General features: G+C 38.1%; 77 protein-coding genes, 1 tRNA gene and 1 pseudogene (1 of these 79 cut by a window edge). 14 read left to right on the top strand and 65 right to left on the bottom strand.

Translation table 11 applies throughout. The features are described from left to right. A partial coding sequence (locus ABP870_RS00005) for a KxYKxGKxW signal peptide domain-containing protein (protein WP_350013466.1) occupies positions 1–262 on the bottom strand: 262 nt, incomplete at its 3' end. 354 nt (positions 263–616) lie between these two features. Between ABP870_RS00005 and ABP870_RS00010 the strand changes: the two are divergent. Next, positions 617–768: pseudogene (locus tag ABP870_RS00010) on the top strand (ISL3 family transposase); the annotation flags it as partial. Positions 769–995: 227 nt separating this feature from the next. Here the strand turns inward: ABP870_RS00010 and eno are convergent. After that, positions 996–2,297: a surface-displayed alpha-enolase gene (gene eno, locus ABP870_RS00015; RefSeq protein WP_018380799.1), complete on the bottom strand. Its 1,302-nt coding sequence runs from the start codon at positions 2,295–2,297 to the stop codon at positions 996–998. Between the two features lie 147 nt (positions 2,298–2,444). Here eno and ABP870_RS00020 point away from each other — a divergent pair, with 147 nt between their 5' ends. Next, positions 2,445–2,900 (top strand): DUF1694 domain-containing protein, encoded by a 456-nt coding sequence (locus ABP870_RS00020; protein WP_350013467.1) that lies wholly within the window; start codon positions 2,445–2,447, stop codon positions 2,898–2,900. Between the two features lie 46 nt (positions 2,901–2,946). Next, complete coding sequence (locus tag ABP870_RS00025; protein WP_350013468.1) at positions 2,947–3,465, top strand: NUDIX hydrolase; 519 nt, start codon at positions 2,947–2,949, stop codon at positions 3,463–3,465. Positions 3,466–3,484: 19 nt separating this feature from the next. Here ABP870_RS00025 and ezrA read toward each other — a convergent pair whose 3' ends face one another. The 30 genes from ezrA to ABP870_RS00175 form a co-directional block, all read right to left on the bottom strand. Continuing rightward, on the bottom strand, positions 3,485–5,209 hold the full coding sequence (gene ezrA, locus ABP870_RS00030) for a septation ring formation regulator EzrA (RefSeq protein ID WP_350013469.1): 1,725 nt from the start codon (positions 5,207–5,209) through the stop codon (positions 3,485–3,487). A gap of 98 nt (positions 5,210–5,307) precedes the next feature. Then, positions 5,308–7,260 carry a DNA topoisomerase (ATP-hydrolyzing) subunit B gene (gyrB, locus tag ABP870_RS00035; RefSeq protein ID WP_350013470.1) on the bottom strand — a complete coding sequence of 651 codons (1,953 nt, stop codon included), beginning with the start codon at positions 7,258–7,260 and terminating at the stop codon, positions 5,308–5,310. A gap of 254 nt (positions 7,261–7,514) precedes the next feature. After that, positions 7,515–8,663 carry an FtsW/RodA/SpoVE family cell cycle protein gene (locus ABP870_RS00040; protein WP_350013678.1) on the bottom strand — a complete coding sequence of 383 codons (1,149 nt, stop codon included), beginning with the start codon at positions 8,661–8,663 and terminating at the stop codon, positions 7,515–7,517. 564 nt (positions 8,664–9,227) lie between these two features. Further along, a complete protein-coding gene (locus ABP870_RS00045; RefSeq protein ID WP_350013471.1) occupies positions 9,228–9,425 on the bottom strand; it encodes a hypothetical protein in 198 nt (65 codons plus the stop codon). Between the two features lie 133 nt (positions 9,426–9,558). Continuing rightward, entirely contained in the window at positions 9,559–9,687 is a 129-nt protein-coding gene (locus ABP870_RS00050) for a hypothetical protein (RefSeq protein ID WP_350013472.1), read from the bottom strand. Between the two features lie 119 nt (positions 9,688–9,806). Continuing rightward, complete coding sequence (locus ABP870_RS00055; RefSeq protein ID WP_350013473.1) at positions 9,807–10,937, bottom strand: Fic family protein; 1,131 nt, start codon at positions 10,935–10,937, stop codon at positions 9,807–9,809. Between the two features lie 138 nt (positions 10,938–11,075). Further along, a complete protein-coding gene (locus tag ABP870_RS00060; protein ID WP_350013474.1) occupies positions 11,076–11,804 on the bottom strand; it encodes a CHAP domain-containing protein in 729 nt (242 codons plus the stop codon). A gap of 11 nt (positions 11,805–11,815) precedes the next feature. Further along, entirely contained in the window at positions 11,816–12,070 is a 255-nt protein-coding gene (locus ABP870_RS00065; RefSeq protein WP_350013475.1) for a phage holin, read from the bottom strand. After that, the gene (locus ABP870_RS00070; RefSeq protein WP_350013476.1) at positions 12,042–12,371 is read right to left on the bottom strand and encodes a hypothetical protein; all 330 of its coding nucleotides are present in this window, start codon (positions 12,369–12,371) and stop codon (positions 12,042–12,044) included. The genes ABP870_RS00065 and ABP870_RS00070 overlap by 29 nt, the downstream gene beginning before the upstream one ends. Beyond that, on the bottom strand, positions 12,361–14,925 hold the full coding sequence (locus ABP870_RS00075; RefSeq protein ID WP_350013477.1) for a right-handed parallel beta-helix repeat-containing protein: 2,565 nt from the start codon (positions 14,923–14,925) through the stop codon (positions 12,361–12,363). The genes ABP870_RS00070 and ABP870_RS00075 overlap by 11 nt, the downstream gene beginning before the upstream one ends. Next, positions 14,925–16,394: a phage tail protein gene (locus ABP870_RS00080; RefSeq protein ID WP_350013478.1), complete on the bottom strand. Its 1,470-nt coding sequence runs from the start codon at positions 16,392–16,394 to the stop codon at positions 14,925–14,927. The genes ABP870_RS00075 and ABP870_RS00080 overlap by 1 nt, the downstream gene beginning before the upstream one ends. Next, the gene (locus tag ABP870_RS00085) at positions 16,391–17,107 is read right to left on the bottom strand and encodes a hypothetical protein (RefSeq protein WP_350013479.1); all 717 of its coding nucleotides are present in this window, start codon (positions 17,105–17,107) and stop codon (positions 16,391–16,393) included. Before ABP870_RS00085 ends, ABP870_RS00080 begins: the two co-directional genes overlap by 4 nt. After that, positions 17,104–20,823 (bottom strand): hypothetical protein, encoded by a 3,720-nt coding sequence (locus ABP870_RS00090; RefSeq protein WP_350013480.1) that lies wholly within the window; start codon positions 20,821–20,823, stop codon positions 17,104–17,106. The genes ABP870_RS00085 and ABP870_RS00090 overlap by 4 nt, the downstream gene beginning before the upstream one ends. After that, positions 20,813–21,130 (bottom strand): hypothetical protein, encoded by a 318-nt coding sequence (locus tag ABP870_RS00095; protein ID WP_350013481.1) that lies wholly within the window; start codon positions 21,128–21,130, stop codon positions 20,813–20,815. The genes ABP870_RS00090 and ABP870_RS00095 overlap by 11 nt, the downstream gene beginning before the upstream one ends. Before the next feature lie 14 nt (positions 21,131–21,144). Then, positions 21,145–21,606, bottom strand: coding sequence for a tail assembly chaperone (locus ABP870_RS00100; protein WP_350013482.1), 462 nt, complete (start codon positions 21,604–21,606; stop codon positions 21,145–21,147). A gap of 61 nt (positions 21,607–21,667) precedes the next feature. Further along, on the bottom strand, positions 21,668–22,213 hold the full coding sequence (locus ABP870_RS00105) for a phage major tail protein, TP901-1 family (RefSeq protein ID WP_350013483.1): 546 nt from the start codon (positions 22,211–22,213) through the stop codon (positions 21,668–21,670). Between the two features lie 2 nt (positions 22,214–22,215). Beyond that, positions 22,216–22,599, bottom strand: a complete 384-nt coding sequence (locus ABP870_RS00110) for a hypothetical protein (RefSeq protein ID WP_350013484.1) — start codon at positions 22,597–22,599, stop codon at positions 22,216–22,218. Further along, the gene (locus ABP870_RS00115) at positions 22,596–22,964 is read right to left on the bottom strand and encodes an HK97-gp10 family putative phage morphogenesis protein (protein WP_350013485.1); all 369 of its coding nucleotides are present in this window, start codon (positions 22,962–22,964) and stop codon (positions 22,596–22,598) included. Before ABP870_RS00115 ends, ABP870_RS00110 begins: the two co-directional genes overlap by 4 nt. Further along, positions 22,957–23,262: a hypothetical protein gene (locus ABP870_RS00120; RefSeq protein WP_350013486.1), complete on the bottom strand. Its 306-nt coding sequence runs from the start codon at positions 23,260–23,262 to the stop codon at positions 22,957–22,959. The genes ABP870_RS00115 and ABP870_RS00120 overlap by 8 nt, the downstream gene beginning before the upstream one ends. Next, positions 23,259–23,606 carry a phage head-tail connector protein gene (locus tag ABP870_RS00125; RefSeq protein ID WP_350013487.1) on the bottom strand — a complete coding sequence of 116 codons (348 nt, stop codon included), beginning with the start codon at positions 23,604–23,606 and terminating at the stop codon, positions 23,259–23,261. Before ABP870_RS00125 ends, ABP870_RS00120 begins: the two co-directional genes overlap by 4 nt. A gap of 2 nt (positions 23,607–23,608) precedes the next feature. Further along, entirely contained in the window at positions 23,609–23,926 is a 318-nt protein-coding gene (locus ABP870_RS00130; protein ID WP_350013488.1) for a hypothetical protein, read from the bottom strand. A gap of 17 nt (positions 23,927–23,943) precedes the next feature. After that, entirely contained in the window at positions 23,944–24,837 is an 894-nt protein-coding gene (locus ABP870_RS00135; RefSeq protein WP_350013489.1) for a phage major capsid protein, read from the bottom strand. A gap of 17 nt (positions 24,838–24,854) precedes the next feature. After that, on the bottom strand, positions 24,855–25,403 hold the full coding sequence (locus ABP870_RS00140; protein WP_350013490.1) for a capsid assembly scaffolding protein Gp46 family protein: 549 nt from the start codon (positions 25,401–25,403) through the stop codon (positions 24,855–24,857). A 114-nt stretch (positions 25,404–25,517) separates the two neighbouring features. Further along, entirely contained in the window at positions 25,518–25,769 is a 252-nt protein-coding gene (locus ABP870_RS00145) for a hypothetical protein (RefSeq protein WP_350013491.1), read from the bottom strand. Positions 25,770–25,824: 55 nt separating this feature from the next. Beyond that, positions 25,825–25,983, bottom strand: coding sequence for a hypothetical protein (locus ABP870_RS00150; protein ID WP_350013492.1), 159 nt, complete (start codon positions 25,981–25,983; stop codon positions 25,825–25,827). A gap of 1 nt (position 25,984) precedes the next feature. Next, positions 25,985–27,547 carry a minor capsid protein gene (locus tag ABP870_RS00155; RefSeq protein ID WP_350013493.1) on the bottom strand — a complete coding sequence of 521 codons (1,563 nt, stop codon included), beginning with the start codon at positions 27,545–27,547 and terminating at the stop codon, positions 25,985–25,987. Further along, a complete protein-coding gene (locus ABP870_RS00160) occupies positions 27,510–29,000 on the bottom strand; it encodes a phage portal protein (protein WP_350013494.1) in 1,491 nt (496 codons plus the stop codon). Before ABP870_RS00160 ends, ABP870_RS00155 begins: the two co-directional genes overlap by 38 nt. Positions 29,001–29,003: 3 nt before the next feature. Continuing rightward, on the bottom strand, positions 29,004–30,293 hold the full coding sequence (locus ABP870_RS00165; protein ID WP_350013495.1) for a PBSX family phage terminase large subunit: 1,290 nt from the start codon (positions 30,291–30,293) through the stop codon (positions 29,004–29,006). Next, positions 30,277–30,807, bottom strand: coding sequence for a terminase small subunit (locus ABP870_RS00170; RefSeq protein ID WP_350013496.1), 531 nt, complete (start codon positions 30,805–30,807; stop codon positions 30,277–30,279). Before ABP870_RS00170 ends, ABP870_RS00165 begins: the two co-directional genes overlap by 17 nt. 106 nt (positions 30,808–30,913) lie before the next feature. Then, complete coding sequence (locus tag ABP870_RS00175) at positions 30,914–31,333, bottom strand: transcriptional regulator (protein ID WP_350013497.1); 420 nt, start codon at positions 31,331–31,333, stop codon at positions 30,914–30,916. A gap of 140 nt (positions 31,334–31,473) precedes the next feature. Here ABP870_RS00175 and mazE point away from each other — a divergent pair, with 140 nt between their 5' ends. Both mazE and ABP870_RS00185 read left to right on the top strand, forming a co-directional pair. After that, positions 31,474–31,686, top strand: a complete 213-nt coding sequence (mazE, locus tag ABP870_RS00180; protein WP_350013498.1) for a type II toxin-antitoxin system PemI/MazE family antitoxin — start codon at positions 31,474–31,476, stop codon at positions 31,684–31,686. Beyond that, positions 31,679–32,023: a type II toxin-antitoxin system PemK/MazF family toxin gene (locus ABP870_RS00185; RefSeq protein WP_350013679.1), complete on the top strand. Its 345-nt coding sequence runs from the start codon at positions 31,679–31,681 to the stop codon at positions 32,021–32,023. The genes mazE and ABP870_RS00185 overlap by 8 nt, the downstream gene beginning before the upstream one ends. A 19-nt stretch (positions 32,024–32,042) precedes the next feature. Here the strand turns inward: ABP870_RS00185 and ABP870_RS00190 are convergent, their stop codons facing one another. The 13 genes from ABP870_RS00190 to ABP870_RS00250 all read right to left on the bottom strand — a co-directional run bounded on the left by ABP870_RS00190 (position 32,043) and on the right by ABP870_RS00250 (position 37,319). Beyond that, on the bottom strand, positions 32,043–32,363 hold the full coding sequence (locus tag ABP870_RS00190; RefSeq protein ID WP_350013499.1) for a hypothetical protein: 321 nt from the start codon (positions 32,361–32,363) through the stop codon (positions 32,043–32,045). Then, on the bottom strand, positions 32,338–32,619 hold the full coding sequence (locus ABP870_RS00195; protein ID WP_350013500.1) for a DUF3310 domain-containing protein: 282 nt from the start codon (positions 32,617–32,619) through the stop codon (positions 32,338–32,340). The genes ABP870_RS00190 and ABP870_RS00195 overlap by 26 nt, the downstream gene beginning before the upstream one ends. After that, positions 32,616–33,002, bottom strand: coding sequence for a hypothetical protein (locus ABP870_RS00200; protein ID WP_350013501.1), 387 nt, complete (start codon positions 33,000–33,002; stop codon positions 32,616–32,618). The genes ABP870_RS00195 and ABP870_RS00200 overlap by 4 nt, the downstream gene beginning before the upstream one ends. Positions 33,003–33,147: 145 nt before the next feature. Continuing rightward, entirely contained in the window at positions 33,148–33,978 is an 831-nt protein-coding gene (locus tag ABP870_RS00205) for a PD-(D/E)XK nuclease-like domain-containing protein (RefSeq protein ID WP_350013502.1), read from the bottom strand. A gap of 6 nt (positions 33,979–33,984) precedes the next feature. Next, entirely contained in the window at positions 33,985–34,962 is a 978-nt protein-coding gene (locus ABP870_RS00210; RefSeq protein WP_350013503.1) for a recombinase RecT, read from the bottom strand. Next, complete coding sequence (locus ABP870_RS00215) at positions 34,959–35,117, bottom strand: hypothetical protein (RefSeq protein WP_350013504.1); 159 nt, start codon at positions 35,115–35,117, stop codon at positions 34,959–34,961. Before ABP870_RS00215 ends, ABP870_RS00210 begins: the two co-directional genes overlap by 4 nt. Continuing rightward, positions 35,114–35,320, bottom strand: a complete 207-nt coding sequence (locus tag ABP870_RS00220; RefSeq protein WP_350013505.1) for a hypothetical protein — start codon at positions 35,318–35,320, stop codon at positions 35,114–35,116. Before ABP870_RS00220 ends, ABP870_RS00215 begins: the two co-directional genes overlap by 4 nt. After that, the gene (locus tag ABP870_RS00225) at positions 35,317–35,502 is read right to left on the bottom strand and encodes a hypothetical protein (RefSeq protein WP_350013506.1); all 186 of its coding nucleotides are present in this window, start codon (positions 35,500–35,502) and stop codon (positions 35,317–35,319) included. The genes ABP870_RS00220 and ABP870_RS00225 overlap by 4 nt, the downstream gene beginning before the upstream one ends. Continuing rightward, entirely contained in the window at positions 35,499–35,843 is a 345-nt protein-coding gene (locus tag ABP870_RS00230; RefSeq protein ID WP_350013507.1) for a hypothetical protein, read from the bottom strand. The genes ABP870_RS00225 and ABP870_RS00230 overlap by 4 nt, the downstream gene beginning before the upstream one ends. Continuing rightward, positions 35,840–35,977 (bottom strand): hypothetical protein, encoded by a 138-nt coding sequence (locus tag ABP870_RS00235; protein WP_350013508.1) that lies wholly within the window; start codon positions 35,975–35,977, stop codon positions 35,840–35,842. The genes ABP870_RS00230 and ABP870_RS00235 overlap by 4 nt, the downstream gene beginning before the upstream one ends. Next, positions 35,958–36,200: a hypothetical protein gene (locus ABP870_RS00240; RefSeq protein ID WP_350013509.1), complete on the bottom strand. Its 243-nt coding sequence runs from the start codon at positions 36,198–36,200 to the stop codon at positions 35,958–35,960. The genes ABP870_RS00235 and ABP870_RS00240 overlap by 20 nt, the downstream gene beginning before the upstream one ends. Then, positions 36,181–37,053, bottom strand: coding sequence for a DnaD domain protein (locus ABP870_RS00245; RefSeq protein WP_350013510.1), 873 nt, complete (start codon positions 37,051–37,053; stop codon positions 36,181–36,183). The genes ABP870_RS00240 and ABP870_RS00245 overlap by 20 nt, the downstream gene beginning before the upstream one ends. Before the next feature lie 8 nt (positions 37,054–37,061). Beyond that, on the bottom strand, positions 37,062–37,319 hold the full coding sequence (locus ABP870_RS00250; protein ID WP_350013511.1) for a hypothetical protein: 258 nt from the start codon (positions 37,317–37,319) through the stop codon (positions 37,062–37,064). Between ABP870_RS00250 and ABP870_RS00255 the strand changes: the two genes are divergently transcribed. After that, a complete protein-coding gene (locus tag ABP870_RS00255; protein WP_018379530.1) occupies positions 37,318–37,509 on the top strand; it encodes a hypothetical protein in 192 nt (63 codons plus the stop codon). The two genes, ABP870_RS00250 and ABP870_RS00255, sit on opposite strands and share 2 nt — an antisense overlap. 162 nt (positions 37,510–37,671) lie before the next feature. Here ABP870_RS00255 and ABP870_RS00260 read toward each other — a convergent pair whose 3' ends face one another. The 7 genes from ABP870_RS00260 to ABP870_RS00290 form a co-directional block, all read right to left on the bottom strand. Next, positions 37,672–38,112, bottom strand: a complete 441-nt coding sequence (locus ABP870_RS00260; protein WP_350013512.1) for a hypothetical protein — start codon at positions 38,110–38,112, stop codon at positions 37,672–37,674. 556 nt (positions 38,113–38,668) lie between these two features. Further along, positions 38,669–38,836, bottom strand: a complete 168-nt coding sequence (locus tag ABP870_RS00265; RefSeq protein ID WP_350013513.1) for a CopG family transcriptional regulator — start codon at positions 38,834–38,836, stop codon at positions 38,669–38,671. A 381-nt stretch (positions 38,837–39,217) separates the two neighbouring features. Next, complete coding sequence (locus ABP870_RS00270) at positions 39,218–39,382, bottom strand: CopG family transcriptional regulator (RefSeq protein ID WP_350013514.1); 165 nt, start codon at positions 39,380–39,382, stop codon at positions 39,218–39,220. A 468-nt stretch (positions 39,383–39,850) separates the two neighbouring features. Continuing rightward, a complete protein-coding gene (locus tag ABP870_RS00275) occupies positions 39,851–39,988 on the bottom strand; it encodes a hypothetical protein (protein ID WP_350013515.1) in 138 nt (45 codons plus the stop codon). Between the two features lie 4 nt (positions 39,989–39,992). Further along, complete coding sequence (locus tag ABP870_RS00280) at positions 39,993–40,160, bottom strand: hypothetical protein (protein ID WP_350013516.1); 168 nt, start codon at positions 40,158–40,160, stop codon at positions 39,993–39,995. A gap of 2 nt (positions 40,161–40,162) precedes the next feature. Further along, a complete protein-coding gene (locus tag ABP870_RS00285) occupies positions 40,163–40,399 on the bottom strand; it encodes a hypothetical protein (protein WP_062707751.1) in 237 nt (78 codons plus the stop codon). A gap of 220 nt (positions 40,400–40,619) precedes the next feature. Then, on the bottom strand, positions 40,620–40,805 hold the full coding sequence (locus tag ABP870_RS00290; protein ID WP_350013517.1) for a helix-turn-helix domain-containing protein: 186 nt from the start codon (positions 40,803–40,805) through the stop codon (positions 40,620–40,622). A 178-nt stretch (positions 40,806–40,983) separates the two neighbouring features. Here ABP870_RS00290 and ABP870_RS00295 point away from each other — a divergent pair, with 178 nt between their 5' ends. Next, complete coding sequence (locus tag ABP870_RS00295) at positions 40,984–41,160, top strand: hypothetical protein (protein WP_350013518.1); 177 nt, start codon at positions 40,984–40,986, stop codon at positions 41,158–41,160. On the opposite strand, the gene ABP870_RS00300 is transcribed toward ABP870_RS00295, so the two are convergent. Then, complete coding sequence (locus ABP870_RS00300; RefSeq protein WP_350013519.1) at positions 41,151–41,339, bottom strand: hypothetical protein; 189 nt, start codon at positions 41,337–41,339, stop codon at positions 41,151–41,153. The genes ABP870_RS00295 and ABP870_RS00300 overlap by 10 nt on opposite strands. Before the next feature lie 64 nt (positions 41,340–41,403). Between ABP870_RS00300 and ABP870_RS00305 the strand changes: the two genes are divergently transcribed. Next, positions 41,404–41,613, top strand: coding sequence for a hypothetical protein (locus tag ABP870_RS00305; protein ID WP_350013520.1), 210 nt, complete (start codon positions 41,404–41,406; stop codon positions 41,611–41,613). Here the strand turns inward: ABP870_RS00305 and ABP870_RS00310 are convergent. The 5 genes from ABP870_RS00310 to ABP870_RS00330 are packed head-to-tail and all read right to left on the bottom strand — an operon-like array spanning position 41,590 to position 43,173. Next, entirely contained in the window at positions 41,590–41,832 is a 243-nt protein-coding gene (locus tag ABP870_RS00310) for a hypothetical protein (protein ID WP_350013521.1), read from the bottom strand. The two genes, ABP870_RS00305 and ABP870_RS00310, sit on opposite strands and share 24 nt — an antisense overlap. Positions 41,833–41,842: 10 nt before the next feature. After that, complete coding sequence (locus ABP870_RS00315; RefSeq protein ID WP_350013522.1) at positions 41,843–42,553, bottom strand: phage antirepressor KilAC domain-containing protein; 711 nt, start codon at positions 42,551–42,553, stop codon at positions 41,843–41,845. Between the two features lie 10 nt (positions 42,554–42,563). Next, positions 42,564–42,788: a helix-turn-helix domain-containing protein gene (locus tag ABP870_RS00320; RefSeq protein ID WP_350013523.1), complete on the bottom strand. Its 225-nt coding sequence runs from the start codon at positions 42,786–42,788 to the stop codon at positions 42,564–42,566. Positions 42,789–42,802: 14 nt separating this feature from the next. Then, complete coding sequence (locus ABP870_RS00325) at positions 42,803–42,979, bottom strand: helix-turn-helix domain-containing protein (protein WP_350013524.1); 177 nt, start codon at positions 42,977–42,979, stop codon at positions 42,803–42,805. Positions 42,980–43,026: 47 nt separating this feature from the next. Further along, entirely contained in the window at positions 43,027–43,173 is a 147-nt protein-coding gene (locus ABP870_RS00330) for a hypothetical protein (protein WP_350013525.1), read from the bottom strand. Between the two features lie 53 nt (positions 43,174–43,226). On the opposite strand from ABP870_RS00330, the gene ABP870_RS00335 reads away from it, so the two are divergent. Next, the gene (locus ABP870_RS00335; protein ID WP_350013526.1) at positions 43,227–43,640 is read left to right on the top strand and encodes a hypothetical protein; all 414 of its coding nucleotides are present in this window, start codon (positions 43,227–43,229) and stop codon (positions 43,638–43,640) included. Positions 43,641–43,824: 184 nt separating this feature from the next. Here ABP870_RS00335 and ABP870_RS00340 read toward each other — a convergent pair whose 3' ends face one another. Together ABP870_RS00340 and ABP870_RS00345 are read right to left on the bottom strand one after the other, a co-directional pair. Beyond that, the gene (locus tag ABP870_RS00340) at positions 43,825–43,977 is read right to left on the bottom strand and encodes a hypothetical protein (protein ID WP_350013527.1); all 153 of its coding nucleotides are present in this window, start codon (positions 43,975–43,977) and stop codon (positions 43,825–43,827) included. Between the two features lie 221 nt (positions 43,978–44,198). Next, a complete protein-coding gene (locus ABP870_RS00345; RefSeq protein ID WP_350013528.1) occupies positions 44,199–44,453 on the bottom strand; it encodes a hypothetical protein in 255 nt (84 codons plus the stop codon). 376 nt (positions 44,454–44,829) lie between these two features. Here ABP870_RS00345 and ABP870_RS00350 point away from each other — a divergent pair, with 376 nt between their 5' ends. From ABP870_RS00350 to ABP870_RS00365, 4 genes are all read left to right on the top strand, one after another. Continuing rightward, entirely contained in the window at positions 44,830–45,597 is a 768-nt protein-coding gene (locus ABP870_RS00350; protein WP_350013529.1) for a LexA family transcriptional regulator, read from the top strand. Between the two features lie 4 nt (positions 45,598–45,601). Then, positions 45,602–46,372, top strand: a complete 771-nt coding sequence (locus tag ABP870_RS00355) for a hypothetical protein (protein ID WP_350013530.1) — start codon at positions 45,602–45,604, stop codon at positions 46,370–46,372. 96 nt (positions 46,373–46,468) lie between these two features. Then, positions 46,469–47,368, top strand: coding sequence for an Abi family protein (locus ABP870_RS00360; protein ID WP_350013531.1), 900 nt, complete (start codon positions 46,469–46,471; stop codon positions 47,366–47,368). A gap of 241 nt (positions 47,369–47,609) precedes the next feature. Beyond that, positions 47,610–48,704 (top strand): tyrosine-type recombinase/integrase, encoded by a 1,095-nt coding sequence (locus ABP870_RS00365; RefSeq protein WP_350013532.1) that lies wholly within the window; start codon positions 47,610–47,612, stop codon positions 48,702–48,704. Positions 48,705–48,743: 39 nt separating this feature from the next. Here ABP870_RS00365 and ABP870_RS00370 read toward each other — a convergent pair. From ABP870_RS00370 to ABP870_RS00390, 5 genes are all read right to left on the bottom strand, one after another. Further along, positions 48,744–48,815: transfer RNA gene (locus ABP870_RS00370), tRNA-Arg, on the bottom strand. Positions 48,816–48,867: 52 nt separating this feature from the next. Then, positions 48,868–49,539 (bottom strand): hydrolase, encoded by a 672-nt coding sequence (locus ABP870_RS00375; protein ID WP_350013533.1) that lies wholly within the window; start codon positions 49,537–49,539, stop codon positions 48,868–48,870. Positions 49,540–49,611: 72 nt separating this feature from the next. After that, positions 49,612–49,959, bottom strand: a complete 348-nt coding sequence (gene rplS / locus ABP870_RS00380) for a 50S ribosomal protein L19 (RefSeq protein WP_350013534.1) — start codon at positions 49,957–49,959, stop codon at positions 49,612–49,614. Positions 49,960–50,087: 128 nt separating this feature from the next. Beyond that, positions 50,088–51,299 (bottom strand): chloride channel protein, encoded by a 1,212-nt coding sequence (locus tag ABP870_RS00385; protein WP_350013535.1) that lies wholly within the window; start codon positions 51,297–51,299, stop codon positions 50,088–50,090. Positions 51,300–51,414: 115 nt separating this feature from the next. Next, positions 51,415–51,858 (bottom strand): flavodoxin, encoded by a 444-nt coding sequence (locus ABP870_RS00390; protein ID WP_350013536.1) that lies wholly within the window; start codon positions 51,856–51,858, stop codon positions 51,415–51,417. A gap of 300 nt (positions 51,859–52,158) precedes the next feature. Here ABP870_RS00390 and yghU point away from each other — a divergent pair, with 300 nt between their 5' ends. Beyond that, positions 52,159–52,678: the 5' portion of a glutathione-dependent disulfide-bond oxidoreductase gene (gene yghU / locus ABP870_RS00395; RefSeq protein ID WP_350013537.1), read on the top strand. The gene runs 248 nt beyond the window's last position; the window shows 520 of its 768 coding nt (coding positions 1–520); its start codon is at positions 52,159–52,161; its stop codon lies off the right edge, out of view.

Raw genomic sequence — 52,678 nt, forward strand, 5'->3', positions numbered from 1 at the left:
TAACATTCTCTGCAGCCGATAATTCATCTCTCAAATCACGACTAGTTTCTCCCGATGAGGAATCAGCCATCATAGACGTGGTCTTTGTACCATTAGTTGGCTGTGGTGTAACATTCTCAGAACCACTCGTCGTTTCGCCAACAACTACCTCATTAACTGGTACAGCCTCCTCTGCTAAAACACCTGGTGCAAGGAAAAGACTAGCAGTGGCAACACCAGCAACAACCCACTGCTTTTTAGCCTTATACATCTTCTTTTTCATGATTTAATCTCCTAAGCTAAAACATTTTGAAAATTAGTATAGCAAACGTTTTTTTAATTTGTCAAGTTATTCTAAGAATTGTTCACAACGCTAACTGTCAAGTCGAAATAGAGCTGTGAGACAATTTCCAAGAGAACCTACTTTTAAAGCGTGGCTGAATAGACTGGGTGATCCCTATGCCATAGAATATTATTATTGTACAAAAAATGAATCAGAAGCAGTACGATTTAAATATATCAGTGATCTAGCATATTCACTAAATTTTCGTGAAAAATTACCTTATTACAATACTTTCTTAAATCATTCTTTACTCTGATCTTGTTTCAAAAGACTATAATTATTTCATCCGCCTTATCTGAGACTAAAATTGAAGCAAGCAACAACTTCCCCAGAGGTATCAAACGTCAAGCTCTTGATTTTCAAAACTTCAAAAACTTTAGAAGTAAGATACTTATCGCTTTAAACCTAAACAAGAGAAAACCAATCTGATTCTCTCTCGTGCTTAGTGAAAAGGAGCTACTATAGTTGACAATGAGCCCAAAAAAGCTGTCTCAAATTATGGAGCAGCAATCAATAGTTTGTAAGGGTTACCCCATCTTGGGTCGCCCTCTTACTGTACCCTATTTTCACTAGGGGTAACATAAGGGACAGCAAATTCTAAAAAAAAGCACCTTGGGATGTCATCCCACGGTGCTTAATATCAAGGCTTTGCGCCCTTAATCTCGTAAAGAGATTATTTTTTTAAGTTGTAGAAAGATTTAAGACCTTTGTATTCCGCAACTTCACCAAGTTGATCTTCAATACGAAGCAATTGGTTGTATTTAGCAATACGGTCTGTACGTGACAATGAACCAGTTTTAATTTGACCAGCGTTAGTAGCTACAGCGATGTCAGCGATTGTTGAATCTTCAGTTTCACCTGAACGGTGTGATACAACTGCAGTATATCCAGCTTCTTTAGCCATTTCGATAGCTTCAAAAGTTTCAGTCAAAGTACCGATTTGGTTAACTTTGATGAGGATTGAGTTAGCAGCTTCTTCTTTAATACCGCGTGCAAGATAGTCAGTGTTTGTAACGAAGAAGTCGTCACCAACAAGCTGTACACGTCCACCTAGACGTTCAGTAAGAGCTTTCCAACCATCCCAGTCATTTTCATCCATACCATCTTCAATTGTGATGATTGGGTATTTGTTCACCAATTCTTCAAGGTAATCGATTTGCTCTGCTGAAGTACGTTTAGCAGCACCTTCACCTTCGAATTTAGTGTAGTCGTAAATTCCATTTTCGTAGAATTCAGATGATGCACAGTCGAAACCAATCATGATTCCATTTTCACCAGCTTCATAGCCAGCAGCTTCGATAGCTTTAAGAATAGTTTCTACACCATCTTCAGTTCCTTCAAATTTAGGAGCAAATCCACCTTCGTCACCAACAGCAGTAACAAGTCCGCGTTCTTTAAGGATTTTCTTAAGAGCGTGGAATACTTCAGCACCCCAACGGAGAGCTTCTTTAAATGTTGGAGCTCCAACAGGTACGATCATGAACTCTTGGAATGCGATAGGAGCATCTGAGTGTGATCCCCCATTGATGATGTTCATCATTGGAGTTGGAAGAACTTTAGTATTGAATCCACCAAGGTAGCTGTAAAGTGGGATTTCAAGGTAATCTGCAGCTGCACGTGCAACAGCGATAGAAACACCAAGAATTGCGTTAGCACCAAGTTTACCTTTGTTTGGAGTACCGTCAAGAGCGATCATCGCACGGTCAATAGCTTGTTGGTCGCGTACATCATAACCAATAAGCTCTTCTGCGATAACGTTATTTACGTTGTCAACAGCTTTTTGAGTACCAAGACCAAGGTAACGAGATTTATCCCCATCACGGAGTTCAACAGCTTCGTGTTCACCAGTTGAAGCTCCTGAAGGAACCATACCACGTCCGAAAGCACCTGATTCAGTGTATACTTCTACTTCAAGTGTTGGGTTACCGCGTGAGTCAAGGACTTCGCGAGCGTAAACATCAGTAATAATTGACATTATAATACTCTCCTTATGAGTTTAAATATTTTACATGTTAATAATACCACAATGAAAGACTTTCTTCAAATCAAAAGACAATCTTTTCAGAAAAATTGAAAATTATAGTACAATAAACTTAGACACAAAAACATAAGGAAGAAAACAATGACAGATGTTAACCAAAAAATCATGGAACGATCAGCGGGCAATCTAGTACTCAATCCAGATGAGCAACGCTATTACCTTGGTACTTTTGAAGAAAGAGTCCTTGCTACTATATTCATTGAAGATGTCTCCGCTAAAAATATACTTTCACTTTTCAAGACTGCTTTAGACAAAGAAATTAAAGATGAAAAAAGTGTTAAAGTCAAAATTTCATCTCAAATAAGTGAAGAAGATCAGATGATTTTTTTGAAAACTGCTAAAGAAAAAAACTTATCAGCCACTATTATAGAAGAAAAAATAACTACTTCTCCTTTTGGTGTTGTCATATATACTGACCATGCTGTTAATCGTCAAGAAACCAATCTATTAACACTTTTTGACTCATCAGTGACAGCAAAAAACTCCAAAGATTCTAAGTCAAAAAAAAGTATCTTTAAACGTATTTTTGGCAAATAAGAAATTTTTTCTAAAAACTAATAAAGCCCTGTAGAAAGGAAAAAACATGGAATTTTGGGATGCCTATGATGAAACTGTAACAAAAACTGGTCAGATACTAACTAGGGGGCAGATCATTCCCGACGGTCTCTTTCACCTGGTTGTTGAATGCATCATTCAATCGACAAATGGTAGTATTCTTTTTATGAAACGTGATTCTGATAAACCTACATACCCTAATTACTATGAAGCAAGTGCTGGAGGGTCTGTTCTAAAGGGAGAGAATTCCCTGGAGGCTATCCGACGAGAAGTTATTGAAGAAACGGGCTTAGACCTTGACTTTTTTGACTTCATTGGCCAAAAAATCGAGCCTAAACAGTTTTCAATCTATCATAATTATCATGCTATCTATCAAGGAGAATTAGACGTTATTACTTTGCAAGCAGGAGAAACAACTGCCTATAAATGGGTTCCCTTAGAGGAGTTAGACATTTTTTGCGAGAAAAATCTTATCATTCCTAAACAAAAGGAACTTCTCGAACGTTTTATTAACACTGGAAAATGGACATTAGAAAAAACGAAGTAATCGATACTTCGTTTTTTGATTATAATAAAATTTCTTCGCGCGTTTTTTCATAAGAATTTACAAAGCGGTCTGTCACACCTGGTTCAACTGTCTCTAAGGCATAAGAAATTTCTTCAAAAGAACCCTGATAATCATAATCCTGCTCGAAAAGTTTTAAGGAATGTTCAAAGCTACTTTGAACACCTGGTTCAAAACTACGGTAACGATTTGAGTATTGGAGCAACTGTTCTGTTAGGGCTGCATTTTGAACGACACGATAAGTTGTGTCTTCCAGCATATCCAACGAAGCTGTTGCGGATTCAGTCATACGCGCAACCGTTTCAACATGGATGCGACCACGGCTCAACTCTTCCATCAAGGCTTCTAACTGCGCACTTGCTGTGAAGAAAACACTCAAAAATTCTTGAGGAATCCCTGGTAAATGACGTTTTTCCATATAACGTTTAATCATATGAAGCTTATTAATATAGTAATCTAACTTTTCACGTGCTGTTGCTTCTGTGCGTTCTACCGATTCTAATTCTTCAGCAACTTCTAATTGAGAATTTTCAATACGTGCTAATGTTTTTAAAGCTTCTTCTAAACGCCCCTCAAGCAATGAAAAAGGTTGCTCTTGATCTTCAAGATTGATAATATCAGGCAAAATTTTCTCTTCGATAGTATCAAGTTCTTCTGAAAAATGACGAATATTGACGCTTTGGCCATCATTTAAGATATATTTTTTAGATAGACGATTTAATTCATTATTAAGCTGTACATTGTTAGCTTTGGCATGAGCCAAATAATCAGGAATAATCTTACTATTTTTCACAACTTTTCCGTGAGCTTCAATTTCACGTTCAAAGATATCATAAAGTTGATTAATACGTTCTTGAATATCCTCATTATCTTCATTGGCCTGATCAAGATCTAAGCTAATTAATCCATTTGATGTTGATCGAATAGAGTCTCGAATATTTTGGAAACGAATTTCGATATTTTTTTCTTTAAAGTGGTAATTCTCTTCAAGAAGTCTTGCATAACCATTCTCTAAATCATCCAACTGATCAGGAAAATCGTCTTCAAGTTTAGTAACGATAGCAGGAATTTTTTCAGAAATCTGCCCCAAAGCAATTGTATGTTCTTCTGCTTTTTCTAAAAGCGCTGCTGCTTCCACAGGATCGCCCGAAGAATTGAGTGTCACAAATTGCGAAAATTCTGTCTCGATATTTTTTAGTTGCTTTTCAATCTCCGGCATGGTTGCGCCATAATTATCACTATTTTCGTTAATCGAACGTTGCAACTCTTCATACAAGTCTAGTGCATGTTTGACACGGGCACTATTTTTTTCCTCTTGTGCTTTTAAAATATTAAGAGCTTCCCGGATAGCGGCAATATCTTCATGGATTAGTGATAATTGACTTTCAACTTTGTCAATCTCTGCTTTTGCTTTAAAGAAATGGAAGGTATCATTAAGATTTTCAGCATCAAACAATTGTTTCTCAATTTCTTTTAAAGAATTTGACGAAATATCATCCCATTTTTGCTGCCACTCTCTAAAATTTGCCTGACTTTGACCAATCAGATGAAGTGATTTCACTTCTTCGATTTCACTGACAACTGGTAATTTTTCAATTTCTGTTTTTTCTTGAACGAGTTTCGCAATTAACGAATCGTTTCTCTTTCGTATTAACACGGCGATAAGATAGGCGACAATCACTAATACAACGATTGCTACTATCACTAATACTATTCCGCTCGACATGTATTTCTCCTTAGTAGTCTTCCTTTTATAAGCATTTTAGCATAACGATTATATCATACTTAAAAGCTCTCTGCACCTCTTTTTTACTAGGGCATAACCTAGATATCAAGCGTACTGTAAACAGCATTTTCTTCGATAAACTCACGACGTGGCTCGACACGATCGCCCATTAGCATATCAAAAATCTTATCTGCTTCTGCAGCATCATCAACTGAGACTTGTGCCATGAGACGATTTTCAGGGTCCATTGTTGTCTCCCAAAGTTGATGGTCATCCATCTCACCGAGACCTTTGTAACGTTGAACAGAAGGCTTTGAGCGTCCTTGACTATATTCAGCTAACGCCTGTTTCAATTCTTCTTCCTGATTAACGCCTGGTTGAATGTAAGCCTTGATATCACTACCAACTTTTACACCGTAAATTGGCGGTTGAGCAATATAAACATATCCTGCTTCCAATACTGGACGCATAAAGCGATATATCAAAGTTAATAATAAAGTCCGAATATGGGCTCCGTCCACATCTGCGTCAGTCATGATGACCAATTTGTGGTAACGAGCTTTTGAAACATCAAATTCTGCACCAAAACCAGTTCCCATAGCTGTAAAAAGACTTCGAATTTCTTCGTTAGCTAAAATTTTATCCATCGTTGCTTTTTCAACATTGAGAATTTTACCACGGATTGGTAAGATAGCTTGAAATTCACGATTTCGACCAGATTTAGCAGAACCACCAGCGGAATCTCCCTCAACAATAAAAAGTTCATTTTGACTAGCGTTATTGGAAGAACAGTCTGCTAACTTACCAGGCAAGTTAGAAATCTCCAAACCAGATTTTTTACGAGTTACTTCACGCGCACGTTTTGCTGCAATACGAGCCTTAGACGCTAAAATTCCCTTTTCCACAATTTTGCGAGCAACTTGTGGGTTTTCTAGCAAGAAACGGTTAAAAGCTTCACTGAAGAGACGGTTAGTGATTTTGACCACTTCAGAGTTCCCAAGTTTTGTCTTGGTTTGACCTTCAAACTGTGGATTGGGATGTTTAACAGAAATGATAGCTGTCAATCCTTCACGAACATCATCTCCAGTCAAATTATCGTCTTTTTCTTTAAGAATATTATTATGGCGTGCATAATCGTTAATAACACGCGTCAAAGCTGTCCGGAAACCTTGCTCATGTGTTCCGCCTTCATGGGTATGAATATTGTTGGCAAAGCTCATGATTGTTTCGTGGTATGACGTTGTGTATTGCATAGCGACTTCAACAGTGATACCATCCATTTTTCCATCAGTAAAGATTGGTGTATCAAAAATGGTCTCTTTGTTCTCGTTGATATATTCTACATAGCTCGAAATACCACCTTCATAATGGTATTCCTTACTTGTTTCCATACCTTCACGTTTATCTGTGATAGAAATACGTAAACCTTTGTTCAAAAAGGCTAACTCTTGAACACGTTTCGCTAATTTCGCATAATCAAATTCGGTTGTTTCTGTAAAAATTGTTGGGTCTGGTGTAAAGTGAACAGTCGTTCCTTGTAAATCAGTTTCACCAATAACAGCCAAATCATCGACCACCACGCCACGACGGTATTCTTGATAATGGATTTGACCATTTTTATGAACTTTAACATCCAGTTGTTCAGATAAGGCATTAACAACAGATGATCCAACACCATGGAGACCACCAGAAACTTTATAGCCACCACCGCCAAATTTTCCACCCGCATGAAGAATTGTAAAGACTGTTTCAACAGCTGGACGGCCTGTTTTTTCTTGAATATCAACGGGAATACCACGGCCATCATCAACAACGGTAATGGAGTTATCTGGTTCGATAAAAACTTCGATATGACTAGCAAATCCTGCCAGGGCTTCGTCAATGGAATTATCCACAATTTCCCAAACAAGGTGATGAAGTCCTTCCTTTGATGTTGAACCAATATACATCCCTGGACGCATACGGACAGCTTCCAATCCTTCTAAAACTTGGATTTGACTAGCATCATATTCATTGGCTTTATTTTGCAAGTCTTTTAATTCTTCTGTCATTTGCTACTCTTTCTGTTAGTATGAATAAGTACTATTGCTTGTTTTACAACGGTTTTTTGCTCATCTTAAACGTGATATTAGAATAACCATAGACAAGCAACCATAGCTTATATTATATCATAATTCTTGCTATTTTACCGTGTTTTTAGCAAGAAAAAAGAAGCTAATAGGCTATCGCTTCTCAAAAATGTTTCTTGGTTTTTAAGTCTTAATTCTGGTAATTCTGAATTTCTTTCACATGAAGTCAACAATGATCAATTTGTAAGCTTACTGTATCGCTCTTCTCTCGCTTCTTCCTTGTGACGTTGATTTTGATAAGCCATCGACAAGACAAGACCAACACCGATCAAGTTAGAAATAAGTGAACTGCCTCCCTGTGAAATAAATGGTAATGGGATTCCTGTCAGTGGGAGAATACCGATTGCTGCTCCAATATTTTCAAAAATATGAAAGAGAATCATCATGATGAAGCCAGCAGAAATATAGGTATAAAATTGATTGTTAGACTCTAATGTAATGATAATCATACGGTAAATAAGTACTAAATAAAGTGCTAGAGTGACCGCTGCACCAAAAAAGCCAAAGTCTTCAGCAATGACAGTAAAAATCATGTCACTCTCTCTAACAGGTACTGATAATTCAAGGACACCAAACCCCTTGCCAAAGACACCTCCGCTTCCAATAGATAACATGCCTTGGGTTTGTTGATAAGCAATACTTGTTGCAAAATCAAATGGCTTTAACCAAGCAGAGATTCGGTTAATTTGATAGGTATCCATTCCCATGTGGTATAAGAATTCACGACCTGGTTCCCATAGAAAAACTAAGAGAAAAATCAACAAGGACGCCAAGGTAGTAAGAAAGACGCTTAAAACAATTTTCCAACTAACACCTGATAAAAAACTCATCCCAGCTAGAATAGATAAGAAGACCATGGCTGTTCCAAAATCTTTTTGCAAACCAAGCAAAATCAAAACTGGAATAGTAACCACTAAAAAGATAGTTAGTAATTGTAAATCATGTTTAATGGTTTGCTCTGGATAACGCTCATGAAACCACAAGGCTGATTCTGCCAATAGTAATATATAGGCAATTTTCATAAACTCTGAAGGTTGAAACAAGGTAGTATTACCAATTGTAATCCAGTTTTTGGCTCCAGTGGATTCGACTAGTGAGGGGCTATAAAAAAGCAATGGTAAAACCATCAGTCCTAATCCAAGCAAATATAAAAACGGGCTAATCTTCCAGAGAAACTCGGTGTTAAATAGCATGACAACAAAGGCAAACATCAATCCAATGATCACCCAAGCTCCCTGCTGCAACATGACTTGAGTAACCTTGTCGGGATAATCATTGCTTGTCGCAATATATATGGAAACAAAGCCAACTACTAATAATAACATAACGGGTATAATCAAGATAAAATCGACCCGTCTATTAAATGCGTGTTTCAAGTTTTAGTAAACCTCTTTTTACTTAAAGTGCTTTTCATTATATCACGAATTCTTAGTTTTGGAGCAAATTTATACAGAACAATTCTGATAAAAGTCACCTTTAAAATCTTAAAAATCAGCTAATGTGAAAGATGATAGGCCTTTTTAAAAATTCGTATCAAAAAAACCGACAGGGTCATTGCCGGTTCTATGCCATCACGTTACTTTCGTCCTTTTTTCATTTGACGTAACAATTGAAAAACTGGAATAAGTAAGGCGATTAGTTTAACAATATCCATCAATTTAAATGATTGACGCGTCTCTTTTGTTTTTAACGTATCTTTTTTTAGCATAAAACTTCCCTTCCTCCCACTTACTATCATAAGAGACCATGTCCTGCCGGACTTAATAAACAGTATCCAAAACATATTATAAAGGTGGATTACGGATTTTACAAGGAAAAACGTTTGATAAAAAAGTCAATTTAAATCACTTTTAAACTTTTTCTGCCCCTTTTTTGCCCCTTTTTATTTGCTACTGTTTTTGTATCTTTTGGATATATTTTTCTAAAATTTGAGCTTTTCTCATAGACATTCCCAAAATCTTATCAGGGTCATTTTTGTATCTATCTAAGAATTGAGTGGTTTGACCTGTGGCTTTACCAATTTCATAGGTAGTTAGACCACTATCTAAAAGTAGCCACTTAATTTTTTTTACTAGTTCTTCAATCATTTTATTTCCTCTTTAATTTAAAAATCTGTCTTGTCACAAAAGACAATATCAATAAACTAATCAATATTTTCATTTTTGTTGTCGAAAATGTTATAATATATACAAGGTGTTGGGGCATCTGCCCCACTACCTCTTACTTACTGAGTCGCTTGTGCTCTAGCACTTGTTTGTGCCAAAGCCTAGCTTCTCTGACCAAACCTAACAAGATAATCGGAATCGCAACTTCTTTGTTATCTGTTAGGTTTTTTATTATGTCTAACATTTTCTTCCTCCTTTCTTACTTTATGATTATATTATACAAATATTTTTGTATATTGTCAACAGTTTTTATCAATTTTTTCCAAACAAAAAAGCCCCCGCATCAGCGAGGGGATAAAAGAACTAAAAGTTAGAAATAACCCTAAGTAACTCATAGTTATAGTAAGGAATATTTCTTTTTACTGTATTATCCCTATCTAATAACCCGTTTTCAACAAGTTTGTCGAGCGATTTCTTTACCGTAGCAGGATGATATCCGGTTAGATCAGCCAGTTGCTTAGGTGTTGCAACAGGAAGACTAAAGGTACTTAACCAAACATCCTTTTGGGCTTGAGAATGGCATTTTTGTAATCCTGTTTTTGCATGATTATCTGCATTATTTATTTTTTTTAGAATGTTCCTTGCCATCTGTTCACTAGCATTTAGAAATAAGGTTAACCACGGAATCCAATCTGGTTCTTCTCCTCTAACAGCGTTTAAAGCATTATAGTATCTGATTCTTTCTTTCTCTAACTCCTCGCTAACAAAAAATACAGGATAATCGAGAAGGTTTTCTTTTACTGCCATCAAGGCAATCAAAATACGACCTAATCTACCGTTACCATCTAAAAATGGATGAATAGATTCAAACTGTGCATGAACGACTGCTATTCGCAACAAAGCATCACTGTCATAATTAACATACTCAGAGTCATTTTCCAAGTCTTGTGTCAAACTTGAATGAGATTCGCCATTGGCAAAAAACTCTAAATTAGTCATATACTCAGCAATTTCATTAGCCCCTATTGGTATATACGAAGCATGTTCGATCTTATCATCTGGACCTATAAAGTTTTGGATTTTTCTAAACTCTCCTCCGTTTGCAGTTGTACCTCTAGCTTCGTCTGACATCAAGGTTTTATGTAATTTTTTCAATAAGCGTGTACTTATAGCATCGCCCTCGCGAATAGCTTTAAAGCCTTCATCGATAGCTTCTTTATAATTGAAAACTTCTCTTTGTTGCCAATTTTTAGCACCGCTTCTAGTCGTCTCCATGATTTCATGGAAAGTTACCTGCGTCCCTTCAATTCTTGTTGACTGAACTGATTCATTGTAGGATAACAAACTTAAAATAGATGTATTGATAATCGAAGATGACAGGACAGCATCTAATTTACCGAGAACTTTATTAACTTCTGCTAACCTCTTGTAGAGCATTACAGCTTCTTTTTCTGTCAATTTTACAGGAAGTTTATCTATACCTTGAACAGCCATCTTCCATCTCCTTTAGTATATTTTTTTGAATTAAATGTATTATAATAGTTTATATTACATATTTCAATAAAAAATATAACAAAAACAAAAAAAGCCCTCGCATTTTGCGAGGGTTGTCCTAATTACGATTAATCTATTTTATTTAAACGTGCCATAAGGTGCTACATTGCGATTGCCTTGAGCAACTCCGCAAGCGATATAGCGACGCGCTCCAGTGCGTGAGACGTACGATACCCAGATATAGCCGTCAGCGACGTAGACACTGTCATAGTTAAGTGACATGCCTTTGCCGTACTGTGCTACAATTTTGCCTTTAACACTTGGTTTATCACGTACATTTAACAGTGATACATTGACTGTAAAGGTTGCTCGCTCGTCTTTGAGCTTGCCAGCAGGAGCGCTAGATGCTTTTGGTGCACTCGCATTGCTATACGGTGGACGAATCCAGCCGATGACTTTACCATCTGCTTGATTAAATCGTCTTGTCACATAGCGAGCAGGGCCACCGACGACAAGTGCATCGGCATTGCCATCGACATTTTGTTCGATGGTTTTTAGCGTATAACCATCACTATCTGCGATAACAAGCCCAGTATGACCGTATGGATGAGCATAGGTACGCATGACAAATAAATCACCCGCTTTAGGATTAACCCCAGGGGCATCATTAATCACGGTATAGCCTGCCTGTTTAGCGCTTGTTAGTAAGTCAATGGCATTGCCCCAGATGGACTTGCCAAAAAACTTACCTAAAATCCAGTTGGGGAGGTCGGCACACTGCCGGCCGTAGGCGAGGTCGTAATCCACGCCTACGCCTTGATTGGCGAGGTTTTTTGCCCAATTGACGACTTCGTTTACTGTTGTCATAAATGCCTCCTCTATTTAGGCTCGCGGTAAGACATTGCTCGTGAGCTGTCGTTTAAGCCAGTGGTGGTTGGGTCGTTAACAATACCTGTAATGGTTAGTAGCGCAAATACAGCATTGACAAAAACTAGTAACTTAGCGCCAAAATCATCGACCTCCAACGTATAGCCAAAGATAGCCGCAAAAGCTTGGACAACCAGCAAGGCGGCTGGAATGGCTGATAGCCAAAAGTTTTTATTTTTAAGTCGTAGTTTCCAATTGATTTCCATGACTGTCTCCTTTCTCAAATTCATCAATTCGGTTGTTCATTCGTACCATTTCTTTCTGAATGTCACCGACCGTGTGAGTAATTGTACTTAACTCCTCTGTTGTTTTTTCTAAGTGGTTCATTAAGCGCTCCTCACGCTTATTACTGTCAGTTTTTGACTGCTCGTGGAAATCCATTAGTTTCTTCTCTCGCTTGTCAGACGTTCGCACTAGATACCCAGCAGCGATTATGAAAAGAATGATAAAGAGGATTTCCCAAGTAAACTGACTTTCAGCAATGCGTCTTGCCTCTTCAAATGGCACTCATTAGCCCTCCTTTATTTAATTGTATATACTCACCAGCACCCGTTTTAGTAGAAAATGAGTTAGACATCCCAAGCACTGTGTAGATAGTACCAATCAAATAATCTGCACTTGTGTTATCTTTAGATATACAATTTGAGTGTCTAACCGTTCTTTTGGGGTTATCTACACTGCCATCACAATAGAAGCCATATCTGTTGTGATGACTATACACACTATCGAGGTGTATGATAGCTCCATAAGTCGGACTGCAACCGCCTTTTCCGTTGTAAGACCATTCTCCACGGACAATTGTTCCTGTGCACCCGTCGTGATGACTATTGCCGTCGTCAAAGTTGTAGTGACCTTCACAATCAATTAAATGAGTATCTCCAAATCCATGAAAATTAAAACCATCATTGCGGTTGTGGAACGCTTTACAAGATGTAAAAGTACCATTTGAATCATTACAAGAAATACCGTCACCTAAACCGCTTTTGCTTGCTTCAACTTTTGTCAAATCAAATTGTGTGATATTTCTTAATCTAACAGCACTAGCATTACCACCCTCAAAATTGATACCTGAAATGTCCAGATGGGCAATATTGCTAAACGCAGCTACAACCTCTTCTTCATCTAGTAATTTGTAAGTTTTACCTTCGACTGTTCCATCTGTCGCATTAACAAATATTTTTTGACCGTCATAATAAAATGACCCCTTTTGTGACTGGCAGTCCAATTTTGTCAAAACTGGAACAAGACGTTTGCTTGTGGCCATATTGCCTGTATCTTCCCATAGCGTAACATTATAGCCAATACTACGAGTTCCTCCATCTTTGACTGGTAACAACTTAGACACAAAAACACGATGTAATCGGCTATCTGTAGTTCCAGTATAGCTCATAGAATATAATCCATTGTCGGCTGATAGACTTAAAATATTGACATTTGATACTGAGACACCTTTAACATCAGGATGAGTGGCTACATTATAGCCACTTTCAGCAACCGCTCTAATTGTCAGACGTTTTCTATTAGACGCTGTGATTGGACCCTTATAAGTACCTGCCTTGACCAAAATAGTTTCAGCGCCTGATTCAAGAGCTTCCTGTATAGTCAAAAATGGACTACTAGCAGTCCCTATACCTTTTGATGTAGCTGTACCGTCGACGTATACTTCTTTTTGATTATCCCAAAAGTCGTTTGGAATACCACCTTTACCGACGAGAAATTTGTCGATCGTTAAAACATCCGATTGATTTCGATTATCAACACGAATTTCGAAAAGATCATCAGGTCGAGCGCCAACATCCATGTAATCATTTAGATTAAGATAATACACATCATCAGCTACAGATCCAGGCAAATCAAAAGGTGCTATAACGCTGTCCAGCCCACGTCTTATTCTTGCTGTGATTCTTTCTGGATGGCTAACACCATGCAAGGTGATATAGATATCCTTCGCTTTATTCATTGCGACAACAGGGAAGTAATAGCCGTTTGGGTCAACAGTAATTTTAGAGCCAGAAGTGTGTGATTGTGAGATATTATAACTATCTAGCAAATCAAGATTGGTTCTAACGAGATTGACATTAGCTATACGCTTGATAATATTGATATCTCCAGTAAGCATGCTATCCTCTTTTGATACTGGAATACCACCTTTACCGACGAGAAATTTGTCGATCGTTAAAACATCCGATTGATTTCGATTATCAACACGAATTTCTATAAATGCACCAGTTTCCGATGTAACTCCGAGATAATCATTTAAGTCAAGATAATGTGTCTTATCAGTAGTCGCCCCCTTTAAATCAAAAGTTTTGATAAGAGAACCGTCTGCCAATTTAATACCTACTTTTATGCGATTTGGGTAATTGGCATTATGTAATGTCAGGTAGACATCTTGAGCATCATCCAATCTGATTTTTGGAAAAAAGTATCCACCAGGTGCAATTGTGACGTTGTCATTTGAAAATGTCGTTGATTCGTATAATGTTCTAGTTCCCTCTGAGATTGTTAAAATCTTAAGATTAGATTGTACTTTTTTCACTTTATCTAATACACGCATTAAATAACTTCCTTTTTGATAATCTGCCAAAACTGCACTTTGATAAACCCCTCCATCTTGCCACACACTGCCATCCCAATAGTACCAATGACCATTTTCCGAAACAACAAAAACACCTTCTGCTCCGTTCGGAAAATTAGATTGTAACTCACCTAAAGTAGCCAATACTTTTTTTGGACTGCCTGAAACAATAGCATCTAATTTTGTAGTAGCTTTCTCGTCGATAGCTGACAAATGTTCTGCTAATGTCCCGAAGTAGCCCCTTGCCTTAGATACTTCTAGGTTGGCGTTGCCTTCTTTTGCGGATGTTAAGATATATCTCTCGAATAATTGAACCACCGCTTCCCTAAAGGCACGCCCGCTTCCTTTTGTTCGTAAAAATTCTTGTAATTCTGTTATTTGATGCAATACATTTGGGTCCACATCACCAAAATCTGTGTAATATCGTGGATTAGCCAAGGCTTCGTCTACGTTTTTTTGCATTGACCGAAAATCATAAGACATTAAATAATACCTCCTAAATCTAGAATTTGTTGTCTAACGCTCGTTATCAATTGATCATAATAAGCTTTTTTATCCGATGCTACATTTCTTTGTGCGGTCAAGTTATCAATAAAAGTCTTATCATTTGTTGAATCAAGGGTTGCAATTTGTGCATTTAAATTATCAATTTCTATCTTGTAAGATTCAGATGAAGACCGATGCGAATTCAACTCCGTTTTAAGCTGAGAAATCTGTTCTGTGATTGTTTGTTGCGCTTGTTGGTCTGCAATAACTTTTTCCATGGATTTTTGCGCCGCTTGTTGTTGAAGTTGGAAACTTGACAATGTCAACCTATCAGCACCAATCGTTAGATCAACTGCTTGAGGTCTGATAATATCAATTTCTTTTTCGATGATCTGAAGTTCTTCAATTCCGCTTAGTGGTGCGTTAAGGATTGGATGATAATTACCTAATTCAAATTTTTCGTACTGGCTATCGACTAAAGCCCTATCCACTACAGATACTTTCCAATTTGCTAAAGCTATACGCTGGTTTTTTAAGTATTGCTGACCACGAGCGTAAAGCACGTTAGGATCTGTGATGTCTGACCACGTTACAACTTTACGAATAACGCCAAACTGTTTGATTAAATCTTCATCAAATATAGCGAAACTTTGCCCTCCTGTGACTGGCAAAATGGTAACTTGTTCACGCACTATCTCGTTGCCACTATCATTAACTTTGGTAGCCAAATCTCCGCCAACCGGTGCTATTTCAGTCATCATATCAGCCAAAGAAATATTTCTAGTTGCCGATTTTATGTTGCTCCCTAATTGTATTGGTGTTTTTTTATGCACACCAACTTCTTCCAAATAATCAATGTAGTTGCCATCTGGTTCAACTCTAAGAACGATGTAACCTCCAAATTTTTCGACTAGTCGAGTTTTAATAGTTTCCCATGTTGATTCGTAACCACTATATAAAAAAGGGGCATCAGTCTTATTGGGCACTGTTACTTTTCCTAATTTAAATTTCTTCGGCTCTCCTCGCCAATCCTTGTTGTTGTGAAAAGCTAAAACACGTTGTAAATAGTCTTTAAGACCAGTGTTTGGATGCTTACTGTAAACCTGCGTCATATCGTTCAGATAACCAAGTACACTCTCACAAACAACTTCTTGATGAAATCCCCCTCCACTATCCATCTCCCTTGATATTTCAATTATACGACCGTAAAATTCGATAGAGTTATCAAAGAGATTAACGACTTTGATAAGTCCAACAATTGGTTTTAATTGCTGATACAACGTGTTTTGCATAGAAATCAGAAAAATAAATTCATCAACTTTATTTAGCGCTTTATTAATTTTTCCAGCTGATAGCTTATTGGAATTCAGTGTTAGCGGTTCGTGTAATGTTTGGGGTGTTGTATCGTTTGCATTTTCATAATACAAAACACGATAACCGCCTTTGATGGTATTTCCTTTGATCATCCCATCACCTCACTAGCATAATGAAATGCAATGGTACCATACCCATTAACCTCAAAAATATTTTCGCCTTTTTTTAAAACTAATTCATAATCTGATGATGTTCCCGTGTCAAATTGATATTCTTTACCACTTTCGTCCTTAAGACTCATTGCAGTACTTGTGATAATTGTTGGCGAAACAGATGAATCTCCAGTGTTATATACTTTTATAGTCGTCACTCCATTAATAGGGAATTTTGTGTAAGCGGCAGTTTCTGCATCTAAATCAAAATCATCAAAATAATCATCAAAGTAATCTAAAAACGAGTACAAAAACGGATAACAATCAAATACAATCGTTACTTGAATTGTGTTATATTTTGTATCGTCTTCAACTTCTACAGACTTGCACTTTCCGAACCAGTAGAATCTATTATTGTGAGTGTCGTATATATTGTTTTTTCCATTAAGCATGGTCAAACGTTTTACAGCTCGCTCTAAAACTTTTCGTTCTGCGTATGTTTTATCAACTGCAATAAATTTATAAGTGATTTCACGATTTTTGAAAATTCGCTCACCTAAAATCATAGAAAAATCGAGGACTCCCTGCATAAAGGGAATATCCTCGATGATTTCTTTTTCATTTGGTGTGGGAGCATCACGTTCAACTAAGTAAAGCTCTAAGTCTTTACTGTTGAAATTACCGAATTGAATATACTCTGTTATTTTTTTCAATTAAGGCTTCTCCTTCCTTTGCGTGCTTGGATGCTTCCCAGACGAGCATCAATAGTTGTTGCAACTTGCATCCCATCCATATACATCGTTGTCCCTTCTTTTGTAGCATTAATTAACTCATCGATTTTACTTATTAACCTATTATTAACTGCATCAAACGTATGATTGACAGTAGTTTGATTGCTAGCAGATATTGAACTATTCAGCGATGATTGTGCCAAATCCATACTTTCAACTAGATTCGAAGTATCTAAACTGAAAGCATCTACGTTGTCTTGAAGGAATCTGAGGCTATTTGCAACCATTCCCTGGGTACGCTCGATACCTACCGCAATACCAGCTCCTATCCAATGACCGACTTGGTCGCGGAATAGCCGTGACGGAGAGCGGATTTGTGCAGCCGCACGAGCTGCCTTATTTGCAATTGCTATGATTTGTTGCGCTGCTGCTTGTACAGAACCCATAGCTGACCGCATACCTGTCGCTACTCCTTGAGTTAAATAGCTACCAGCACTAACCATAGCACTATATCCAGAACGAATTGTGCTAACGGTTTGGTTAACCATAGATTGGGCAGTAGAAACCATTTGTTGACCACCTGATCTAAATGCAGCAACCATTTGACTTGTCCCATTTCTCACAGCACTAGTCATATTCGACATTCCATTTCTGATTACTGATACCATCCGATTCATCGCTGATTGTACGGCTACGACCATCTGTTGAGCCGATGAGCGTAGTGCTGCGGTCATTTGACTACCGCTTGAAATAACTGCTTGAACTGCTCGCGTCATACCGCTAAGGACTTGCATAGAAATTTGATTCATGCTCGCTTGCATGGCTACGCTCATCTGAGCTCCTGCCGCAGTCACCGAAGTTACCGCTGTTGCCATTGACGACGCTATGCGATTGCCAAGTGAACTAATTTGAGTTCCCGCGCTGTTCGCTTGCGCACCTAGACTTGCTAATGCTACACCTGTAGCATCAGCTTGCGAATTAAACATCACTAAGCCCATTCCGGCTGTCATGGTTGCTGTCATAATGGTTAGCAATTGTGAGCCAAAAGCAGTGACTAAACCTCCAGCAACTGCCAAACTTGCCACAGAAGCCGTTGCTCCAGTTGCAAAAATAGTCATGGCTGAAGATGCCGTTGTGAGTGAAGCTGGCAGTGTGGTAATACTGCTTGTTAGAGCCGTTAGAGCAGACGGTAAAGAGGTCAAAGCCGCACTAGCTGATGTTGCCGATGTACTGATTAACTGCAATCCTGTGCCTGCCTGCTGTAAGCCAGGGCCAGCGCTAGCGATTCCAGACGATGCGATAGCCCCAAGCCCTGTTGCAACCGCTGCAAGCGTTCCTGTCAAGTCGCCTAAAGGCAAATCAGTCAACATTTTAACGCCTTGAGCCATCAATTTAACACCAGTACCAGCATTTTTAGCGGCAGTTCCCATACTATCAAAAATGCCAGCGACGCTATCAAGTACACCGCTGACAGTGTTACCAAATGATTCAATAACACCTTTTGCGCTATCTAAAATAGATTTAATCTGCTCACCAAGTGTTTTAAATAAGTTTGTTAAGCTATCAACGATTGGCGGAATTTGGCTCATTAGGCCACTAAAAGCTGTAATGATACTTGGCAATTGTGATACAACAGCAGTAACCATTTCTGTAATCGCTGGAATAAACGGCGCAATAGCTTGTACAATCTGAACAATTGCACTTGCAATCGTTGAAACAACCCCAGCAAATGTTGAAGCCAATTGGGGAAGAATTGGAGCAACAGCTTGAATGATTTGGACTACTGCTTGAGAAATTACTGTCACAATCTGAACAAACGTTGTGCTGATAATTTGCACAATCGGCGTTAGTGCTGTGATGATCTGTGACACCCCGTCGGCGACAGCAGTAACAAGACCAGAAAATGCGGTGATAATACCTGGTAAAGCTGCAATAACAACAGAAACTAGATCCGTAATAACAGTACCTAGAGCTGTCACAAACGGCGCTGCGGTTGCTAATGCTTGACCAAAAGCCAAGATGAGTGGCGATAACGGAAGTAATGCTGGTAGAATCATCACAAATGCATTGGCTAAGGCGCTAATAACACCAGTCACAAAACCAGTAATAACAGTGCCAATTGAAGTAATCAAACTTCCTAAGCCGTTAAAAAATGCAGTGATGCCTGCTGATTGAGATAGCACCATAGACAATGCAGCACCAACTGCCAATACTGCGGCTGCAAAAGCTAACATTGTTAATGGATTGACCGTCGCTAACCCTCTAAAAGCGTTGCCAATTCCTGCGCCAATGCCTCTAAAGATTGAAGAAATACTTTTTCCTAAACCTACAAAAGTGTTTTTGATAGCAACACCTGCTGACTTTGCCATGCTCGCTAAACCTTTAAATGGATTAGCGATTTTGATAGGGCTTGCTTTAATCCAACTAAACGGATTTGGCATTTTAGTTCCTTTTAGCTTCATAATGGCTGCAATAACAAGTCCGATGCTTGCGATTAGTGGCGTAAATGCACCGATATTCATCTTAGATAAAGCATTTTTAATCGAATCAATAGCAGGCTGTGCTTTAGCTTTTAGTTCGTTGAATTTTGTTACAACAGCATCAACAGCTTTGTTGACGATGTTGCGGAATTTTTCTGAATGTTGGTAAGCATAGACTAAACCAGCTACTAAAGCAGCAATGGCAACAATAGCCAATCCCCAGGGATTAGACAAAACAGCGCTTATCCCTTGGAATGCTGCTTTTAGGGTACCAATCCCCTTCATAATGCCACTAATAGCTAAGAGAACTGGTCCAGCACCTACTGCTATCAATCCAACCCACTTTTGCCACGGTGCAAGAGGGAGGTTATCCCAAATATTTTTAATAACACCCTTGACATTTGAAGAAAAGTTGACAATGGTCGTCTTTAGATTATTCATCAATTCTGCAACATCCGCTTCAGGATTCCCTAAACCAGCTACAAAGTTAGAAAAAGCTGACTTCATAGCATCTAAAGAACCAGACACCGTTTTTTCAGACTCTTTCAAGAAGTTACCATCATACTGCTTAGTTCGGTCCATGAACATTTTCATAGCAAGTTCTGCTTTTTCTGCATTTGTTGCTGTATCCCACTTGAAATTAACTCCTTTTTCTAAAGCGTAGGCTTCAAGAGTCGTTGCGTTCATGGCAACCCCAAGGTTATCCATCATCGTAAAGTTACCTTTAGCGGCACCAGCAACGGATTCCATCGCAAAACCAATATCAACCCCCATTACAGAAGCGACATCCGCTGCACGTTGCATTGCTTTTGATGTTAAATCTAATGATTTTTGCTGTTTGATACCAGACCCTTGAAAAAGAGAACCCATTTTATTAGCGGTTGCCATATAGTCAGAAGCGGATAGCCCCATGTTTTTGTAAGCACTTTTAGCATCATTTTGAACATTCTTAGCAAAACTACCAAATACTGCTTCAGTACCACCTAAGTTCTGTTCAAGCTCCCCATAGCTTTTTACCACAGCTCCAATACCAGCTATTGTTGGTGCAGTCAGTCCAGCCGTTAAAGCTAAACCTGCTTTTTGAAAACCGTTAGCAACATTTTCAAAGGTTCGGTTAGACTTACTCTGAAAACTCTCAAAAACTGATTGAGCTTCTTTAATACCACTAGTAAAATTAGAGACATTAGCTTTCAATACGGCTGTTACATCAAATGCCATTGTCTTCACCTCCTTTCTCTAGGTATTCATTCATCAAACGATTAGCCTCTGATAGGCGGTCTAGACGATGTCTTCGTTTCGTTGGCTTAAAGATATTTTGTATTTCTTTATCCCAATCGAAAAAGTCCGCAAAGTCTTTGTAAGCCGAGCGAACATTTTTGCCTTTACCTTTAGTGGCCTTTGCTGCTTGAGTTAACCAAGCGTTTTCTGCCATCATATGGAGATTATCTACCGTCTCAATTTCAAAGGCTTTTTGGTAAATCAGAAACTGTTCAAGCGTTGTATTATAGGCTTGTGAATAGGTCAATCCATTCCTTGCAATTAGTAAGGCGATACCGTCTGTGTAGGTGTAGATATATCGGTCACTGCTTGAGTCGATTGAGGACTGTCCACTACGTTCAACTGTGGTTGAGTTTGCACTGGTGCCACTTGTAGAGCCTGGTCTCCTTGGATTTTCATAGCGTATGCCAGGATTGGTGATTTTTTTATCTCTGTCATGATGTCGTTAAAGACAGCGTCCATGCGGCCTTCCATGATGAGCTGTGTTAAATAAACTTCTAATTCTTCATTACTTGGCTTTTGTGGAGCTTCTGCTGTTGCCGCTTTAACCAAATCATAAAAAGCTAATGGATCCCCTAAGAGTTGGCCAGCATTAAATAGAGCCATCGCCCCGTATCCTGTTTTCATACCTTCAATTTCTGCTGGTTTACGTTTATTCATTTCAGCCAAAAAGCCAAGTCCAAAAGTTAATTCATAGTTTTTTCCGTTAATCGTTAAAATCATTGATGTTACTCCTTAAATAAAAAAAGGCGGATATTTCCGCCAACAATACAAATAAAACTGATTAAACTTCAGTTTCTGCCGCTAATGTGTGATAAGCGTACTGCGCTGCTTTCACAGCTGTTGCTTGCTCTTCTGTCAGTGTGTCTTTATGGTCAAAGATACCTTTTCCATCGATTGTATAAGAATACGTTAATTCCACTTTTCCATCAGCTGGACTAGATAGTTCAAAAGAGGTAAATTTTCCTTGGAAGTAATCTACCAAATACTCATCTTTTTGAGTTTCAGTGTTTTGCTTACCTGATTGAATGTCAACATTCCAAATTTCTACGGTTTCATCGTCCAGAAACCATTGACGCATGCGTTTCCACGTTTCAATTGTTTCCGCTTCTGTATCACGGTAAGCCAAGGATGTGAATTCCATTGTATTCTCACCATCAGCGACGGATGAGACAACACCGTCAACGGTCGTTTGTGTGTCGGTCTCTTTTTCCATGCTGAGGGACATTTCTGTCATAAAACGGTTACGACCTGCATCTTCTTTTGTGCGATCTTTCAAACGGCGAAAAAATGATAGGTAATCTTTGCCGCTAATTGTTTCAATGCTCATTGTTATTCTCCTTTGTTGTAAGTAAAAGAAATATCCAGCACCCTGTGAATGAGAGGCAGGACATCTGTATGATCTGGGGCATCTTGTTGGTTGCAAAATTGATATGAAATAGCATAATCAAAAGCCATACGAGACGATTTAAGCAAGGTTAGTAAATGACTAGTCATATTATCCAACTCTGCTCTTTGCGTTCGTTCAGCGTAAAAATGTACAGTCTGAGACACGTTTCCCAGTAGGTCATAGTTCCCCTCATCAGTGTTGGCATTTTCTCCAACATAGATGAACGGGTATTGAGTGCCAGCGTCAGGAAGATAGTCAAAGGTTCGTTCAGTAACTTTTAGACCTTCAGCAAAAATATGTCTAAATACAGCATGGTTAGGAGTCATTCTTTAAAAGCTCCTTTCATTACGTTGGTCATGTCCTGCTTAAATTTAGGTTCTACAACCTTCAAGGCTGGTCTCATATGTGGTTTGCCTTCTTGATACCTAGTTCCGTATTCTTGATAACCACCATAAGCAGCCTCATCTGAGATATGAGCCTCTAGCTCTCCAGGGTATGATGTTTTGATTTGAGACTCTAGGAAACCTGTATCGTGAGGAGCATAAACTTTGGCAAAACGTTGAACCAGTTCTGCGTTATTCTTGACAACCTTTCCAGATTGTTCACGAACCTTGGAACCTGCACCCTTAATCGTCATGGTTAATTGCTCAGTGCCGTGCCAATCGATTTTAAATCCGCCTATTTCAACCACCTACTTTCTTTAGTCTTACTGCGCCTTTAATCGGTGCATCAATAGTGTCCAACGGCTCATACTTGATACCATCATAGATGGCAGACTGGAAAGGCTCTTGTTCTTGCTGAAATCTGCAAATCATGATTTTCTCAGACCGACTTCCGTAGAGCTCAAAGACCTTAGCCTGCGAAATGAAGTTCACCAAGCAAGGAACAAGCTCTTTTTCTCCGATTTCTTCTGAATATATATCTGTTTCAGGGTTATATTTTGGAACACTGTCTGCTCTAACAAGGATAATTCTGTGAGGTGTCTTCATAGAAACATCACCTTTCCTTTCTCTCTCAAAGAACCATCAAGCCCAAAGTCTTTGTTGAGAATAGCCATATAAGGCTTAAAGAGGTTATCCCAGTCTTGATAAGTCACCGAATAGCCATCTACCGTTTCAGAAGCTACTCCTTCAGACCCCTTACGACCATAGAGCTTATACACCACATTTTCAATCATGAAATTATACTTAGGGTCAATTTCTGCTGAACCTGTTAATGTTTTGAAGTAGCTCTCAGCGTCATCAATCAAGTCTGCTAACAAATCGTTTTCGGCAGTGTCGTCTTTGGGAATACCCAAACGACGCTTGATTTTAGCCAATTGGGTATTATCCATAATTACTCCTCTTCAGTTCCTTCAAGTAATTCTAATAATTCAGCTTTATTAGTTTTTGAATTATACTTGATACCTAATTCATCAAGTTTTACTTTAATTTCTGGAATAGTTAAGTCAGTGTCCACTTGAGACTCTTTAGAGGTTTCCTCTACCGTTTCTTCTGCTTCTGAAAGAGTTGAAATAATAGCGCCTTTTTCTAAGAGTTCGGTAATACGCCCTTCGGAAGGACTAAACCCCTTGCGAGGATACTGATAACCTTCTAAATAGAGATAATCGTTGTCTTGAGTATCTCTAATGTTCTTGGTTGTAATATAAGTCATTTAAGGCCTCCTTTCGCCTAAACGCTTTCTGCCAAACTCAATTTCGCAAAAGCATCCGCCTTTGTTACCATGACCGCGACATCCATAGTGGCACGAATGGCAATCATCTCTTGTTCGAAGAGATTGATTGGTGTACCGTCTTCGTTCGTCATGGTTGAAATTTGACCTTCTTCAGAAATCTTATAAGTGATATTGTAAGGAACGCCATACACTAAATGGTCAAAATCACCAGCTAACAAATCCCCTTTATTAAAGTGGCTAGACTTGAAATCTACGGCTGTAATACCATCAATCTTATTTGCGGCTTTATCATAGATAGACACTTTGTTGCCATCACGAGCTTCACGAAGAGCTGAGCGATTCTGTACTTTTGATACAAAAGCATTCGGTTCAACATCAGCATCATAAAGAGCATCTTCTAACTTCAAAATATTGTCATAATTGATTGGCCCAACAATCGTTTTATTAGCATCCTTTGCAGCTTTTGCGACGGAATTTTTAAACGGTGTATCAACACCTAGCAGGCCTGCTTCATCAATTTTCTTGTAGAAAGCATCAACAATTTGGGGTTTCATTTCCTCAAAGAAACGTTCCCAAGTATATTCCAATGCCTCACGAGAGGTTACCAAGATAACCCCAAGCTTATGTGAACGCATTTTAACTGGAATTACTTCTGGTTTGTCTGTTTTAATTTTGTCTGTTTCATTGACCCAATATGCTGAAATACCGTCTGTCTGTTGATAGAAAGTCACTTCTTGCTTTCCATTCATTTCTACGTATTTCCCTAGTTGCATAACAAGCGATTTATCAGAAACTTCATTCATGACGACATCTGTATACTTGTCATATAACGTTCCATCCTTAGCTTGTGACACAAGGACATGGGCTGGGTTAAATGTTTGTACTGTCATAAGTAATTACTCCTTTATTAGATGATACGAGAGCTACGGAACATATCCGCTCGGCTCTTTTTAGATTCTCCTCCAAAGCTAGATGACGTTTTTGGAGGTTCTGACTGGGTAAACTCAGCTTTGATTTCGCTAATGATACTTTCAAAATCAGCAATAGCTGATAGAGTATCATCAGCAGTGTCTTTGACTACAAAACCAATAACCTTGTCATTAACTGGCAGCTTACGATTAGAAAGAGTTTTGATAGCTTCATCTGTTAATTCACGCTTGACCTTCTCTTTTTTGAGTTGATCAATTTCATCAAGCATTTTCTGCTTTTCAGCTTCAGCTTCTTTCTGACGGTAGGCTTCCAGTTCCTTACCAGTTAGCTCTGATTCGGCCTTGTATTTCTCAAGTGCCTTTTCGATTGCATCTGCAGTATCTTTAGCGTGCTTTTCTTCAGCCTGCTTCAGACGACGCTGCATTTCAGCAATTGACACTGTTTTTTCAGGTTCTGACGGATTGCTAGCTTGTCCGTTTTCGCCTTGTTCAGGATCAACTGCTGGGTTAATTTTTTCTTCTGCCATATTCTGGCTCCTTTCTTTACGCTTTAACGTGCAACCTCCACGAACTCATGCAAGGTTTAATGCCACTAGCACGGTTTGGGCAAAAAGAAAACTGATCGAATTCGACCAGTTTAGTTATTTACGTTTTAAAAAATTCTTTTTCCTGCTTTTCTTAAGTTCATCAATATCGTCTTCAAGGATTTTCTGATAAGTCTCCATTGTATCAAAACGATTATTGATAGCCTGTACATTACGTGAATTGACTAAATGCAACTCTTCAATCAATTTGGTGTGCCGTTTAACAGCGTCCATAAGTAGCACATTTGCAGCGGTTAACTGCGCTACCTTGTTTTCAAGAGCATGTTTCTTTTTAATACGTTTACTCATTATTATCTCCTAATTTACGTACAAAAAAAGCACTTAGATTTCTCTAGGTGCTTGATTAAATTGTTTCTAGTTTGATATTCCTAACAAACTCATCCCATTCTGCATCTAATTCCGCAATCGTTTTATTTTTGTTGCGTTCATGAGCTTCTTTTAACAATTCGTCCAGATTGTCGTCTTCACCTTCTGGCCAATCGTAAGTATATTTTTCAACCACATCAATCAATCCTTCCAAATTTAAAGTCAAACAGTTCAGAAAACATTTCGAGTGTCTTCTCTTGTGATACAACTTCATTGTAACCCATTTTTTTGAATTTTTCAATTTGGTTAGAATAGTTTGAAAGTGCTGTTTTCGGAATACGTTTGTTAGGCCTAGAATACCAATAAACACTACCATCATGTCCAGCAATCAAGCCATACTTGACAGAATTGTTTTTGCTTCTTTGCGACAGAGAAGCAAAATCACTTAGTGATGGTGGATAACCTGAAGGGTGATTGTGAATTGAAACCAGACCTTTTTCTGTACTGGATTTGAAAGCATTTCTTACCTGATCGTTATAAACAACACCTTTTGTCTTTCTCGCCTTATTCGAAACCGCCACAACCTTACCAGTATTCACATCAAGCAGGTAGTAGTCTTCAAATGGTGTTCCTGCTCTATGTTGAATGATTCTACGTGAAACAGATGCAATTTGTTCAGCAATAGGAGCAGTCAGCGCATTATTTTTGAATTTTTCGACATAGGAAGAGTGCCTAATTAACTCTAAATCTGCTTTAAACTCTCCGTGATTCTGTTCTGACTCTGAAAAGTCTTTAGCCTTCCAAACTCCATTTTGAGCTTCACGATCCAGCGTGCTACCACCTGATTTATACTCCATCTTGATATGACCATAACTAGAACAACGACAATTAGGATGCATGGGGTACATATTCACCCCTTTTTCTACGTCCTCAATCAGTATCGCCTTTTTGTCCAGTGGAGCACAAATATCGCAAGCGCCAGGCTCTGCTACATAGATTAAATGAGTAAAACCATTTTCTTTCAGCATCGCCAATTGAGTATCAGCGTTAATCCGTGCTATCTCCGTCTTGAGTAAACGCTCTGCATTCGACTTACTTGTACCAAATTTCTTAGCCAGTCGATTACGTTCCCGCTTATAGCCCATCATATCGGTAAAAATACGGTTAAGAGACCCAAAGATATCACGCTGAAGAGTAGATTGTAGACCCAGATTTCCCCAAACACGATTCGAAAACGTCTGCCCATAAAAATCAGCGTCTAAAATGCTCTGCATGCGTTTTTTCGCTCCAGATGAAGAAATACCCAAAATACCAGCTTGACGCTTATATTCGCTCAAATATTCATCCTGTCGTGCCTTATCAAAGACTTCATTGACTTCTGCGGTTAGATTTTGGATTTCAAGAGCTAATTCCTGTTTTAATAGCTCTAAACGACTGACCTTCATCTTGAGGTTGTAAGTTCTTAGCCATTGATTAGTCTCATGACTGAAATCTTTCTCCCTAACTGCTTTAGCAGCTTTGTCATTGAACTTGGTCACGTCCATTTCAGAGACACGCTTCATTGCCTCTTGCTTGGTCAAACCTTCCTTGCCAGCATATGCCATGTAAAACTGGTCAATCTGAGCTTGCATGCGATTATAGGACTCTTGATACAGCTGGACTAAGAATTTATCTCGATCAAGATCACGTTTCATCAGTTCTGCCTGCGCTTTGCGCTCTGCATTATACTTCTGATTGCTTGTTGTTGTCTTGTTCGTCATCTTGCTCACCTACAATCTGATTAACCTCCACATCACTATAACCACCTTGCTTCAAAATCCGACTTTGCTCGGTCTGATAGTCAGTAAAGCTAGCATTCTCCATGAGAGTTTCTTGCGAGACCTCGCCACCAGCTTCAACATAAGCTTTGATTTCCGTCCAAATGTCCTGTGGAATATTAGGGTGAAAAGTAAAGGTTAGCTTACTAGCTTCAATTTTGGGAGCGCTGATAGCCTTATGGATATTACTAATCAACTCATATCTACGACGTAGAGCCTTAGTAAAATAGGTTTCTTTGTCTTTTCGGACTTGCTCCAGCCCAATCATCTTGTATAACAAAGCAATTCCTGAAGATGTGGAATTGAAACGGTCATCATCGAGGTTTGGAATACGACTAAAACGGTGAATGTCATTGGCTAGTCGATTTTTATAAGCCTCAGTTCCGCCAACGTCGTACTGCTTATAGATGTACTCAGCGTCTGCCGTTGTTTGCTTACCATCAATACCTATACCTGTTTTAAGTAGAAGGGTATTAGCTTCTTTCATTTTAGCTGTACTCTCAGCATCTAGACCAAGTGCTTCTAAATCACCCTTAATTAAAAGCATAGCGTCATTAAGGTCACTCATGTAATTAGCCGTGTCAGATTGACCCGCATCATAAGCATCTATCAAAGAGATTTCACTTTCGTAATCTCCTATTCTAAAACGATTATTCCACCACTCGACAACAGGGATATCGTGATATTTGTGCTTTTTAAGTTGCTCTTTTACTAGCCTTGGAGCGTGTTGAGAAAAGGGCTTAAAAGCTACAACAGAATCAGCAGTGTAAAGTGTCATATGTACCTTATCCTCATAGACAGGTAAATGCACCGCTGCAATGATATGCTGTTCAACTGTCAAATCACGAATAACAAACATTTCCAAAGGGTTAATAAGAACAACTCTATCAATATTCTGTTTATCTCTAAAATGGTACTCATAGGCTCTACCATAGACAGAAGCATCAAAAGCTAAATCCGCATTTAAAGCATTAATGTCATTATGCCACTCAATCTCTTTGATAGTCTGCAATTGCTCCTGATTGGCACCCTCCAAAACACCAACAGAAACAGGATTACCGATAACATAACTCGTTGCAAAGCTGGAGATATAGCCACCCCATTTATGTCGAACACGATAATCTGATTTTTCCTTATCTAATCGACGATTGCCCGTTAAAATACTGTAATTATCCCCTTGTGCATAACTCGCTAATACTTTTAAACGTGGTTTTTGATAGTCAAAAAAAGCCGAAATCATTTCTCTTAATGACTTACGACCTTTATCTGTGTTTAATAATTCATCTGTATTACTGTATCTAAAATGCTCGTTAGCTAACTTGTGAAAGACCAAGCTATCATTTCTTGTGTCAGTCACGGAGTCAATGCCGTGTTCGAATTCATTTACCTTGTCCACTGATTACCTCCTGAACAGTTTATTTACTTTTTGAATTGTCTTATCAACGTCCAAATCTTTCTTAGCTTGATAAATCCTATCTTGCGCAGCGTACCTGATTGCATCTAGGCAGTGATTGTAGCTATCAACTGGCTCATTGATATACTCATTCGTTTTCTTGTCCTTTTTCCAAGTGTAGTTTTCCAGTTCTTCAATGGTCTTTACACACCGTTCATCAACAACAATGTCATACTGCAAAAGATACTGAATCCCTTGCATAACGGTCCCTGGACCTTTTTGAACATCAATCATTCTGGGGATACCTAAATTACGAAGCTCTTGATTAGATTTCTTTTCAGCAGAATCCCCTCTGATTTCCTCTTTGGCATAACCTAAACTTTTGATGGCTTCAGCAATCTTGTCATTTGTCAGGTTCTTTCTAACATACTCTTCAAGGATGTAGAGCTTTCTGTTTTCGTCATCAATCTTGACATGCAAAAATGCTGAAGGGTCATTGATAAAACCATAGTCAAGCCCAAAATAAGACGGCAAATGTGCCATCTTGTCCTTGTTAAGCAGCCTTTTCTCATACTTTGGAAAAACTAGCTTGTCAAGGGTAGCAAATTCGCCTAAGGCATAGATTTTGTAATAAGCTTCATTCCTATTTGCCAACTCTTCAATATTTTCTTTGGTCACTTCATCCAAAAAACGGTTATCTTTGTAAGACGTATGATAGACAACAGTATTTTTAGGAGATTTTACAAAAAAAGCATTGTAAGTCCAGTTCACTTTAGACACTGGGTTAAACATCAAGTAGATTTGCTTCTGCTTATGCTTGCGATCACGAAGACGAAGCGTGAGTTGTGTGTAATCATCTAAGGTAAATTCAGACGCTTCTTCCATGACGACATCTGATATGCCTTTGATAGATTTGATTTTCTCTGGATTATCTAGCCCCTTGAAGATGAACTGAGCACCGTTTGGCAACTCTATCCGATAGGCTGAATTGTTTACCTTGCACTTATCCAGCAATCCCCAAGCACTGAGACACTGCTTGACATCTTCGAAGATTGAATCGTAAACGGTAGAACCAACTTTGCGCAAAAAAAGCACCTTGCGAGGGTGCTTCCAGTCTTGACACGATTTAAAGACAATTTTTTGAATCACGCCATGGCTTTTACCGCTTGAAGCACCACCATAATGGACTTCCGTGAAGGTATCATAGTCATAGAGCTTATCGTAAATATGCTTGTTAAACACTCGGCTAGGGTACTCGATGGTAATGTTAATCTTTGGCTTAGTCTTCGTCAGCATCCCAATCACCTACTTTAATATCGATGTTTCGTTGTGTGATGTCAATATTAGTTTGATACATGCCCTTAGATCTCGCCGCCTTGTCAGCAGCATTCAGACGAATAGATAAGTCTGCTGGCACTTCCTTGACAACCTGTTCGCCTTCGCCAACACCAACTAATTTAACATCTTTGATTTTCCCACGAACAACATCAGCCCAGAACTGTTCAATTTCCAAGTTTGATAAAATTGATAATTCTGTTTGTCGTTCATCAAAAGCTAATTTTAATTTTTCAACGACTGGCGGAATGTGTAAGAACTTGTTAGTACCTGATAACATTTTATGAGCAGTAATTCTAGCTGTTTTCTCTGAATAACCCGCTTGTCTAGCCGCTTCAGCAGCGTTTGAAAAACCATTAGCCATGTAATTTAAGATAAATGCTTTCTGTCTGCTTCTAGAGGTAGACCAGTCCGACATTAAATCCAAAGCATAAATTTTTAGTTCATCGATTAGTTTTTGATTTTGTTGAGACATTGCTACCTCCTTTCTGCAAACAAAAAAAGGCAAGGACTTTCCTTACCTTTAAAACTCATACTATCACTTTAGCACTTTTTAGGTGACACTAATAGTCATTTTTGTGTCACATTCCAATTTTTTGAGAAAAAATTTCTAAAATCCGCTCTCTTTTGCGATAAATAGACTTTCTTGATAAATGATGCTTAGCTCCAATCTCTTCCCAAGTGTTGATTGAACCAGTTCCCCATCTCAAATAAAAAATAGCTGTCAATTCAGAATCAAGAACTTCTAACGTTTCCAGAACTGCCGCTTTGAAATTCTCTAACCCTTTTAGGGTTTGATCACAATCCCATCTAGCAATTACTGTCTCAGTCACTTTGGAAATATGATTGGCTTTCCCACCACCTATATTTTCGTCTACTTCAGCGTTTGTATCTGTCTGCAACTCTAGCTTTCTAATGGCAATCTTTTTATCAATATGTTGCCAATTAAAAAGCCATTCATCTAATGCTTTTAGTTGTGAATTTGTTAGCGTATCCTTCATTGGCTACAATCAACCTCCGTGGTATAATAAGATTGCTAATACTTATTAACACGAAGGCCAGCGAATGCTGGTCTTTTTTACTATTTGCTTTTTTGACTCCATAGGTGTATACTAAGTGTATACGTAAGGAGGGATTTCTCATGAATACTGTAAAAACGCGTAAAGTCGGAAACTCACTAGCTGTTACCATACCTAAAGAACTAGGAATAGATGAAGGTAAAGAATTTGTTGTCTACAAGGGCATTGATGACGTCATTGTATTGGCACCTAAAATTGCAAACCCATTTGACAACATGGAACCGTTCATCATGGAAAATGACTTTGAAGGGGTAACACTACTTGAAAATGAATGATAAGTACATCCCGCAAAAGCAAGACATCATTTGGATTGATTTCGACCCTGCTGTTGGCAAAGAAATCCGAAAACGACGGCCAGCTCTTGTTGTTTCTAGCTATAAATATAGTAAAGCGACAGGCTTTGTCGCTGTCTGTCCAATCACTCATGGCGCAAAAACATTAGAAAGACGAGGACTTTGCGTTCCTATCACATCCGATAAAGTGGACGGTTTTGTCAATCCCATGCAGCTATACACCTTTGACTTCAGAGCTAGAAACGCCAGTAAAATTACACAACTAGATACTTGGAGTTTCCAAAAGGTCGTCCAACTTTACAATTTCATATTTGAATAAGTCAGTATTTACTGGCTTTTTATTGTCCCCTCTCCAAAATATATTGCGGTGCCTTATCACCGACCTGCAGAAACTGACTCTCATCAGGAGTAATCAAAAATCTGCCATAACCAACCACTTCGATATACAACTCATCTCGGCTAATGGCGCTAATGTACCCAACACCTCCAAATGCTTCAGGCAATTTTGCCATACGTTCGACAAGGCGTTTATTTTCCTCTCTAAGCTCTTTGTTTGCTCTTCTGGTAGATAGTGCCACCCACAAGCTTAAAATCGTACAGACGATTAATATGGCTTGAATTAGAGGATTTAAATTAAATGGTTTGCGTGTTCTCTTCATTGTCATCACCTTCTAACGTCTCAATTAGCCAGTCTAAGTTTTGACGGGCTTTTTTAAGATCCTCAACTCCATTTTTAGAGTGATACCGTAAAAGGTACTTAACAGCATTTCCCCAATAAAACCCTTCTTCATAATCAGGACTAGCTCCAAAGTTCTTGACCACATCAATGGCTTCCATGCCATAACGCCCTTGGTAGTGTGACGGCTTTTTGACATTATCAACTTGATCTTCATAATCTGTTACTGTGTAGCTCATGTTAATTCCTCTATTTCTACTTCAATCCGATATTTCCCTTTGATACCACTCAATCCACCATACTCAAAAGACAAGCGTTGTATAATCTTGTAATTATCATCTATCCAAAGACCGCCCTCTGTATAGCCGTCAATCAAAGCTTTAACAGTTGGATATAAGTTTGGAGGATCTAGCCGCCGTCTTGTCGGACTAAATACCGTTACGACTACCTGACAAGGGTGCTTCTCAGAAAAACTATCTTTGTCTTCTGGTTGTATATCAGCCTTAGCTAGATATTTTAATTGTTTCGTTATCTTAGCTTGCTTATGAAAGTGCAAACGATCATTTGAGTTCAGCATCTGCTTCTGTTGTTTAGTGTTTGATAAGACGTATTCAAATTTCATATTTAAATCAAAATTAATCCCGCCTTTTATTGTGTGAGAATATGGCTAAGACGGGACTTACGAAATCCTTATAGTATTCGACCGACTACACGATCATCAACTACAAAGTCTATTCTAGTTCGCTTTTTTCGTGGTTCACGGCACGTTATTTATTAATCAAATCATTCAAGCTGATTACTGCATTTAATCTTTTCTTACTTCTGCAATAATCGCAATGTCCACATGTTTTCGGTTTCTGCTTGTCTTGGATAACATCCCAAACTTCCACGATGTCAGCTTTCAGCTTATTCAGACCTTCTTCTAGCCATTCGTCGTCTATCTTCAAAATGTCCTTGTCAGGAACGTTTTCCTTACTGATCGCAACGATGTACGGTCGGAAATCTTTCCCTGTCATTTGTTTCAACAGGTCACGATACAGCCCAAGTTGACCGTGATAGCCAAAATTAAGGATATTGTTAACTGCCGCTGGAACACGTTTCCTTATGTCATTGTTCCATTCTTCGGCATAGATAGATTTCATGGTTTTCAAATCCACAAAATAACCACGACTGAGATTTACACTATCTAACTTACCTTTAACTGGCACGCCTTCGATTTCACCAAAGACAATCATTTCTTTTTTGACATCGTCACCATGATACCCATGATATAAACTGCTAAACCCATCATCTGTTTTTAAGGAATAAATCATCTCCTCTGCAATCACAAAATCTTTTTTTAGATGACCTTTGTTTTTTCCAATCTTAGCAAGCAACTTGTCACCATTTTCTGCTAAAAAAACTTCATGAGCTTCGGGACTTTCAAAATAACTGTGAACATAGTTCCCTAGTAAAAGCGATGTCTCATCACGATTTTCTGTCCAGCTACCATTGTCCACGGCATATGCTTTAGCTTGGCATTGCTGGTATCGCTTGAAGCGAGAGTTAGTCAGATAAGACGTATCTTGATAATAATTTTCTTGTGTCAATTTCTTCATGTTATCTTACTCTCTAATCTTTGTAGTGTTCCCTTCAAACAAAGTGAGTTCCTCTGAAACTTCTCCTATTTCGTCATCAAAATCTGGAATTTCAGAAGCTGGATAACCTTCTTCGGTCGTCTCTTCACTGGTTAGAATCGCTTCTTCAACTGATGTCACATCTTTAGGAGATGTTTTTGGTTCTTCCTTAACCTCAACTAGTTCAGTTCGTTTAGATTGGTTTTCAGTTGGATCTCCAAGGATAGCATCCAACGTCTCAACTGGTTCAGTCGGTGTCACATCTTTCGTTTGACGGTCTTCCTCATACTCATTTTCTGTTGTCCTATTAACTGCATCGATGAACAAGTCATTATCGTCGCTGGTATTAAAGAATTGTTTAGCAGCACGGTTGATGACTGTACGCTTTGCCATTTCTTGAGGAAAATTATTTTGGACGTTCTTTGTTTTAGCTTGCGCCCAAGATTTGTCGATTTCCTTTTTGGTCATAACTGTTAAGATGTTTTCTCCATCCACTTTTTCGATAATGCAATAAGCGCCGATAATGGCGTTGTCTGCGTTCATCCAATCTGTATCATGGCTGACAAATACTTTTCGACCATTTTCATTTTTGATTTTAAAATCATCACCTTCGTAAATAACTTCCGCATAAATATCTTTCACTTCTGGTAATTGCTTAACAACTTTCATAGTGCCAAAATATGACCTAGTCAGCTTGACAGTATTTCCGTAAGGGACAAAATAGCACTGGGTCTTTGCTGGGGTAAGTCCTTGTGTAACCATGTCCAACAAAGCGTTATAAATACTTTCCGATGTACACTTTTCAAGGAGATTTCCACTACTAGAATTTTTCAAAGCGTAATAAGCAGAACTTAGAGCATTGCTGACGCTATAATTCGGTGCAATCATTAACCCCTCATTCTCCATTTCTCCAATACGTGTTGAAACACTTGATGTGACCTGTTTTTGTGTCAATTCATTCGTCATTTCATTCGTCCCTTCATCTTCCTAAGTCTCCAATTTTCAGCAGTTAGTTCTTTGTTTCTCTTACTTAGCATTGCAATTTTATCTGCTTGTTGATTGATCACGTCACCAAGTTCCTCCATCAACTCAAAGTATTCTCTTACTGCCATTTCCATCATCGGATAATTTTCACTTCCTCAGCTTTTTGTAATTTTTCAAGCGTGTCTTCAAGTGACATGTTCAACCTGATAACCGCTTCACTTTCTTCGATAGTGTTAAACGATAGAAATGTGATCGTTTTTCCATAATGGTTGCTTCTCTCACTCAATCCTCTGATGTGTTCTGGATTAATGTAATTCCCATCTAAATTTACTAAAATCATAATTGTACCCATCCTTCTTCAAGCCTGTAGTCGTGTAACTCTTTAATAAAATCTTTCACCTCTTTGAGGTCATTCGCTAACTCGCTTTCGTTCCCTAGACTTAAATGCAGAATGGCTTCATTAAGCATCGCATTCACGTCTAGAAATTTATCTATGTATTCAACCAACTCTAAATCTTTCATGCTGTTTTACCTTTCCAATACTCGTTAAGGTCAACGCTCATTACCGCTGCTAGATTGTTCTGCTCTGTTAAAATCTGTTTTCGGTATGGTGCTGTACCTGCCATTCGTTCTTTTTCATTTCGTGGGATGTAGTACCCACTTGGCTGTGTTTTCTTTGCAACAATCGGATGCTTATATAACACACGCAAGGTTTCAATGATTTCTTCTAGTCCACGTTTTGATAAACCAATCGTTTCTTTGATACGCCTAGCTTTAACAGGTTCTTCGTACGTACCTTTATTAGCAATCAGGTTCAAAACATTTGCTTCTACAGCGGTCATCTCTCTAGTTATTTCTGTCATACATACTTCCTTCCTAGCTCTCTGACAAGGCGGACATAGCTCCCCTTGTCTACTAATCCTGTATCAAGCAGCTTTTCTTTTTCTCTTCTTGTGGCACGCTGCCAGACAATATGTTCACGTTGTTTGAGTTTCATTCTCTTCTCCAATATTGCTAAACATGATATTTTTCGATTCTTCTGATGTGATCCCCAAACCAAACGCATAAAGGTTGATTGAGTTCAGTATCGGCTTCACGCCATTTTGCATGTCACCTTTTTTGGTATACTCCACAAATTTATTAAACGTATCCTGTGTCACTGTCCTACCGTAATGCTTTTTGACAATTCGTTGATAGGCTTCAAAAAGCTGTTGGGTCATCGGAATAATCCTCCGTAACTTCTACTTTCAAGCTATCCAAATCAGGCGCTTTATAGTCTGGATTTGACCATTCAGGGACATTGGTTTGTTGTGGGGTTTTGGAATAACTTCCTGATTTTCGTTGTTCAAACTCTTCTAAATAATTCTCAACAGCTTTTCTACTTGTTAGGTTCTGTCTTTTCCAATTCAGTAAAATGCTATTGATGTATTTAAAACTTAGCTTTTTATTTAGGACAGCTTCTTTCAAAGCAAGGTTCATGATTTCAGCAGACATACCGTCTTCTTTTTCCCATTTAGTAAAATCTTCAATTTCAAACGGTGACATCATGCGTCCTGTTTCATTTTCGTAGTTGTCAAAAAAATCTTTCAAAGAAAATGCGCCTGATGATGCTGCTACATCATCTATACTCAGTCTTGATAACTCAGTCTTAATATACTCAGTCTTAATTCCCTGTAAATTTTCCAGTTCTTGACCTGTAAATTTTCCAGTTCCGTGCTGTAAATTTTCCAGTTCTTGACCTGTAATTTTTCCAGTTCCATTGATATATAAGCGATTAGGTTTATTTATGCCCTGTCTAACCTCAGATAACAATCCAATTTTCTTTAATTCTTTTTTGGATTTGATAGCTGTTTTTTCTGTAAAGTTCAACTTTCCTATCAGTTGTTCATTGGTAAAATACTGATACAATTTGCCGTCATCGTCGTACCACTTGTTTTTAATTGATAACGCTAAGCGATCAAACATTAACATGTACATGATTTTGGCATTAACACTTAATTTGCTATAAGGTTCTTTAAATAGCCATTTAGGCATTTTATAGAACTGATATTGTTCCACTTCGTGCTTATACATTTAACCCCCTATCTCCCTTGCATTTGAATCACCGCTCCATATCTTTCTAGATATTCTGGTGCTTCTCCTGTATTCTTACTGTCTTCTACTGTGTTTTCTGTGTCGATTTTGCTCGGTATTTTGGTAATCTGATACATTAGCCATAAGGTGATTAAAACCACGATAGCGAGCCAAAATGGGCTTAAATTGAGCTCTTCATTCATATTTCTAAAATCACTTTCTTTAGTTATAATATCCTTATTAAAAAGTAAAGGAGGTGCCCACATGCTTGATCCTTACATCCCTGGTCAATACATTCAAAGGGAAATTGATGAAATCATTGAATTAGTTCGTGACCGTAGCAAGTTCGAACCTGTGAGAGTTCGTGAAGTCCAAGAACACATTCAAAAAATCCTTATTCAGCATGAGGCTGAGATTCTAGCTCGTCTTGAGCAAACTCAAAATCCCAAGGTTTGAGAAATGCTAAGTGTCGTTGCTTAGTTTCTTCTATTTTTTCTTTAAGCAAATCTGAAGATGAAGGCAATAAGGCATTCAAATCTTCAATTGCGATTCTGTAATTAGTGACTCTTTCTCGGCTAGGAGAGGGTCGCTTTTGTGAATAAGGGTATTTTTTAGGTCTCATCTTGTCATTTCCTCCAACCGTTTATCGTAACTTTCTAAAAATAAATTCTTAAAATTGGTATAGAACTCTTGTGCTAATTTGATGTCACGATCTTTCAGTTCATTATTCTTTGTCACCCCAAAAATTCGCAAGGTCAGCAGTCTCAAAGCGTTATGAATATCATAATCTGAAACCTTATGATAATCAGCTTCACCAGTAGCCTTATTAACCTTTGGAACTTCTTTAAAAATAAAGCGTCTAGGATTAAGGGCATGGCTGCCATCTAGCTTCTCAACCACGTTCGGATACTTCTCGTTGATTGGTGTGATCTCTTTATTATCATCGATTTTAACAGGACGAAAAGCGCTAGCTACATCCACTTTAAATCTCTTTTCTGCCATACGTTCGTTAAGTAATTGGTCTAGTTCTTCTTCCGTTAATGTGTAAGTTTTAGTCATGTGTTACTCCTTTGATTTTGTTCGTAGGTCATCCAGACTAACACCTAAAGCGTCAGCAAGTTTTTCTGCTTTACTAAAGCCAATATCTCGAAACTTAGTGTCCCTAATGGTTGTATAAGGCACTCCAACCGTAGACAAACAAGAGTCTTAAAAATAGTCAGACTTAATACCTTATCTGCGTGCTCCTTAACCAGCACAGTTTGGCGGGGGTTAACCGATCATTCTGATAAGGTATCAAGTTTAGGTCGTAGCATATAAATGTCATATCAATTGCAGTACCAGGGACGATACTGGTCAAGTATTGATGACTACTGCTTCTAGTTTGAGCAGAATAATTTCCGTAACGCCTTCTATGAAGCAGATAGATAGGCGTTTTTTTGCTGACGCCATAGGTGTCAGTCTAGATGTTTCAGAGTACACAAAAAGCGTACCCGTAAAAAAGTGTTTACTAAATACAGGTACGCTGTTATAATATAAGCGTATCCTGTATTCTATGAATATGGGTGCGTGTTCCGCCTAACGCTCTCGCCGTCCAAAGTTTGAGCGTTGGGCTTTTTTAATTGTCAAAAAATTCTTCGACCGCTTTTCTCACAACTTCCATTTTACCTAAACCGTTTTGCTCGGCATATTCAGCAATGTTATTGTGCATTGTTTCAGTCATTCGGACAACAAGTTGTTTATCCATTGGTTCAGAACCTTTGACAGGTCGCCCCATTTTTGCCAAATCTGTCACCTAAATAAATCAAGTAGCAGATTTATAATACTTAATGCTAAAGCAATACTAGCGATAATCAATGACCGTTTATCTTTATCCATTGTCTTTCTGCTTGGAGCTATGCTATAATCAAAGTATACGAAACCACCGAGGGCTTTCGCCCTCAGGTCTCGTTATAAGCTTATTCGAGGAACTCTTTAACCAATTTGATCAGTTCGATGATGACAATTATCAAACTTATCTTATCACTGGTTGAGAGTTTTTCTTTTCGCTTATCTTTTCGACTTCGCATAGCTCCACTTCCTTTCTGTTGGATTTGGTTAATTCCTTAACCATGATTTAATTATACTCTTTTGCAATGCTTAAGTCAATACTTTTGCAATGCTTTTTTTATTTCACCTTATCATCAAGTAAATCAATCGCTTTTACAACAGTATCAGCTTTTGACACTCCTAGCCTTTCTGATAAACTGGTAATTTTATCAAATTCCGCTTGAGTTAGTCTGATAGCCATGTGTTTGTTGCGTTTGGTTTCACCTTTGATAGGTCGCCCCATTTTTGCTGACATGCTATCGAGTAAAATACCAAATAGCAAGGCCTAAGACAATAAGTCCAACAACAAATGAAGTCTTGTCTTTCCAACTTGTTTTGGAAAGCGTTAACTCACCATGTTTAAATTTCTTATGGTAAAGCACTTTCTCTTCCATTGATTTTAACCTGTCCTTATGCTACAATTAACTAAACAGTAGTTAGGGCTTTCGCCCCACTACTTTAGAACTTAATGGTTATCTTTATGAAGAAGAGGTTGATTGTGACGGTCACCTCTTTTCTCTTAGATAGCCATTTTTCTATGTGCTTAGTCATTGGTAAGTCCTTTCTGTTAGATTTGGTCAATTCCTTAACCATGATTTAATTATACATTATGTGTCGCACTAAGCCAATACTTTTTGCGACACATTTTTATTTTTCTTGATTTTCTCCAACGCACCCATATTCAATTTTCAAAGGACTATTTAAAACTTACTTATAAACTAACCGCTTGATCCAACTTATCTTGTGTGTGTTTAGTAACTAACCCCCACTTGATAAGCAGGTCATATCGTTCTGCTTTTTCGTATAGTTCATCGAACTCACGATTTAAGCGATGATTTTCGTTGCGCAAAAAGTTATTCTCCGAGAGTAAATCTTGTATCATATCCACTTAGATTCAACCCCTTTTCGAATTCTTTCTTAGCTTTATCAAACCGTTGCGCTTTGACTTCCCAAGGCTCCCATACATATTCCGGCGTCAACTGTTCTCGTGTTTGTTTAAATAGTTTTTCAAAAATTCTCATTGCTATGCTCCTTTAATCTTGATATTTTCTGACTTACGCCATTTTTCATAGGCTGATAACTTGGTAGATCGACCGCCAATTTTATCAATATATGGGCGATATTCTTTCACTTTGTACATTCTACGTAACTGCTTCTGAATCGTTTCTTTTGACTTACCAGCAAATTCTGCTAAATCTTCGTCGTTTAACCATAATTCTTCATAAGGCACTTGTATACCATTTTTTAAAACTGCTAACATAATAATTCCTTTCGTTTTTGTGTTATAATTCAATAAATTTGTTTTATTTTGAGTCCGACTGCAATCGGACTTTTTTTCTACTCACCGACACCCGCAGCGCTACCAAGACTTTTGTAAAATATTTAGAGGAGTTTATTTTTTGTCTATACGTAATGGTACTGGGTATGGAAATTATTTATTGATTGCTTGATAGCGCCATGGCTATCGGTGAGAGTGTGAGTTATCTAAAATAATCCAAGCTGATGTCTAGTGCGTCAGCTATTTTAACCATGTTTGGCCATGATAAATATTTGGTTGTTCCGTTTTTTAAGTTAGTAAAGTGACTTCTGTCGACATCTGATAATTTTGCTAGTTGGTTTCTATTCAAGCCTTTTTCTTCCAAAATCTTCTCAAGTTTTTCCCACATATTCTTCTCCTTTTTATATTGAAAACACAAGATATTGTACCCAAAAAGTCATCTACAACTATATGTTGTATTTTTAAAACATTTTTGTTATGATCTATACATAACAAACAAGATCTCTCGCTGGCCTCTCAAACTAGCTTTTTCTTGTTAGTTAAATCTGACAAGAAAGGAGAATTTTATGAGTAAAAATAACATTGAATTAGCAAGCGAAATTGTATCTGCAATGCATGACGAGTTTTATAAGGCTTACTACATGCAGAGAGATTTCTCAAAACCATTCGGTCAGTACGTTGCTGAGCAATACGAATTGATTTACAATGGTATCAATGATGCTGTTTCAAAAAGTTACGAATAATGTCGATAGCTATCCATCAGATCACAAGCAATATCAATATGGTCTTGACGCTTAGGATTTAAGTGAATTATAGCTTTGGTTGTAAAATCATTAAATGCGTGTTCTGCATATTCATGTTGAACTGGTTCATCCAGTTCTTTTTTTATCCTCCCACTATACGGGTATCGTTTTGGTTTCATAGTGTCCTTTCTGTCTTATGTTTTTTGCTATAATCTCCTTATCACAATAGAAAGGAGATTCTCTATGTCTTTTAACAAAGAGCTTGCTGATAAAATTCTTGACTTTGCCAAACTTGAACCAACTGTCCAAGTAGGTGAAGGGCACGACTTCTTTGCTCCAGAATTTAATGCAGATGATTTCAAAGATACTGCCAAACAACTGATTTCATCTGGTCAAATTTCTGCAATGATTGAAGAAGATTACAGCGGTCTATTTCTTGCTTTCAGATTCTAATATCTGAATTTCTGCCACCATGTCGTTGATTACCACTTTTTGAGGTATGAACGTTATGGTGGCTTTGGGTTTCTGTCCTGCTGGCATCTCTAATTTAAAGTCGGTTACTCCACGTCCAAGAACCCAGTCGCCAATTTTTATTTCATAACCTCTGGAAAGAAGTCCTTGATTTTCGCTTGGCTCTACCTTTGGTTTAATCGATAATGTTAGTTCGTGCATAGTGTCCTTTCTACGCCACATCATCCAAAAACTTGTTGATAAAGTATTGCTGACCTTTGCCAGTAACTTTTGAAGTCTTGTTAATGCTGATATGACCATCGGCATGCTGGATATTGGTTTCTTTGATTTCAAATAACCCCAACTCCATGCTCTTTTGTGTTGGCATGTTCCAACTAGAACCGCGCTTCTTGATCAAGTAACCTTTTTCCCTCAACCATGCAAACAAGCGATTTGCGCCGATTTTACAGCCGTTTTGGCTGATTAACTTAGCTAGATCACCTACTAAGATAGAGGTGTGACTAGCGCTTACTGCGTCTGCAAAGATAACCTTTGGCTTGTCCGCTTCGATTTGCGCTTCTAGCTTATGAACTTTCTTATCAGCCATGAGCAAGGCTCTCGCCATGATTTTTTCAGGGCTGTTGAAATCTTTCTCAACTTGGATAAAGTACTTGCGGACTTGTTTTGATTTATCATTACGTTGAAGCATGGCAATTTCTTTAGCCATATCGAGTTTCAAAACAAAATCTTGAATATTTTGTTTAGCTTGGGTGTGGAAGATTTCACGCCCTAAGAAATCAATGTTTTCTTCAAAACCATAAGCTACCATTCTTTCAAACCATCGACTAAAGCGATCTGTAACTTCAAGGGCTTTATGCAAATCTCTCGCACTCACAACCGGTTCATGATTATTATTTAGTGTTACATTAATTAATTCTTTCATAGTGTTCTTTCTAGTTTGATATTTTCTGTTTTAAAACGAATTTTTTACCTAAAAAAATAAAGTCCGTATCAACGTTATAAAAATCTGCTAGTTTTTTTAACAAACTCATCGGAATATCTGTGCTATCCTTCTCATATTTGAGTAGAGTCTGTTGATGTATATTAAGTTTCTCAGCAACTTCTTTAGCTGATAAGTCATAATTTGCACGTAACGCTTTCAACGTCATCTTCGTCATCCTACCACCTCCTTTCATCTAAATTCATCTAGACTGACATCTAGAGCGTCAGCGATTTTGACCATTTTTGTGAATGAGATATCTTTTTTTCCAATATACATTATCGCGTTATAACTAATACCGGTTATCTCTGACAGTTCCTTCTTGGTCATTCCCTTATCAATTAAAATTTTATCAAGTGTTTTTTTCATTTCCTATTGCCACCTACACAGGAGTCTGGTCGACGTTGGTTCAAAAACTAATATTTATCAGCGTACAGTTCTTTGATAACTGTGCGCTTTTTCCATAAGCAGAAACATCGTCCAAAGATATCAATCTGAATCCACGCTTCAGCATAGTCCACACCAGATCTGGCATAGTGTGTGATGTAGTGATTAATCATCATCTCCCCACCTCCTTCCTGTGATATAATTGAAATAAAATGATTGGAGAAAAAACATGGAAAATTTTCAATTTTGGCTCACACTCGGTACTGCTACTATCCCCGCATTGCTAACAGGACTAGCTAGTTTTAGCGCATCTTGGATGAAAAATCGTTCTGATATTAAATCGCTAGAAAAGCAGTTCTCTCATGATTCGGAAATGGTCAACCTTAACCATAAACACGAAATCGACAACCTTCAGAAAAAATTTGAACAAGATTTTGAACAAATGGAGAAAAGGCATCAACACGATATTGAAAGAATGAAAGAAGCACACAAACTTGAGCTTGAAAATATCCAGAAAAAATCAGAAGTTGACTTGACAAGTACAGTAGCACAAGGTCTGATGGCTATGCTCACACCAGCTATGACTCCAGCAATAACTAAGTACTTAGAAAACAACGACATTTTCAACCAACCTGAGAAGTAGGCTAATTACTGCTTCTTTTTTTATAGTCTTCCCAAACTTTGTTGTACATTTCATCACGCATTCTCTTTGACTTTCTGTCAACAACTGTAGTGACGATAATATAGGAAATTAAAGAAGCGATTATAGATACTAACAACGATAATATAATATAATTTGGCATTAATTTGCTCCTTTCTAATTCCTCTCAGAAATTTTTTAATACCAGCCAAGCAATCAATCCTAAAATAATCAGACCGATCACCCAACCGCTATCAATCTTTATTGATAGTTTTTCTTTGCCATCTTCTGATGTCTTATGGTAATCATAAGATCCAAATAACAGTTTTTTGATGTTCATGTGCTTTCCTTTCTATATGTTATAGTCGGCTTATCCTAATGAAAGGAGGATAAGTTATGGTGACTTGCCATATTGTGATTGATGGTCATTCTGAGCCAGTTCCAATGACACTTCCCGCTATTCCAACTATCGGCTCTGTCATTGCTAAATCAGCAGACCATAAATCTGAACATTATTTAGTAAAATGTGTTGAATATATCAACGGACATGATACTATCAATCTACATGTTCAACCATTTCCTAATCAAGTAAGTGCTGTCAACGCTGTTGATGGTTTCAGGAACAGTAGGTAAATCTACTACCTTTACCCAATAGTTATCTAGTACTCTTTGATCAACGTAGACCGCTTGCTCGCATAACCCGACATGTCCATCAAAGACTATTGCTCTGCGAACAAGTAGGTCTTTTTCTACTGCAACAATCCGTCCTGCAATCTCTCCAGAAATTTCAAGATATTTGCCGACTAGACTTTCCATTTTCGTAACCCTCCTACTTTACTTGTAAGAAAGTAACCACTATGGTATAGTAAACATAACCCCTTTAAGGGGTGGGGGATTCTCAACCCCCTATCCGATTACCATGTAATCGAATATTTTATTTTGAACCTAAACCAAAGAATTTGAATTTCGAACTCCATTTCTTTGTGTTTAGGCTTTTTGTTTTGCCTACTTTCCAATGTGGCTACCTCCTTTCTTTCGGTCATTTCCTTGACCTTGATTATATTATAATCCGTTTTAAAACGAATGTCAATATAAAAACGAAAAAAAACGAATTTTTTTATCCTTTTTTATTTACTTTTACGTTTTAAATCGTTATTATAATAGTAAAGAGTATAAAGAAAAGAGGTGCGACATGGCAAGAGGTCGAGGAAAATCTACCCCTCAAGACAAAGAGGCTATGATTTTTATTTCAAATAAAATAAATCAACTTCTATTGGAAAATAAACTAAAGCAATCTCACTTGGCTGATATGTTAGAAATACCCAGAAGCAGTTTCAATGAATATGTGAAGGGGAATGCACTGCCTAAACCGGGCAATGTTCAAAAGATAGCTGATTATTTCGGTTTATTAAAATCAGATATTGACCCTCGTTTTAAACCTAGCAGTTCCACCCCCTCCCCCACTCCCCAAGTCCTCCATCTCGACCGTGAACTCGAAGAACCACGTCATAGCCAGTGGATTTCGCACGGTGAAAAATTACTAGACGAACAGGAAGCTGAAAAAACAACTGTCAACGAACCCCTCTACGAATACAAAGTCTTTGAAAAACTAGCAGCTGGAACAGGATATACTTATTTCAATGACGGGAACTTTGACATTGTCTTCCACGACGAAAAGATGGACCACGACTTTGCCTCTTGGGTATTTGGGGATTCCATGGAGCCAACCTATCTAAACGGGGAAGTTGTCCTTATCAAGCAAACTGGCTTCGATTATAACGGCGCTATCTACGCTGTCGATTGGGATGGGCAGACCTATATCAAGAAAGTCTATCAAGAGGAAAACGGTTTGCGCTTAGTCTCTCTAAACAAAAAATACGCTGACAAATTTGCACCATACGACGAAGACCCACGCATCATCGGTAAAATCGTCGGACACTTCCAACCAAGTGAGGGGTAGTTGAATGATGAAAATATTATTTTGGATAATAATTATCGCTTTAATAGTACACAATTGGAAATACTTACTCCTCGCATTGGCTGTGTTTGCTATTCTTTACCTGACATATAATAAAACTAACAGTAAAGAAATCACACTACCTTCTGTAAGTCCATCAACGAATGATACACCTATATTAGATGATCGCTATCAAAATATTTTACTACGTCGCCCACAGTTATCTAATTTTGTTGAAGGTGACTACAACGATGCTTTTGATGATAGCTATCACACTCCAGAAGGTTATAAATTAAGAGAACTTCTGCTACTAGTATGGTGGGGAAAATCTCAAAAGGGCAAGGCTTTAGATGTTCGTATTCCCAAATACTACTATGACAGATATAAATTAAACCCAAACGAAGTTACCAAAAGATTCTTTGCTGATGGTTTACTTGAGTATGATGAAACAAAAGATTTAGTGAGATCCACTACTGCTGGTAAGGAATTACAACAGAAATATTCAAAACTTTGGGAAATTCATTCTTTAAAAGAATATCATGCCAATTTAGATAAAGAGTTTACTAATTGGGATATTGATAAATTTTTGCTAACTAGACATAAGCAAAAGATTGAATACCTAAAAGCATCATCTCAATTTTACGATGATATGGCTAATTTTCTCAGAAAGAACTATCCAAAAGAAGAACAAGATATTTTATACTATCAGGATGCAAAACGTACTGATCAATCTAATATCAGTAAACTAAAAGAACTACTTGATAATTTAGAAGAATAAACAAAAACCCCATGTTATCACTGACAAATGACAATATAAAAAAACATGCAGATGAGGTGATGGGAAAGAATTTTGGAATTTAATTTATAGAGAAGAATGGAAAGAAAACCAAAACAGAAATACCTTGGACTAGTTAATCAACTAGAAGAACACGGAGTTGTTTTTAAACTAATATCTAAAGGTAAAGCTATCACTTTCTTAGAAAAGAATAATTACTACTACAAAGTTGCTGCTTTTCGGAAAAACTTTAAAAAGAAAGACGGGAAATATAAAGACCTTGACTTTCAACATTTAATTGACTTAGCAACCATTGATATGTATATTCGAGATACACTACTAGATATCGCTATCAATGTTGAGCACTTCATCAAGGTAGAGTTATCACGCTTAATCACAAACAATACTAATGAAGACGGTTATACCATTGTGCAAGATTTTGCTGTGACTTATCCCAGTTATTACCAAAGCACCTATGAGCGCTTTAGAAAATCACGCTATCAAAAAGACATGTTTCTAAAACGTGGAGCTATCATCCCAATCTGGGTACTCATGGAGCACATGGATTTTGGGTGCTTATTAAAGTTAGTAAAACTCTATTACTTAAAATACAAACCTAAATCACTCCAAAAAGCATTCTATCTCGGAAATAATGCTCGGCATATCAGAAATGCTTGTGCACATAACAATGTGCTCATGATTAATGTTTTCAAAGATGATGAAAAATTAAAAAAAGTAAATGCTGAGGTTAGTACGTTTGCAAAACAAAAAGGCGTTCTGCGCTACCGAAAATATCGTAAAGTGAACGATTTATTATCACTTATGGCGCTATCAAATACTTATTGTTCGACAGCTGTACAAATGCATCAAAATATTAAAATGAATAAACTAGTAGATCGAATGCAAAGATACTCTGACGATTATACTAAAGCACCCGAATTGGTAAAAATGTTTATTATTTTCAGCAAAATCATTGACAATAATACAAACATTTTGTAAACTAACTTTAGTGGAAGACTGATTTAGTTCAGCGCCCTATGACATATGCGTGCGTATGTAAGGGAACAGAAACTTTAGGAAGCCAGTTCGATTTTGTCGGACTGGTCTTTTCTTTTTACAAATAAAAAATCCCCACACTCTCACCGACCAAAGCTGAGTGTAGGGAATCCATGTATAATAAAGCAGGTTTAAATACCTCTCTTTATTGTACCCATTTTAACATAGAAATGAGGTTAAAACAATGTGGATTGAAGAATTATCCGACGGCAGATATAAATACTTTGAACGTTATAAAGACCCATATACCAACAAATTAAGACGTGTATCTACCATTTTAGATAAAAACACGGCTCAAGCTAGGAATAAAGCTACTCTAATTTTACAAGACAAGATAGCTGATAAATTAACACAGTCTAACATCTCACAATTGACCTATGGAGAGCTTTTGAAAGAATATCTAGCACAATGGCTGCCAAGCGTCAAAGATTCAACTAGGCGTGGCTATATCGTCTCTGACGGTCATTTAGAAAAGGTAATATCTGCTGATACAATCATATCTAAAATTGATAAGAAATTTGTTCGTAGTGTTTTAGATGAGCTACAAAAAACATTGTCTTATTCTGTTGTCGCAAAGTGTCGAAAAAGACTACATGCTGTCTTAGGATATGCTATTCAGATGGACTATCTGACAACCAACCCGACAGATGGTGTCCTAGTACCAAAACCAAAGGAAGAATACAAACCAGATAAACCCCTATTTTTGACTTCTGACGAAGTTTCTGAACTTGTAGGTAGACTTATATCAAATGATGAAAATAGAATCGCAGACATCGTTTTATTTATGTTTTTGACGGGTGTCCGCTATGGTGAATTAGCAGCATTGACCAAAGACAAGATAGACTTTGAAGAAAACAAAATTCTGATCAATGGCACCTTTGATTTTCAACTTAGGGAAACGACTACCACTAAAACCGATAAATCAAGACGAAATATTTCTGTTTCGGAAAATGTCATGGCAATCGTTAAACGTAATCTGAAGCTATCGACTGATGTTGTATTTTCAAATAGCCAAGGTACGCCAATCAATATAGCCTATGTTAATAAGCGCTTGAAACAGTATGGCAATTACCATACACATATCTTTAGACACTCCCATATCTCTTATCTAGCTGAAAATGGGGTACCGGTAAAAGCTATTATGGATCGTGTTGGACACAGTGACCCTAAAACAACTTTAGCAATTTACAGCCATACAACAATCAATATGCAACAATTAATCAATAAAGCTACTGATAATTTTGCCCCTAATTTGCCCCTTAATTCAAACGATAATTAAAAGAACCCTATTAAATCAAGGGTTCTTTGCGTTTTTTATTGTCCCCTGCCGGAATCGAACCAGCAACGACTCCTTAGGAGGGAGTTGTTATATCCATTTAACTAAGGAGACCAAGTAGTTCTATTTTACCTTAGTCTCTCGCCACTTGCAAGTTTTTGCCTTACTACTTTTTAACTTCTTCTCGATATTTTTCCATTTTCTTTTTAAAGATTTCACCATTGCTAGGAGGAGTATAGGTTACCGCGTTTGCTCCCGCAGCAATCACTTCTTGTATACTCTTTTCTGTGGGTCCACCTGTCGCCATTATTGGGATATGAGGATAGATTTGGCGAATATTTCTGACCATATCAACTGTCTTAGCACCACCACTAACATTTAGAATATCAACACCTGCCTCGAGACGCGAGGCAATGTCTGCCGTTTCTGTGACAACAGTGTAGATAATGGGAATATCGACAAAAGTATTGATCTCTTGAATTGTTGCCGAATCAGCTGGTCCATTGACAACAACAGCGGTCGCCCCTTCTGCTTCCGAAAAGAGACTCATATTAGCAGAGCGCTGACCAGCTGTTAAGCCACCGCCGACTCCCGCCAAAACAGGAACATGTGACACCATCATAATACTTTTTAAAATAGCGGGATTTGGGGTAAATGGATAGACAGCCAAGATAGCATCTGCATCGTTGTTAGCAATGATCGAAACATCGGTAGTAAATATAACAGACTTGATTTTTCGCCCATAAATTTCAATTCCTGAACAGTCTTTGATAGCTTTTGGAACTTCCACAATTTCTTGTCTTAATTCTGATCGAATAGAAGGAATGTTTTCTGTCATTACTCGCTCTTTCTTCTTTTAGCTAAAAAAACTCTTCCCCTAAAGGAAGAGCTCGAGACACATCGCGTCAGATTAACGACGGACTTCTTTGATACGTGCAGCTTTACCTTGCAATGCGCGTAAGTAGTAAAGTTTAGCACGACGAACGCGACCATGACGAGTCACTTCGATTTTTTCAACACGTGGTGTGTGGATTGGGAAAGTACGTTCTACCCCGACACCACCAGAGATTTTACGAACAGTATACATTTCTGAAATCCCTTGACCTTTACGTGAAATAACAACACCTTCAAAGATCTGAACACGTTCGCGGTTACCTTCGACAACTTTCGCATGGACACGAACAGTGTCACCAGCACGGAACTCAGGAATATCAGTACGAAGTTGACTTTCAGTCAAACTTTGGATTAATGGATTCATTTTTATTCTCCTTATCTTACTAATCGTAAGTACTTGTCTCAGCGGATTAGCCGTATTTCGTGCGTCCATCACACACGAATGATATTATACCACTTCTCAGATCTTTTGTAAAGCATCATAATAGCTTTTCACTTCTTTTCCATAGCATGTTTCTGCAAGTGATAGATAGACGGTAAGTATTGTAAACAACTAACTATAGTTAAGACGATAAAAGCATAAGGAGTATTGGCAAAACCAAAAACTTCTCCCATGATTAAGAGCGGGCCTAAAATAGTATTGGTCGCACTAGCAAATACAGCAATGTAGCCAAGAGCAGCTAATAACTCTATCGGCAGGCCTAGAAAAGGGGCTAGAATTACCCCGAAACTGGCTCCAATTGAAAATAAGGGCGTAACTTCTCCCCCTTGAAACCCCAGTGCGATAGTCACAACTGTTAAAAACAACTTTAAAATCCAATCGTAGACATAAATCTTACTGCCTAGAAAGCTAGCCTCAATGAGGTTAGTCCCTAGTCCAGAATAGCGTCCGTGTTCCAAAATCAGAAGAATAAAAGATAATATCAATCCCCCAATAGCCATTTTAAAATACGGATTTGGTACTATCTTAGTCAACTTAGCCTTAATCAAATGCAGGCTAAGCGCAAAGCATTTTCCGATTAAGGCAAAGAAAAGACCGGCAATCAGCAATTTCCCAATGGTTAGGAAATCTAACGGTAAATCCGAGCGTATGAGATGATGGAATTTCTCTAAACCTAGTGAATGACTGGTCTGACTAGCTATGAATGCTGCTGTAAAAACGGGTAAAAAAAGATGAAATCGTATTTTTCCAATAACTAAGATTTCCAAAGCAAAGAAAGTTGCTGCCATTGGTGTCTGAAAAAGCCCACCGAATCCTGCCGCCATACCAATCACCAGCAGTTCTTTTCGATAATTTTTTAAGGAGCGAAGACTTGTGAAAGTCGTTGCGATGGTCGCTCCCAGCTGGACAGCTACCCCTTCGCGACCGGCTGATCCACCAAAGAGATGGGTTAACCAAGTAGTCAAAATGACTAGTGGTACCAAACGCTTAGGAATTTTCTCACGCTTATCATGTTCCACTTCAAAGACCAGGCTCATACCTTTGAAACTCTCTCCGCCAAATTTCTGGTATAAAAAAGCAATCAAAGGTCCTACCAAACCTAAAAAGGGAATGGTCCAATAAGGAAACTGTGTTCTTATTTCCGAGACAAATAGTAAGCCTCTGCCAAAGAGAGTCGTTAGTATGCCAGCCGACACCCCAACCATTAACGAAGCAATTTCTAAACTGAGCAAACATCGGTAATAACGACTTTGCTGTTTCATAGAATTTCCTTTCTAAACACCAATAAAAAAGCCAATGAGACTACAACAAAAGCCGTAGACGTCATCGGCGTGTCAGCCATTTGGTTTTCGCAAGAGAGGCAATCATTCCCTGTTTTTAACTTACACGCGCAGATAATTCCTCTGCAAAACGTTCTAAGTTGACAATATCCTCATCGTCTGCAGCTAAATCAACCTTGACAGACTCGGCCCCTTTTGTGGCACCGGTTAGAGCAAATTGCTTATCAAAATCATCCACACAAGTACAGAAATCATCGTAAAAAGTATCTCCCGATCCTGCGCAACCATAAACTTTTCCTGATAAATCAAGATCAGCTAATTCTTCGTAAAAATCAACGATTTCATCAGGCAATTCACCATCGTCATAAGTATAGGTCACAACGATACAAATATCGGCATCTTCAAAATCGCTAGCTTCAACCATGGTACACTCATCCATTTCAACCGTGTGTCCCAATTCTTCCAATTTGTTAGTAATAATATCAGCTAGTTCTTCATTATTACCTGTCATGCTGGCATAAACCACTTTTGCTAAGGCCATATGTTCCTCCATGTCATTATATCACAGGTTATTGTATCATATTTTGCAATTGGCTCGCAAATCTATTTCATCATAAGCAAGACAAACATATGAAAGTTCTTTAGTGAAAAATAACTTTTTGTATTTCAAAGTCTAGGTATTTCAACGATAGGAAAGACTCAGAAACTGTCAACTTTTTTAACGGTACTATCAGCCAAGAATAACTGTTTCATGCGTACAAGCGTGGATTATAAGTGCCCTCACTTGAAATCACTTTTTATTTTTGCTAGGCTTATCTCAATAAGCTTAAGGAGGTCTCACATGACTGATTATCAATTGCCAAAAGTCTGGCAAGAACCAGAAGAATATTCAGGACTTAACCGCCCCACGGCCGGAAGTCGATTTAAGCAACATTTACCCCGCGGTGAAAAACCTTTCCAAGTTTATTCGTTGGGTACACCAAACGGTATAAAGGTTGCAATCATGTTTGAAGAGTTGAAAGAACTTGGTGTAGACGTGGATTATGATATGTTCAAGATTGACATCTCAGCAGGTGACCAATTCGGCTCTGACTTTGTCGCCATCAACCCAAACTCTAAAATTCCGGCTATGCTGGATTTAATGCAAAGCAAAGAAATTAAAGTTTTCGAGTCAGCTAATATATTGTTGTATTTAGCCGAAAAATTCCAAGCCTTAATCCCTTCATCCCATCCAGAACGGACTGAAGTACTTAATTGGCTCTTCTGGCAGACTGGTGCTGCACCGTTTCTTGGAGGTGGTTTTGGACACTTCTTCCACTATGCGCCGGAAAAAATCAAATATGCTATCGATCGCTATACTA

It is taken from the genome of Streptococcus jiangjianxini (assembly GCF_040225085.1).
GTDB lineage: Bacteria > Bacillota > Bacilli > Lactobacillales > Streptococcaceae > Streptococcus > Streptococcus jiangjianxini.

What these genes read in the sequence shown, in the direction of transcription:
- ABP870_RS00280 (WP_350013516.1), bottom strand. Translation starts at nt 40,160, where the DNA reads ATGAGAATTTTTGAAAAACTATTTAAACAAACACGAGAACAGTTGACG.
- ABP870_RS00195 (WP_350013500.1), bottom strand. Translation starts at nt 32,619, where the DNA reads ATGAGCTACACAGTAACAGATTATGAAGATCAAGTTGATAATGTCAAA.
- ABP870_RS00335 (WP_350013526.1), top strand. Translation starts at nt 43,227, where the DNA reads ATGGAAAATTTTCAATTTTGGCTCACACTCGGTACTGCTACTATCCCC.
- ABP870_RS00145 (WP_350013491.1), bottom strand. Translation starts at nt 25,769, where the DNA reads ATGAGTAAACGTATTAAAAAGAAACATGCTCTTGAAAACAAGGTAGCG.
- ABP870_RS00040 (WP_350013678.1), bottom strand. Translation starts at nt 8,663, where the DNA reads ATGTTATTATTAGTAGTTGGCTTTGTTTCCATATATATTGCGACAAGC.
- mazE (WP_350013498.1), top strand. Translation starts at nt 31,474, where the DNA reads ATGAATACTGTAAAAACGCGTAAAGTCGGAAACTCACTAGCTGTTACC.
- ABP870_RS00020 (WP_350013467.1), top strand. Translation starts at nt 2,445, where the DNA reads ATGACAGATGTTAACCAAAAAATCATGGAACGATCAGCGGGCAATCTA.
- ABP870_RS00110 (WP_350013484.1), bottom strand. Translation starts at nt 22,599, where the DNA reads ATGACTCCTAACCATGCTGTATTTAGACATATTTTTGCTGAAGGTCTA.
- ABP870_RS00245 (WP_350013510.1), bottom strand. Translation starts at nt 37,053, where the DNA reads ATGTATAAGCACGAAGTGGAACAATATCAGTTCTATAAAATGCCTAAA.
- ABP870_RS00210 (WP_350013503.1), bottom strand. Translation starts at nt 34,962, where the DNA reads ATGACGAATGAATTGACACAAAAACAGGTCACATCAAGTGTTTCAACA.
- ABP870_RS00250 (WP_350013511.1), bottom strand. Translation starts at nt 37,319, where the DNA reads ATGTGGGCACCTCCTTTACTTTTTAATAAGGATATTATAACTAAAGAA.
- ABP870_RS00235 (WP_350013508.1), bottom strand. Translation starts at nt 35,977, where the DNA reads ATGAAACTCAAACAACGTGAACATATTGTCTGGCAGCGTGCCACAAGA.
- ABP870_RS00165 (WP_350013495.1), bottom strand. Translation starts at nt 30,293, where the DNA reads ATGCTGACGAAGACTAAGCCAAAGATTAACATTACCATCGAGTACCCT.
- ABP870_RS00130 (WP_350013488.1), bottom strand. Translation starts at nt 23,926, where the DNA reads ATGACTTATATTACAACCAAGAACATTAGAGATACTCAAGACAACGAT.
- ABP870_RS00290 (WP_350013517.1), bottom strand. Translation starts at nt 40,805, where the DNA reads ATGTGGGAAAAACTTGAGAAGATTTTGGAAGAAAAAGGCTTGAATAGA.
- ABP870_RS00390 (WP_350013536.1), bottom strand. Translation starts at nt 51,858, where the DNA reads ATGGCCTTAGCAAAAGTGGTTTATGCCAGCATGACAGGTAATAATGAA.
- ABP870_RS00215 (WP_350013504.1), bottom strand. Translation starts at nt 35,117, where the DNA reads ATGATGGAAATGGCAGTAAGAGAATACTTTGAGTTGATGGAGGAACTT.
- ABP870_RS00140 (WP_350013490.1), bottom strand. Translation starts at nt 25,403, where the DNA reads ATGGCAGAAGAAAAAATTAACCCAGCAGTTGATCCTGAACAAGGCGAA.
- ABP870_RS00080 (WP_350013478.1), bottom strand. Translation starts at nt 16,394, where the DNA reads ATGATCAAAGGAAATACCATCAAAGGCGGTTATCGTGTTTTGTATTAT.
- ABP870_RS00225 (WP_350013506.1), bottom strand. Translation starts at nt 35,502, where the DNA reads ATGAAAGATTTAGAGTTGGTTGAATACATAGATAAATTTCTAGACGTG.
- ABP870_RS00105 (WP_350013483.1), bottom strand. Translation starts at nt 22,213, where the DNA reads ATGAGCATTGAAACAATTAGCGGCAAAGATTACCTATCATTTTTTCGC.
- ABP870_RS00065 (WP_350013475.1), bottom strand. Translation starts at nt 12,070, where the DNA reads ATGGAAATCAATTGGAAACTACGACTTAAAAATAAAAACTTTTGGCTA.
- ABP870_RS00155 (WP_350013493.1), bottom strand. Translation starts at nt 27,547, where the DNA reads ATGACGAACAAGACAACAACAAGCAATCAGAAGTATAATGCAGAGCGC.
- ABP870_RS00345 (WP_350013528.1), bottom strand. Translation starts at nt 44,453, where the DNA reads ATGGAAAGTCTAGTCGGCAAATATCTTGAAATTTCTGGAGAGATTGCA.
- ABP870_RS00120 (WP_350013486.1), bottom strand. Translation starts at nt 23,262, where the DNA reads ATGAAGACACCTCACAGAATTATCCTTGTTAGAGCAGACAGTGTTCCA.
- ABP870_RS00360 (WP_350013531.1), top strand. Translation starts at nt 46,469, where the DNA reads ATGGAAAGAAAACCAAAACAGAAATACCTTGGACTAGTTAATCAACTA.
- ABP870_RS00310 (WP_350013521.1), bottom strand. Translation starts at nt 41,832, where the DNA reads ATGCACGAACTAACATTATCGATTAAACCAAAGGTAGAGCCAAGCGAA.
- ABP870_RS00355 (WP_350013530.1), top strand. Translation starts at nt 45,602, where the DNA reads ATGATGAAAATATTATTTTGGATAATAATTATCGCTTTAATAGTACAC.
- ABP870_RS00320 (WP_350013523.1), bottom strand. Translation starts at nt 42,788, where the DNA reads ATGACGAAGATGACGTTGAAAGCGTTACGTGCAAATTATGACTTATCA.
- ABP870_RS00260 (WP_350013512.1), bottom strand. Translation starts at nt 38,112, where the DNA reads ATGACTAAAACTTACACATTAACGGAAGAAGAACTAGACCAATTACTT.
- ABP870_RS00305 (WP_350013520.1), top strand. Translation starts at nt 41,404, where the DNA reads ATGTCTTTTAACAAAGAGCTTGCTGATAAAATTCTTGACTTTGCCAAA.
- ABP870_RS00220 (WP_350013505.1), bottom strand. Translation starts at nt 35,320, where the DNA reads ATGATTTTAGTAAATTTAGATGGGAATTACATTAATCCAGAACACATC.
- eno (WP_018380799.1), bottom strand. Translation starts at nt 2,297, where the DNA reads ATGTCAATTATTACTGATGTTTACGCTCGCGAAGTCCTTGACTCACGC.
- ABP870_RS00190 (WP_350013499.1), bottom strand. Translation starts at nt 32,363, where the DNA reads ATGAAGAGAACACGCAAACCATTTAATTTAAATCCTCTAATTCAAGCC.
- ABP870_RS00170 (WP_350013496.1), bottom strand. Translation starts at nt 30,807, where the DNA reads ATGTCTCAACAAAATCAAAAACTAATCGATGAACTAAAAATTTATGCT.
- ABP870_RS00045 (WP_350013471.1), bottom strand. Translation starts at nt 9,425, where the DNA reads ATGATTGAAGAACTAGTAAAAAAAATTAAGTGGCTACTTTTAGATAGT.
- ABP870_RS00385 (WP_350013535.1), bottom strand. Translation starts at nt 51,299, where the DNA reads ATGAAACAGCAAAGTCGTTATTACCGATGTTTGCTCAGTTTAGAAATT.
- ABP870_RS00270 (WP_350013514.1), bottom strand. Translation starts at nt 39,382, where the DNA reads ATGGGGCGACCTATCAAAGGTGAAACCAAACGCAACAAACACATGGCT.
- ABP870_RS00125 (WP_350013487.1), bottom strand. Translation starts at nt 23,606, where the DNA reads ATGGATAATACCCAATTGGCTAAAATCAAGCGTCGTTTGGGTATTCCC.
- ABP870_RS00090 (WP_350013480.1), bottom strand. Translation starts at nt 20,823, where the DNA reads ATGGCATTTGATGTAACAGCCGTATTGAAAGCTAATGTCTCTAATTTT.
- ABP870_RS00200 (WP_350013501.1), bottom strand. Translation starts at nt 33,002, where the DNA reads ATGAAATTTGAATACGTCTTATCAAACACTAAACAACAGAAGCAGATG.
- ABP870_RS00205 (WP_350013502.1), bottom strand. Translation starts at nt 33,978, where the DNA reads ATGAAGAAATTGACACAAGAAAATTATTATCAAGATACGTCTTATCTG.
- ABP870_RS00135 (WP_350013489.1), bottom strand. Translation starts at nt 24,837, where the DNA reads ATGACAGTACAAACATTTAACCCAGCCCATGTCCTTGTGTCACAAGCT.
- ABP870_RS00300 (WP_350013519.1), bottom strand. Translation starts at nt 41,339, where the DNA reads ATGAAACCAAAACGATACCCGTATAGTGGGAGGATAAAAAAAGAACTG.
- ABP870_RS00100 (WP_350013482.1), bottom strand. Translation starts at nt 21,606, where the DNA reads ATGATTTTAACGATTAACGGAAAAAACTATGAATTAACTTTTGGACTT.
- ABP870_RS00295 (WP_350013518.1), top strand. Translation starts at nt 40,984, where the DNA reads ATGAGTAAAAATAACATTGAATTAGCAAGCGAAATTGTATCTGCAATG.
- ABP870_RS00025 (WP_350013468.1), top strand. Translation starts at nt 2,947, where the DNA reads ATGGAATTTTGGGATGCCTATGATGAAACTGTAACAAAAACTGGTCAG.
- ABP870_RS00055 (WP_350013473.1), bottom strand. Translation starts at nt 10,937, where the DNA reads ATGGCTGTTCAAGGTATAGATAAACTTCCTGTAAAATTGACAGAAAAA.
- ABP870_RS00255 (WP_018379530.1), top strand. Translation starts at nt 37,318, where the DNA reads ATGCTTGATCCTTACATCCCTGGTCAATACATTCAAAGGGAAATTGAT.
- ezrA (WP_350013469.1), bottom strand. Translation starts at nt 5,209, where the DNA reads ATGTCGAGCGGAATAGTATTAGTGATAGTAGCAATCGTTGTATTAGTG.
- ABP870_RS00330 (WP_350013525.1), bottom strand. Translation starts at nt 43,173, where the DNA reads ATGATGATTAATCACTACATCACACACTATGCCAGATCTGGTGTGGAC.
- ABP870_RS00315 (WP_350013522.1), bottom strand. Translation starts at nt 42,553, where the DNA reads ATGAAAGAATTAATTAATGTAACACTAAATAATAATCATGAACCGGTT.
- ABP870_RS00175 (WP_350013497.1), bottom strand. Translation starts at nt 31,333, where the DNA reads ATGAAGGATACGCTAACAAATTCACAACTAAAAGCATTAGATGAATGG.
- ABP870_RS00240 (WP_350013509.1), bottom strand. Translation starts at nt 36,200, where the DNA reads ATGACCCAACAGCTTTTTGAAGCCTATCAACGAATTGTCAAAAAGCAT.
- gyrB (WP_350013470.1), bottom strand. Translation starts at nt 7,260, where the DNA reads ATGACAGAAGAATTAAAAGACTTGCAAAATAAAGCCAATGAATATGAT.
- ABP870_RS00375 (WP_350013533.1), bottom strand. Translation starts at nt 49,539, where the DNA reads ATGACAGAAAACATTCCTTCTATTCGATCAGAATTAAGACAAGAAATT.
- ABP870_RS00075 (WP_350013477.1), bottom strand. Translation starts at nt 14,925, where the DNA reads ATGTCTTATGATTTTCGGTCAATGCAAAAAAACGTAGACGAAGCCTTG.
- ABP870_RS00340 (WP_350013527.1), bottom strand. Translation starts at nt 43,977, where the DNA reads ATGAACATCAAAAAACTGTTATTTGGATCTTATGATTACCATAAGACA.
- ABP870_RS00285 (WP_062707751.1), bottom strand. Translation starts at nt 40,399, where the DNA reads ATGTTAGCAGTTTTAAAAAATGGTATACAAGTGCCTTATGAAGAATTA.
- ABP870_RS00230 (WP_350013507.1), bottom strand. Translation starts at nt 35,843, where the DNA reads ATGACAGAAATAACTAGAGAGATGACCGCTGTAGAAGCAAATGTTTTG.
- ABP870_RS00060 (WP_350013474.1), bottom strand. Translation starts at nt 11,804, where the DNA reads ATGACAACAGTAAACGAAGTCGTCAATTGGGCAAAAAACCTCGCCAAT.
- ABP870_RS00050 (WP_350013472.1), bottom strand. Translation starts at nt 9,687, where the DNA reads ATGTTAGACATAATAAAAAACCTAACAGATAACAAAGAAGTTGCGATT.
- ABP870_RS00185 (WP_350013679.1), top strand. Translation starts at nt 31,679, where the DNA reads ATGAATGATAAGTACATCCCGCAAAAGCAAGACATCATTTGGATTGAT.
- ABP870_RS00365 (WP_350013532.1), top strand. Translation starts at nt 47,610, where the DNA reads ATGTGGATTGAAGAATTATCCGACGGCAGATATAAATACTTTGAACGT.
- ABP870_RS00325 (WP_350013524.1), bottom strand. Translation starts at nt 42,979, where the DNA reads ATGAAAAAAACACTTGATAAAATTTTAATTGATAAGGGAATGACCAAG.
- ABP870_RS00350 (WP_350013529.1), top strand. Translation starts at nt 44,830, where the DNA reads ATGGCAAGAGGTCGAGGAAAATCTACCCCTCAAGACAAAGAGGCTATG.
- rplS (WP_350013534.1), bottom strand. Translation starts at nt 49,959, where the DNA reads ATGAATCCATTAATCCAAAGTTTGACTGAAAGTCAACTTCGTACTGAT.